The sequence below is a fragment of the Kribbella sancticallisti genome (genome assembly GCF_039530625.1).
Classification (GTDB): domain Bacteria; phylum Actinomycetota; class Actinomycetes; order Propionibacteriales; family Kribbellaceae; genus Kribbella; species Kribbella sancticallisti.
In genome coordinates this window covers 426,512-484,182 of the sequence record NZ_BAAAOS010000017.1, presented here as the reverse complement: position 1 = coordinate 484,182, position 57,671 = coordinate 426,512, and the positions used below count along the sequence as shown (strand labels likewise).

Below are 57,671 nucleotides of genomic sequence, written 5' to 3'. Positions count from 1 at the left end.
ATATCGAGTTCAATCTGCTCGAGGTACTGGGCCGCGGCGAGGTGCTGGGTCAGGGCCCGTATGCCGACATGGACGTCGACACCGCGCGTGAGGTGCTGGCGGAGATCGACCGGCTGGCCAAGAACGAACTGGCCGAGTCGTTCGAGGACGCCGACCGGAACCCGCCGGTGTACGACCCGGCCACGCACGAGGTGCGGATGCCGGAGTCGTTCAAGAAGAGCTACCACGCCTACATGGACGCCGAGTGGTACAAGCTCGAGCTGCCGCCGGAGCTCGGTGGCCAGCCGACCCCGCCCTCGCTGCGCTGGGCCGCCGCCGAGATGGTGCTCGGCTCGAACCCGGCCGTGCACATCTACGCCGCCGGCCCGAACTTCGCCCACGTGCTGTGGCGCAACGGCACCGACCGGGACAAGAAGATCGCCCGGCACATGATCGAGCGCGGCTGGGGCGCCACCATGGTGCTGACCGAGCCGGACGCCGGCTCCGACGTCGGCGCCGGGCGGTCCAAGGCCACCCTGCAGGACGACGGCAGCTGGCACATCGAGGGCGTCAAGCGGTTCATCACCTCGGGCGAGCACGACATGACCGAGAACATCGTGCACCTGGTGCTGGCCCGCCCGCAGGGCATCGAGGGCGCCGGCGGTCCGGGCACGAAGGGGCTCAGCCTGTTCATCGTGCCGAAGTACGACTTCGACCTGGAGACCGGCGAGCTGACCGGTGAGCGCAACGGCGCCTACGTCACGAACGTCGAGAAGAAGATGGGCATCAAGGTCTCCACCACCTGCGAGATCACCTTCGGCGAGAACACTCCGGCGAAGGGCTACCTGCTGGGCGAGGTGCACGACGGCATCGCGCAGATGTTCCAGGTGATCGAGTACGCCCGGATGATGGTCGGTACCAAGGCCATCGCCACCCTCTCGACCGGCTACCTGAACGCGCTGGAGTACGCCAAGGAGCGGGTCCAGGGCCCCGACCTGACCAACTCCGCGAAGACCGCGCCCCGGGTCACGATCACCCACCACCCCGACGTACGCCGCTCGCTGCTGACGCAGAAGTCGTACTCCGAGGCGCTGCGCGCGCTGGTGTTGTTCACCGCGACGTACCAGGACCGGGCCGAGCAGGCGCGGTACGCGGGTGAGCACGACACCGAGGCCGAGGCGATCAACGACCTGCTGCTGCCGCTGGTGAAGGGGTACGGCTCGGAGAAGTCGTGGACGCTGCTGGGCACCGAGTCGCTGCAGACCTTCGGCGGTTCGGGCTTCCTGCAGGACTACCCGATCGAGCAGTACGTCCGCGACGCCAAGATCGACACCCTGTACGAGGGCACCACCGCGATCCAGGGCCAGGACCTGTTCTTCCGCAAGATCATCAAGGACCAGGGCCAGGCGCTCGGTCACCTGGCCGAGCAGATCCAGGCGTTCGTCGCCTCCGAGGCGGGCAACGGCCGGCTGAAGGAGGAGCGCGCCCTGCTCGCCAAGGGTCTCGAGGACACCCAGAAGATCCTCGGCGTGATGGGCCAGGCGCTGATGGCGAGCAACCCGCAGGCCGAGAACGGCGACCCGCGCAACATCTACAAGGTCGGCCTGAACACCTCGCGGCTGCTCTACGTGCTCGGCGACGTGGTCTGCTCCTGGTTGATGCTGCGGCAGGCCGAGGTCGCCCTGAACAGGCTGGGCGAGGACCTGTCGGCGGCCGACCAGGACTTCTACGCCGGCAAGCTCGCCGCCGCGCAGTGGTTCGTCCGGTCGACCATGCCGACGGTGCGCGCCGAGCGGATCAAGGCCGAGATGACCGACCTCGACGTGATGGACCTGCCCGAGTCGGCCTTCTGATCCCTCGGGCATCTCCCGGGGCCCGCCGATCTGCCCCTGGCTGCCCGCCGATCTGCCCTTCCCGGGTGGACCGGCAGGCGGAAGAGTTCCTGCCCGAGCGGTATCGCGTCCCTGGCCCGGTCTCCCCTGTCCGGGCCAGGGCAGCGTCCGCCCGGAACCGCAGTCGTCCGATCGGAACCGCAGTCGTCCGATCGGCGTCTGTGCTGACGTGGAATCGGGATCTCGTCGTACGCTGAGCGCGATGTTCGTCCCCTTGCGCCGCCTCGCCCTGCTGTTCGCAGTACTGGCGTTCCTGCCGCCGGCGCCGGCCCAGGCCGCCGCGCCGGAGTTGCCGGACCAGATCGCCGCCGCCTGGCGGAAGGATCCGTTGTACGTCGACCCCGCGATGCGCCCCGGTTTCCCGCGCAGCGAGCTGGACCGGATCCGTGCCGCGGCCCGCGCCGCCGGCTTCACTGTGTACGTCGCGCTGGTGCCGAACACGCCGTACACGCGTCAGGAGCAGGTCGATCTGCCGACGTTGCTGCAGGCACGTGTCGGCCAGCCGGGGCTGTACGTGATCTGGCGGGTCTCGGACGAGTACTGGTACGGCCGCGCGGAGCTGTTCCGCCCGGCCGGGCTGAAGGGCCGCGACCTGACCAGGGTCCAGCTGGACGACAAGCTCGACAACAAGATCACCAACGAGCGTCCGGCGCCGAAGATCGTCCGCACCATCCAGCAGGCCGGCACCGCGTACGACGGCCGCCCGCTCCCCGAGATCCCCGCGAGCGACCTGGAGAAGGAGTCGGTGCGGTCCGGGCGGTCGACCACCGACAAGGAGGACCTGTCGGCGTACATCGGGATGGGTGTCGGTGGAGTGATCGGCTTCCTCCTGACGCTGATCCTCGTACTCCGCCACCGCCGGCGGCCGTCCCTCGCCTCCGGGCGGTCCGGCCGGGGCAAGTCAGGCCGGGGCAAGTCGGGCCGCAGCAAGTCCGGCCGGGGCAGGTCCTCCAAGGCCGCGGCAGCCGAGCTGGAACCAGCCACACAGGTCCACCTCTCCACGGTCCGATCCCAGGCCGACCGCTGGATCCCGAAGGCAGGCCGGGCGTTGCGGACGTTGGAGAAGCGGCGGGAGCAGACGACCGACTTGCTCGACCGCCGCGACGACGCCCGGGCCCGGCTCGACGCTGCCAAGACCCTGCGGAACACCGACCCCGAGGACCTGCTCACCCTGACCGGCGCGTTCGTGCTCGCCCGGCAGGCCTTCCAGCTGGCCAGTGGCAACGACCTGGTACCGCCCTGCTTCTTCGACCCGACGCACCCGTCCGGCACGTTCCACGCGGCCTGGTCCGACGACACGGAAGTCCCCGCCTGCAAGACCTGCGCGGAGACGGTCGAGCGCGGCCGGACGCCGCGCGGGCTGCTGGTGCCGATGAAGGGACTGCTCGGCATCGACCGGGCGCCCGAGCCCTACTGGACGCTCGACCCGGAAGACAGCCCGATGGTGGCGACCGGTTTCGGCGCGCTGTCCGACGACCTGGCCGAGCGGGTCGAGCGGGTCTACGGAGGTGTCCGATGAGGTCGGCCGGTCGCGGGATGTGGCCGGGCACGTCCACGCCAAGACGCCTCACAGTGCTGCTGCTCGCCGCGATCGGACTGCTGGTGTGCGCGCCCGCGACCGCTTGGAGCATCCCAACGGACCCGCGGGTGGCGGCCGCCGTCGAGGCCTGGAAGGACCAGCCGGTGTACGTCGACCCGCAGTACGCGGTGACTGTGAACGACGAGCAGGTGCGGGCGATGGTCGAGCGGATCGGCCGGTCGGACACGCGTGTCTTCGTCGCGGTGGTCCCGAGCGGCGCCTGGTTCCAGGAGAAGGGTGACACCGCGATGCTGGCGGGCTGGCTGGCGACGGCCAATGGGAAGCCGGGGATCTACCTCGTGATGGACGGCGGTACCACGACCGGAGTCGACCACCTGGTCCGCGCGTACAGCCCCCGCAGTACGTACGGCGGCTCACGGGAGTCGATGGAGCAGCAGCTCTCGAAGTACCTGGAGGGGGTCCGGTTGAACGACCGGTACGAGGCCGAGCCGGCCCGGACCGAGCCGCTCCCGCCGCGGGAGGAACGGACGTACACCCCGGAACGCTTCACGGTCGGCAAGGCGATCGGCAACGGGGTCGGCGGAGTCTTCTTCGGCTTGTTCGGCGGCGCCGTGCTCGCTGGTTGTGTGCTGGGACTGGCGGCGCTGGTCGCCCGACGAGGTGGAGGACGGCTGTGAAGGCCAGGTATGCGCTGACTCTTGTACTGGCGCTGGTGCTCTCGCTGGCGGCCGTGCCCGCCGGGGCGGCGCCGGTCCAGACGCCGGCCGAGCGCGCTCGGGAGATCGCGACCGCGCTGACGAAGGACCCGCTGTACGTCGACCCGGCGTACAAGACCGGGCTGCCGGAGAATCTTCGGGCCGATGTGCGGGCGAAGGCCGAAGCACTCGGCTACCCGGTCTACTCGATCATCCTGCCGCTGACCCCGAGCGACGCGTTCCAGGGCAAGGAGCGCAACGTCCTGACGCTGGTGATGGACGCCCTGCGCAAGCCCGGCGTGTACGTCGTGGTCGACGGCGGCCAGCGATTCCCCTGGTTCGAGGCGAAGGACGTCCCGCAACTGGCCGAGGACCAACTCCAGAACGCCCGCGGCCACGCGCTCAAGGACACCGGGTACGACGCCGGTCCGACCGAGGTGCTCGCCCGGATGTACGAACTGCTCGCCGGCCCGCCGCTGGGTCCGGTCTCGCCGAAGAAGAACAGCCCGATCAATCCGCCGCGGATCTTCCAGCCCACCGCCGACGGCGGGTTTCCGCTGCTCGGCATCCTGATCCCGGTGATCGCGATCCTGGTCGCGCTCGGACTGATCATCGGACTGCGGCGACGGGGCAACGGTCCGCGGCGGCAGAAGCCGTTCAGCATTCCGCCGCACGTGGCCGCCACGGTGGCCGCGGAGCGCAGACGGCGGCTGACGAAGGAGACGACGGCCGAGCTCACCCAGCTCGGGTCGGACCTGGCCGCGCTGCCGACGGTCGCCGGTGAGGGTCTGCGGCATCAGCAACTCGCGCTCGACGCCCACGATGCCGCGGGCCGCGTACTGGACGCCTCGCGCGATCTGGTGGACGTGGTCGGCGCGATGGTGCTGCTGGACCAGGGACGCCGGGAGTACGACACGGCTCGCGCGCTGGCGGACGGGCGCAAGCCCAGCGCAGTACTGCCGTTGTGTGCCTTCAATCCCTTGCACGGAAGGTCTTCCGGGCGCCCGACGCCGGTCGACGCCGAGGGCAGCACGTTGGAGCTGCCGCTGTGCTCGAACTGCCGGCAGGCCCTCAAGCGCAAGACCGCGCCCGCGTCGCTGCCGGGTGACGACGGGCCCTACTGGCATGGGGACGACCTGTGGGCCCGGACCTTCTTCGGCACCATCGGCGAGGACCTGGCCGGCGCCGTCAGCCGGGGTGAGTACCGGTCCTGACCCGCCTGTCCCTGAGCCTGGCGTCAGGGCGTATCTGAGGGTTGTGCCGGATCCGGCGCCTCGTAGTACCGACCTACTGTCGAGCGACGGATAGGACGAGAAGAGGCGGATGGGGATGGCTACGACCGGGCAGGTGGGTGCGCTGCTGCTGGTGACCGGGGTGGGGCTGGCGTTCTGGACCTTCGGTGACAGGGACTCGACCAGCACGCACGAGGTGAGCGAGCAGATCAGCACGGTCCGGCTGGACTCGCCGAACGCCGACATCACCATCAAGGTGGGCGACGGCGACAAGACGACGGTCGAGGAGAAGCGCAGGTACTGGCTGGTGAAGCAGGGCGACGCGTACTCGGTGGACGGCCAGACGCTGAAGCTCGACGGTGACTGCGGCTGGCAGTGCCGGTCCGACTTCGTCGTCACCGTGCCGCGCGGGACCAAGGTGACCGGCGAGAACGGCAGCGGCGACCTGACCATCAGCGGTGTCGGCGGCGTCGACGCCACGTCGCGGTCCGGGGACATCTCGCTGACGGACGTGTCCGGCGACGTGAAGCTGAGCCTCACCTCGGGCGACGTGGAGATCGACCGGCTGACCGGCAAGCTCGACCTCGAGGCGACCTCTGGCGACGTCGAGGCGACCCACCTCAAAGGCGGCTCGGTCAATGTCGAGACCACCTCGGGCGACCTGACGCTGGAGCTCGACGAGGCCAACGACGTGATCGCGAAGGGCACCAGCAGCGACGTCGAGGTGACCGCCCCGGCCGGCGGCTACCGGATCACTACCGATACCCGCAGCGGCGAGGTCGACAACGGCCTCGGCAACGACCCCGGCGGCACCCACCGGATCGAGGCGAAGACCGTCAGCGGCGACGTGACCCTGGCCACCCGCTGAGCTGTTAGCTCAGGTTTACCACCGGGTACACCGAGAGTAAGCACGAGCCGTCCGGGCTGGGGGCGGAGATCGACACGCGTCGTTGATTGTCCCCCGGGTCAGGCGGGCGTAGCGTCGAAGTGTCCGCGACAGCTCGAGAAGGGCTCGACATGAGCATCGGTGTGGGGATCTTCCTGATGGTGGTCGGCGCCATCTTCGCGTTCGCCGTCCGTGACTCCTGGGACGCCGTCAACCTGACCGCCGTCGGCTACATCCTGATGCTCGCCGGTGCGGCCGGGATCGCGTTGTCCTTCTACATCACCAACAAGCGCCGGCGCGTCCCGAACGACGCCCTCGACCCGGCGGTCGAGGAAGAGTACCGGGTCGTCGAGGAGCACCGCGACATCAAGGAGTAGAGGCTCCCGACAGCACCAACTCGATCCGGACCGGCCCGTCGGCGGCCACCCGGACCGGCACGCCCCAGTCCTGCCGATGCAGGTGGCAGGCCGGGAACTCCGCGTCGCCCGAATCACAAGAAGCCGCCTGTACCGCGACGTGCAGGACCCCGTCCCCGACGCGTTCGTCGATCACCAGACGACGGGTGAGATCGGTCGAATCCCCCGCACCTTCCTTGAGCAGCGCCTCCGGGGTCGACGACACGAGCAGCCGGGTGGACGGCCCGTACCGGTCGTCCAGCTTCTGCCCCGGCGGCGGCGTGAACACCACCTCCAGCGTGACCTCGCCACCCGCGATGTCCATCGGCGGCCGCTGGGTCCGGGTGCTGAACTCGTCCGCCTTCGCCGAGGCGCCGAGCGGGATCCGGGTCAGCCGGTGCGCCGCCGACTCGACCACCAGCAGGTCGTTGCCTGCGACAACAGCTCCGCTGGGCTCGGCGAGACCCGTCGCCATCGTCTCGACGAGGGTGGTGCGCGGGTCGTACCGGCGTACGGCGCCGTTGTAGGTGTCGGAGATCGCCAGCGAACCGTCCGGAAGGACCGTCACGCCGAGCGGGTGCTGCAGCAGTGCCTCCTCGCCCTTGCCGTCGCGCAGGCCGAAGTCGAAAAGGCCGGTGCCGATCGCGGTGTGCACCTCAGTGTCGATCCAGCGGAGCGCGGACGTCTCGGAGTCCGCGAGCCAAAGCCGGTCGCCGTCCGACGCCAGCCCTGACGTCTGAGCGAACCATGCCTGCTCGGGCTCGCCGTCCCGGAGCCCTTCGTTGGTGGTGCCGGCCGCGATCTCGGTGGTCTTGGTGATCGGGTCGAAGGTCCAGATCTGGTGGATGCCGGCGATGGCGATCCACACCTTGTCCTGCCACCACGCGACGTCCCAGGGCGAGCTCAGGACGTCGGTGCCGTCACCGTCCATCCACTGCTCGCCGGTGCCGACGAGCGTGCTCACCTGGTTGGTGGTGAGGTTGATGCCGCGGAGGGCGTGGTTGACGGTGTCCGCGACCACCACGTCGTACCCGACCTTCTCGGCGACCTCGGCCGGCAGGACAGTCAGCCCATTCGGCTCGGAGAACGCGGCCTGCCCGGCCGGTCCGTCGACGAACCCGCGCTGTCCGGTGCCGAACCTCCTGACCACCGTGGTGGCATCGGCCGCGAGCTCGACCACGCTGTGGTTCCCCGCATCGGCCACCAGGAACCCATCGCCCAGGGCAACCACCTTCGCCGGGAACCGCAACTCGGTCGGCTCCGGCTCCGGCGCGACGTACGGGGATTTCCCGCGCGTCAGCGTGCCCGCCTTCTCGTGCTCCTCGATCAGTTGCGCCAACTGAGCATCCAAAGCGTGCGCGTGCCCCTCGCCGGAGTACTGGGCGACGATGTACCCGTTCGGATCCACCAGCACCAGCGTCGGCCAGGCCCGCGCCGTGTAGTTCTGCCAGGTGACCAACTCCGGGTCGTCCAGCACCGGATGCCCCACCTCATACCGCTCCACCGCCGCCTTCACCGCGGCCTCTTCCCCCTCATGCGCGAACTTCGGCGAATGCACCCCCACAATCACCAACGCGTCCCCGTACTTCTCCTCCAGAGGCCGCAACTCATCCAGCACATGCAGACAGTTCACACAGCAAAAAGTCCAAAAATCCAACAACAAGAACCGCCCCCGAAAGTCAGCGAGCCTCAGCTCCCTGTCCCCCGTGTTCAACCATCCCCGACCCCTGAGCTCCGGCGCACGCACATGCATACCCCCATTGTCCTCGACCCAGCCAAAAGCCCGCTGAGCCACCCATCACCGAGGTCGCTCAGGCTTTGAGGGATTCGTACGCGTCCCGAAGGTCTGCGGCCTCCGGTACGCCGCGAGCGTCGATGGCCTTGATGACCTCCTTGGCCCGCCAGAAGTTCGACGGCACCAGGCGTCCCGACCCGATCGCCTCCATGGTGGTGGCGATCGCCTCGTCGGGCTTACTGCCGGCGAGCAACGCGAGCGAGAGGTCCAGCCTCGCGGTCGCCGCACGACGGGGGCGGGGCTGCCCGTACGCCGGGGCCTCCAGCTCACGGAGCACCTGCCGTGCGATCGACTCCGCACCAGGATCACCCAGCCACGACAGCGTGGTTGCGACGTAAGCGTTGCTCTTGCCCGGGTCATACCGGTAGTGGTGCTCGGGCCTGTCCGGCACCTTCAGCGGCGCAACCAGGTGCTCGACGCGTGACAGGACCTGCAGCGTCTCGCGGGTGTGCCCAAGCCGTGCATGTGCCCGGCCCTCCTGAGCCGTGGCCTGGATGAAGGCCGAGGAGCCGTGTGGCGCCACAGCCTGCGCGCCCTGGCTGAGCTTGATCGCGCGCCGGTAGTCGCCGTCCGTGACGGCCTGCCACGCCTCGGTCTCCAGGCACCACGTCGACAGCTCCCGGTGCTCGCCGTGCTCCGCGAGCTGCGCCGCCGTCCGCAGCCGTGCAGCGGCGGCCGGCCGCTGGGCCAGGTCGATGGAGCACGTGGCCGCGAGGAGCGACAACCAGGAGCCGGTCACGACCAGACGCCGGTGCTCAGCAAGAGTCTTGCGTACGTCGAGGAGTTGGTTCACGTAGCCGAGGTGGCGTCGTACCCGGAGCAGGAGCATGTCGGGCGACGCCGTCGGATAGGAGATCGCCAGCTCGTCGACCGCCAACTCAAGCTGCTCCAACGTGGCTCGACCAACATCCGACGCGGCAACCCGCTGCCGCAGCTCGATCGCCTCAGCCTCGTTGGCATCAACGCTCGGCGTCGCCAGCCGAGCCAGGTCCTCGAAATCAAACAAACTCATCCCAAAGACAACCGCAATCCACTCCAGCCAATACCGCCGCGGCCTGCGCCGCCCCGACTCCCACCGACTGATCTCATTGCGGGTAACGGCCGGATTTCCAGACGCCCGCGACAGCATGTCCGCCAGCTGAGCCTGACTGATCTCACGCTCCGCCCGCAGCCGAGCGATCAGCCCCCCGACCCCGGTGTCCACTCCCGCCACGCCTCCATCAGGTCATTGGCCACCAGTATGGCCCCTCCCTGTCGTCACTGTCCGAAACAGGATGGCTACATGACGATAAACACGGGGCGAGGGGCCGAGCGGGGTGGTGGTCGCGCGGCCGGGACAGATGACAGGGGCTGGCCGATCCTGCACGCGGCCGACCCCTGCGACGGTCGCAATCCCGCCACCGGGCGGCCTTGCGAGCGCAGCTACCACCAGGGCCACCACCGCGACCTGGCCGGTGCGGAGTGGCTCGACGATGAGTAGGACCCGCAACGTCCGCGACCGCCAGCGACGACGCTGGTTACTGAAGACCACCGAGCTGAACCAGCGGAACGGCGTACTACCCGACGGCTACGACCCCCGCGGCGTCAGCCACGTCCTGCCCTGGTGCGTCGACGCCTACGTGTCCCGGGGTCCACTCGTACCCCCGATGTCGACCCGCCGCTTCCGCCAGCTCGAACGACGGTCCCTCTCCTAGCCGGTGGGGCGCACGTGCTGACCCTGCATCCGCGTGCGTCCCGCCTTCCAGACAACGCGTTTCGTGGATTTCGAGGACCGTCGCTCAGGTCGCACAGCGGACGTCGAGCTACAGACACACCGGCCTGGGCAGCATCCCAGTCTGATTTTCCTGTTCTTGGTCTTTCTGTTCTTGCTCTTGGTCGTTCTTGCTCTCGTCCTAGGTACCGAACCTCAGCGGGGCAGGATCAGGGTGTCGGTGAGGAGTTTGGCGGTTTTGCGGAGGGTGGGGGCGGAGGAGGCCAGTTCGGCGGCCAGGGCGAGGGGGGTGAGGGATTCGCCGGGGCCTACCAGGCGGTGGCGGTGGGCCAGGAGCCAGACGATGGCTCGGGGCCAGGTGGAGAGGCGGGCCTTGGTGAGGAGGTCGGGGGCGTCGCGGACCAGGCGTTCGGCGATGTCGAAGGCTTCGGCGGCGAAGTTGGGGCCCAGGGTTTCGCCGGCCAGGAGCCAGGCATGCGGCGCCAGGACGGACAGGGTCGCGGACTGGTTCTTGTCCAGGCCGCGGAGGTCGGGGCTGGGTGGTGAGCCGAGGCCCGCGAGGGTTCGGTAGGCCTCTTCCAGGTCGTCGCTGGTGTCGTCGAGGAAGACCCGTTCGCCGGACTTCGAGCCGATCGGGTCCGAGAGGGCGGCCGCCTCGAGGGCGGGGGTCCACACGTCGACGGCGTCCAGCGCCTCCTCGATCGCGTCCAGGTCGAGCTCAGTCCGCTCGCCGGCGAACCGCAGCCAGGCCGCGATCACCACCGGCACCGCGGCGAAGTAGGTGCTGTCGGCAAGCACCTTCCGGGGCAGCCAGTAGGACAGGAAAAGCTCCACCAGTACTGCGCTGACGCGAAGCGGCCCGCCCACCGTCTTGTCCACCGCGTGGTCGATCCACAGCCGGGCGATGTCGGCGGCATCGTCGGGAAGGTCAACGGCAGCAGGGGAAGCCAGGAACTCGGCCACCAACTGGTCCCGCTGCCGGCCGGACAGCTGGGCTCGCACCGGCGGACGGATCGGGCGCTCCGGCAGTTGAGTCAGCCGGTTCACCAACAACCCGGAGAAGAACTCGAAGTCCTCCGTCACCGGCGGATCGTCGTGGTCGTGCGTCTCGCCCAGCGCCTGCAGGATGATCCCCGCCGCTGTGGCCGGCCGGACCGTCCGCACGGTCACCCGGCCGCCCCGCTGGTAGGCCTCGACCACCCGGTCCACCGGCGGCCCGACGAACACGTCCTTGGCGATCGCGCCCTGGTTGTTGTCCACGAACACCACCACCGTGTGCGGATGCTGCTCGTCGTCGTAGTCCAGGACCACGCTCAGACCGTCGCCGGTGACGTCCTCGGACACGATCGCGCTGGTCAGCCGGAAGCTCGAGATCCGCTCCACCCAGTCGGGCACGTCGTACTGCGTCCGGGCCCGCGACAGGTGCGCCCGCTGCAGGGGAAGACGGCCCGCGGGACCGACCGTGCGGGCCAGACTCGTCAACAGGACAAAGGAATCCGGGTCCCGGCGCTCACCGAGCACCCGGGCGGCGTCGGCCCAGAAGAACCGCTCGACCTCGCCGATCTCGTCGGGCTGCCCGGCCGGCCAGAGTTGGTCCGCGAGCAGCGCGGCGGAGCGGGCGACCGAGGCCTCGGCGATGATCGGATGCAGGGCGGTGGGGGCCGCGGCGAGATCCAGCAGCAGCGTCTCCAACAGGGTGTCCAGCACAGCGACGCTCGGCGTGGTGTCGAGGTCTGTCCCTCCGACACCAGCCGAAGACTGCCCTGGGTTCGGGCCCGGACTGGAGTCGACCAGCCGTAGGTGGCTGCCGCGTCCGTCCCGGCCTCGTGACTTGGTCACTTGGGTGAGATTACCGCCGAACGACCCTCAGCCGCAGTGCGGTGCGCGCGTCCTGTGGACAACCGCCTCGACACGCCGTCACGAACGCACTACGGCCCGTGGTTCCGGTACGGAGTACCGAAAAGCCACGGGCCGTCGTAAGAAAAGGTCAGCCCTTGAGGGCGCCGGCCATCAGGCCGCCGATGAACCAGCGGCCCAGCAGGATGTAGACCAGCAGCGTCGGGAACGAGGTGATCAGCGCGCCCGCCATGCTGGCCGCGTAGTCGACCTTCTGGCCACCGGCCAGGGCCGCCAGGCCGAGGGTGACCGGCCCGTTGTTCTGCTGGGTCAGGAACAACGCGAACAGGAAGTCGTTCCAGACCGAGGTGAACTGCCAGATCAGCGTCACCACGAAGCCGGAGATCGAGATCGGCAGGATGATCCGCAGGTAGGTCTGGATCAGCCCGGCCCCGTCCACCCGGGCCGACTCGATGATCTCGTTCGGCACGATGGTGGCGTAGTAGTTGCGGAAGATCAGCGTGCAGATCGGCAGGCCGTAGATCACGTGCGCGATCAGCAGTGTCGGCACGCCGCGGGTGACGTCCAACTCCTGGAAGGTCTGGCGCAGCGGCAGCATCACGGCCTGGTAGGGGATGAACATCCCGAACAGGATGAACGCGAACACCAGGTTCGCGCCCGGGAACCGCCAGCGGGCCAGTACGAACCCGTTCGCGGAGCCGAACAGCGACGAAATGATCGCGGCCGGCACCGCCAGCGTGAGCGAGCGGACCATGTACGGCTGCAGCACGTCCCACGCCTTGCGCCACGGCTCCAGCGTCCAGGTCTCCGGCAGCGACCACTGCGCGGCGGCGGTGGTGTCGCTGGAGGTCTTGAAGCTGGTGATCAGTACGACGTACACCGGCGTCAGGACGAAAAGCAGGAACAGCAGCAGCAACAGGTACCGCACGGTTCGGCTGGTCCGGGTCGAGCCGTCGGCGATGGTGTTCCGGCGGGGCTTGCGGCTGATCGCCGCCGCGGCCTTGCCGGTCGCGGCCTCAGCCTCGGCCGGGACGTCTGCGGCGCTCATTCTTCGCTCTCCTGCCGGACGGTGTAGGCCACATAGGGAATGACGAGTACTGCGACGACGGCGAGCAGCACGATCGCGATCGCGGCCGCCTTCGCCATGTCGCTGCGGAGCAGGGTGTTCCACATGTAGATCGACGGCACCTCGGTGCGGAACTGGTTCGGCCCGGTGATCGCGTAGATCAGGTCGAACAGCTTCAGCGACATGTGGCCCAGGATGATCAGCGCGGACAGCGCGATCGGCGACAACTGCGGGAACAGCACGTGCCGGTAGAGCTTGAACTCGCTGGCCCCGTCCACCCGGGCCGCCTCGCGCAACTCGGGCGGGATGCCGCGGAAGCCGGCCAGGAACAACGCCATGATGTAGCCCGAGAGCTGCCAGACCGCGGGCAGCGCGATGGCCGCCATCGTGGTCCATCTGCTCCCGGCGGTCCACCAGGGATTCTCCAGGAAGTTCAGGTTCAGGATCGAGAACAACCTGTTCAGGCCGCGCGCGTCGTCGCCCTGGGACGGGTTCAGCAACCAGCCCCAGACGACGCCGGAGGCGATCATCGAGATCGCCATCGGGAAGAGGAAGACGGACCGGAAGACGCTCTCCCCCGGTACGCCCTTCTCCAGCAGCAGTGCCCACAGCACGCCGAAGATCAGCGTGCCCACGATGAACGCCACCGTGAGCACGCCGAGGTTCTTCAGCGAGTTGAGGAACCGGTCCTCACCGAACAGATTGGCGTAGTTCTCGAACCCGACGTAGTTCGTCGGGACCGGCCGGGCGTTGTGCTTGTCCGTCAACGAGGTGTTGAAGGTCCAGGCGATCAGCCCGTAGACGAAGTACCCGAGCAACAGCACCGTGGGCAGCAGCACCAGCGCCCCTGGCCCCCAGGTGCGGATTCTTCCGTGCATCGCTCAGGACTCCCGGTCGGTATCGGTCGGTGAGGACACCTGCGGATCAGTTCGGCTTGGCCGCGGCGACGAGTGCCTTCTGCAGCGTCGCGACGTCCATGCCACTGCTGAACTGCCCCATCGCCGACAGGATGCTGTCGTTCTGACCCAGCGTGCACGCGGCACCGTGGGCGCAGGACGGCACGATCTTGTTGGACTTCCAGTCGGCCATCGCGGCCTGCTGGTACTTCGGGTAGTCCGTGGCGACCGCGTCCGAACGGGCCGGGATCGAGCCCTTCTTGGTGTTGAAGGCCTTCTGGCCCTCGGCGCTGCCGACGACCTTCAGCCAGCACTTCGAACCCTCGGGGTTCTGCGCACCGGTCGGCAGGGTGAAGGAGTCCGCCAGGTACTGGAAGTTGCCCTCGGTGCCCGGCGCCGGCCAGTACGTGTAAGCGCTGTCCGGCACCTTGTCGGCCAACTGCTGCGCGGCGACCCAGTCACCCATCAGCGTGTAGGCGGACTGTCCCTTGTTGACGTACTGCAGCGCGTCCGGCCAGTCGATCGCCTCGCGGTCGGCGTTGCTGTAGGACAGCACCTTCTTGAACTTCTCCAGCGCGGCGGTGACGTCGGCGCCGGCCATGTCGGTCTCGCCCTTCCACAGACCGGTGAACTTGTCCGGACCGAGCTCGGCGAGCAGCACGGCCTCCATCACCATCTCCTCGGCGAAGCCCTTGGAGGTGGCCAGCGGGGCCTTGACCCCGGCCGCCTTCAGCTTCTCCATGTCGGCGATCCACGCGTCGACCGAGGCCGGCGCCTTGGTGCCGTCGATCCCGGCCCGCTTCAGCACGGTCGGGTTCGCCCAGACGACGTTGGCGCGGTGCACGTTGGCCGGCACCGAGTAGATCTTGCCGTCGACGGTCAGGTTGTCGATCAGGCTCTTCGGGAACGCCTGGTCCAGACCGAAGTCCTTGAACTGCTGGCTGACGTCGTCGACCTGGCCGTTCTTGATGTAGTCACCGAGTTCGGCGCCGGCATGGGCCTGGAACGTCGACGGCGGCTTGTTCGCCGCGAGGTCGTTCGCCAGCACCTGCTTGGCGTTCGAGCCGGCGCCACCGGCGACGGCGGAGTTCACGAACTTGAAGTCCTTGCACTCGGTGTTGAACACCGAGACCAGACCGTCCAGCCCGGCCTTCTCGCCGCCATCTGCCCACCAGGTGAAGACGGTGACGTCCTTGCTGGCCGTACCGCCGTCCCCGCTGCCGGAGTCGTCACTGTTTCCGCAGGCACTGACCGCGAGAAGACCCACGGCACCCATCACCGCGAAGGTCTTGCTCCAACCACCACGCATTTTTTCACTCTCCGATCAGCTCGTGGAGCTGTCTGACAACGAATGCCCCCTTGACGGCCCCAACTCTGGGCACGGGGCCGGTCAGGTGTCAACGCTCCGCGCAGGCGCGTTGCGCAGACGTGATCCCTTGTGCACGTCTCGTATGAGAGCGCACACATACTGCCTCGTAAGGCCTCTTGACGAGGTGGTCTACCCACTTGGACCGACATCAGGGACGCAGCAGCACCTTGATCGCGCGCCGTTCGTGCATCGATTTGTAGCCCTCGGCCACCTGTTCCAGCGGCAGTTCCTGATCGAAGACCAGCCCCGGATCGATCGCTCCCGACAAGACGTCCGCCATCAGCGCCGGCAGGTACGCGCGCGCCGGGGCGACCCCACCGGCCAGGCCCACATTCCGGCTGAACATCCGCCCGACCGGTACCTCGACCCCGTGCGGCACGCCGACGAACCCGACCATGGCACCGGGCCGGGCGATCGCGAACGCGGTCTTGAACGACTGGTCGGTCCCGACGCACTCCAGTACGGCGTCCGCCCCCACCCCGTCCGTCAACTCCAGTACCGCGGCCTTCGCCTCGTCGCCGCGCTCGGCAATGATGTGCGTGGCCCCGAACGCGCGCGCAATTTTCTGCCGCGGCTCATGCCGCGACATCGCCACGACGCGCTCAGCACCCATCCGCACAGCGGCCAGTACCCCGCACAGACCGACCGCGCCGTCGCCCACCACGACGACGGTGTCGCCGGGCTTCACCCGCGCGGCGAGAGCGGCATGCCAACCGGTGCCCATCACGTCGGACAACGTCAGCAGCGACGGCACCAGCGAGTCGTCCGGCACCTCGGGAGTGGCGACCAGCGTGCCGTCGGCCCACGGCACCTTCGCATACTCCCCCTGGCCGCCGTCGGCCTCCGAACTACCGATCCCGACGATGTTCTGGCAAACGGACTGCAGGCCGGCCAGGCAGTTCGGGCAGGTTCCGTCACTGGCGACGAACGGGGTGACAACGAAGTCACCCGGACGCACGGTGCGGACCTCCGAACCGACCTCCTGGACGATCCCGACGTACTCGTGCCCGATCCGGCTGCCGGGGGTGATCTTGTTCTCGCCGCGGTACGGCCACAGGTCGGATCCGCAGATGCAGCCGGCCACGATCTTGATCACCGCGTCCGTGGGTTTGCTGATCACCGGATCCGGGACCTCGCTCAGCCGGACGTCGAACGGCGCATGAATCGTGGTGGCACGCATGTCCCCACCTTAAGCAGCCACCGCCCGGTCCCGGGACCGATTCAGGCCGGAATCACCTCGAAAACCGCGCTACCGGACGCCAGGGCGTCGATTTGCAGGCTAACGAATACGGGCGCTGCCGCGCGTGCGTTGCCTGCTACAGCGTGGTGTAGCGGCCGCGGCGGTGGATCAGTGGGACGACCTCGTCGGCGGCGAGTTCGACATGGACCAATTCCAGTTGCACCTGCAGAGCCCAGCCGACCTCGGGCGGATCGTTGTCGACCAGCCGGCACCCGGCCCAGGTGCTCACTCCGACCGGAGCAGGTCCCCACTCGGTGTCGATCCAGTCGATCATCCGGAACGGCCCGCCCGGCGCGGGAGCCACGTAACCGAAGGCGTCCGCGAGCTGCTGGTGCGGACCACCGAGCAGGCTGACGACCGCGGTCCTTGCCTCACGCAACGTTTCCCACAGGTCCGAGTCCGGATCGATCAACCCGATCACGTACCCCGGCTCGCCGTCGGCCACCAGCATCGAGGACACGGTCAGCCCGGCCCGCTTCCCGTCGTACTGCGTGGTCCACAGCCCGACCGGCGACGGCAACCGCCCGCGGAGCCGCCGGACCGGACTCCGCTCCGACTCCGGCGGCAGGAACGGGTGATCCCCATGGATGGTCATACCCCGAACGCTAGCGCGCTAGGAGTGGCTCCTGACCCGCACGTGGTCGGGGAGAGTGAACTGCTCGAGTGGCCGGGCGAGCAGGCCGCTGGAGCCGCGGACGGACTCCACCTCGCCGGAAGGGCCGAAGGTGTAGCGGTAGGACTCGCCGTACGCGCCGTAGCCGGAGCCGCCGGTGACGCGGAGTACGTCGCCGTCGGCCTCCAGCGTGATCGGGTCCGCGGCGGGATCCGGCGAGCTCGGGTCGATCGCGTAGAGCCGGCCGCCGAGCAGCACGATGTCGTTGACGCCCCACAGGTTCGCGAAGCGGCCGGTGAAGCGAGCCAGGCCGGCGGTGTCTTCCCGGGGCTTGGACTCGGCCAGATCGACCAGCTTGAGAGCCGCTTCGGCCAGTTGGGTGGCAGGAGCGTCGATCGCATTCGTCAGGACGGACACCACCATCCGGCGGCCACCGTCGACCAGCGAGCGGGTGATGTGCCCCGGGTAGCCGCCGCTGTGCCCGAACACGTCCCGCTTGGCGACCTTCGACACCTGCAGACCGAGCCCGTACCGCGGGTCGTCCTCCTCGCCGGTCTTCCACAGCGGATGCTGCATCTGCCGCTTCGACGCGTCCGTCAGCAACCGGTCGTCGCCGAGCAGGTGGGCGGAGAAGAAACCGGCCACATCCCGCGCGGTGCCGTAGAACCCGGTCGCCGAAGCGAGGGCCCGGGTGTCGACGTGCTCGATCGGCACCCGGACGTCCGCGTAGGCCAGGGAGCTGTAGCCCACCGCGTACTCCGCCTGCCGGTTCGCGTCCAGCTCCGGCCCGAGCCCGGACAACCCGAGCTTGTCCACGATCTCGGTCTGCACGTAGCTGTTGTACGGCGTACCGGAGGCGGCTTCGACCACCAGGCCGAGCAGGCCGTAGCCGATGTTCGAGTACTTGAACCGGTCGTTCTCCGGGATCACCGCGGAGGCCGGGTCCTTCAGTACGCCGAGCAGGTGCTCACGATCGGGGAAAGGCGTGTCGAGCTGCCAGAAATCGGCCTCGGTGCTGTCCCGGGTGACACCGCCGGCATGGCTGAGGAGATCCCGCAGCGTCCGCTCGCCCAACGGCGTACCGACGATCTCGGTGACGTGCATCGCGGCCTTGTCGTCCAGCCGGAGCTTGCCCTGCTCGGCCAGTTGCAGCACAGCGGTCGCGGTGAACGTCTTGGAGTGCGACGCGATCCGGAACAGGTGCTGCTCGGTCAGCGCCGTGCCCTGCTCGACGTCAGCCTGCCCGTACGCCGCCGAGAACCTCAGCGCGTCCCCGGCGTACGCGGCGGCCTGGACGCCGGGAATCCGCAGGTACCGCTGGTTGAACGCCAGCCAGCGGTCGTAGTACGCGAGTGCTTCGTGGACGTTGTCGAGATCCAGGGCGTCAGGCATGACGCCTAGACTGAATGACCCGGAAGCGACCCGCAACGTAAGCGCCATCCGTGTACGTAGCGTTCGCGGCCGGGTTCGCTCCGGTGCCGTGGAAGTCGCTGAACGCGGCCGACTGGTTCACGAACACCTGGCCGGTCAGGTTCTCCGACAGCGCGACGCCGACGTCGAGGGCGGCGTCGCGGACCTGCTCCAGCGTCTGCTCGTTCGTCGAGTACACCCCGGCGGTCATCGCGCCGCCCTCGCGGACGGTCTGCCGGAACCGCTCGATCGACTCGGCGGTGTCACCGGTCCGGACCAGGAACGACACCGGGCCGAAGCACTCGCGCCCGTACACCTCCTCGTCCTTGGCGTCGATGGCGACCAGCAGCGGAGTACGGACCACCGCGTCGGCGTACGCCGGGTGCTGGATCGCACGGGACGCCAGCACGACATCGCCGTACTCCGGGGCGAGCTCGAGGCGGCTGACCACGGCCTGGTTCACGATGCCGCCGAGCAGCTCGACCGCGCGGGCGTCGTCGCCGAGCAGCTTGCCGATCGAGTTCGCCAGCCCGGCACCCACCTCGTCGAAGGACTTGTGGCCCTCGTCGGTGTCGATCCCATCCGCCGGGACGAACAGGTTCTGGGTGGTGGTGCACATCTGGCCGGAGTACAGGGACAGCGTGAAGGCGAGGTTGTTGCAGAGCGCCTTGAAGGAGTCGGTCGAGTCGACGATGACCGCGTTCACGCCGGCCTTCTCGGTGAACACCTCGGCCTGGGTCGCGTTCTGCTCCAGCCACTGGCCGAACTCGCTGCCGCCGGTGAAGTCGATGATCTTCACCTCGGGGCGCAGCGCGAGCGGCTTGGCCAGGCCGTCGCCGGGGTGCTCGGCGGCCAGCGTGACCAGGTTCGGGTCGAAGCCGGCGTCGGCGAGCACCTCGCGGGCGACGTCGACGGTGATCGCCAGCGGCAGCACGGCCAGCGGGTGCGGCTTGACCACGACGGCGTTGCCGGTGACGAGCGAGGCGAACAGGCCGGGCCAGGAGTTCCAGGTCGGGAAGGTGTTGCAGCCGATCACCAGCGCGACGCCGCGGCCGACGACGGTGAAGTTCTTCTCCATCCGGATCGGGTCGCCCTTGGCCGGCTTCTCCCAGACCGCGGTCGCCGGGTAGCGGTTCATTTCCTCGTAGGAGTAGGCGATCGCCTCGAGCGCCCGGTCCAGCGCGTGCGCGCCACCTGCCTGGAAGGCCATCACGAACGCCTGCCCGCTGGTGTGCTGGACCGCGTTCGCCAGCTCGAAGACGCGCTTGTGCAGCCGGTCGAGGATCTCCAGCGTGACGCCGACGCGACCGTCGACGCCGGCCTTCCGCCAGTCGGACATGCCCTGCTGGGCAGCCTGCAGCAACTCGTCCAGGCCGCTCTCGGTGGTGTGCGGGTACTGGACGTCGAGCGGGATGCCGTACGGCGACTCCTCCGAGCTGACCGTGCCGGTTGCGCCGGGCGTCTCGACCGGGTACGCCGTACCGCGGTGCGCCTCGAACGCGGCTTTGCCGTCCTCGGCCGCGGCCTCGCCGTACACCCGCGGGCTCGGTGACTCCGGGAAGGCGGAGTAGTAGCCGCGGCTGCGGATCGCGGTCAACGCTCCGTCCAGCCGTTCGCGGTGGGCAGCCAGCCAGTCAGTCGATGTCATTGGTGCGCTCCAGGCTCGAATGGACGACGAGGGGAATGTTACAGTCAATGCCCAGATCGGGGATAGCGTGTCACAACCGCCCCCTACTTCCAGGTGGACCGATGGGTGAAGAGCTCGCGAGCAGGGTCGCTGCCGCGATGTGGGCCGACGACACCGCCAGCGCCGGGCTCGGGATGCGTCTGGTCTCCGTCTCCGACGGTACGGCCATTCTCGAGATGCCGGTTCGCGACGACATGGTGAACGGTCACGGCATCGCCCACGGTGGCTTCATCTTCACCCTGGCCGACTCGGCCTTCGCCTTCGCCTGCAACTCGCGCAACCTGGTGACGGTGGCGCAGGCCTGCGACATCGTCTTCATCGCGCCCGCCCGGCGCGGTGAGATTCTGGTCGCCGAGGCGCGGGAGCGGACGGCGTACGGGCGGAACGGGATCTACGACGTGACCGTGCGCCGCGGCGACGAGGTGATCGCGGAGTTCCGCGGCCGCAGCCGCCAACTGCCCGGCACCATCATCAAGGAGGAGATATGAGCACGGCAACCCGCTCGGCGGCCTACCTGGTGGACGGCGTCCGGACTCCGATCGGTCGGTACGGCGGGGCTCTCGCGGCGGTGCGTCCCGATGACCTCGCGGCGCACGCCATCTCCAGCCTGCTTGCGCGGCACTCCGCCCTGGACGCCTCGCTCATCGACGACGTGGTGCTCGGCTGTGCGAACCAGGCCGGCGAGGACAACCGCAACGTCGCCCGGATGGCCCTGCTGCTGGCGGGACTGCCGGACAGCGTTCCCGGCACGACGATCAACCGGCTCTGTGGCTCCGGCCTCGACGCGCTCGCCTCGGCCGCTCGCTCGATCATCGCCGGCGACAACGACATCGTGCTGGCCGGCGGCGTCGAGTCGATGTCCCGGGCGCCGTTCGTGCTGCCGAAGGCGACCACCGCGTTCGCCCGGCAGCCCGAGATCTTCGACACCACGATCGGCTGGCGGTTCGTCAACCCGCTGCTGAAGAAGCAGTACGGGATCGACTCGATGCCGGAGACCGCGGAGAACGTCGCCGCCGACTTCTCCGTCTCCCGGGAAGACCAGGACCTGTTCGCGCTGCGCAGCCAGCAGCGGGCGGCCAAAGCGGTCGCGAACGGTCGGCTGGCCGAGGAGATCGTCGCGGTTCCGGTCCCCGGCAAGCGTGGCGCCGTGACGATGGTCGAGGTGGACGAGCACCCGCGCGAGACCTCGCTGGACGCCCTGGCGGGGCTCAAGACCCCGTTCCGCGACCCGGGCACAGTGACCGCGGGCAACGCGTCCGGCGTGAACGACGGCGCCGCCGCCCTGCTGGTGATGAGCGGCGACGCGGTCGAGCGGCTCGGTGTCACCCCGCTGGCGCGGATCGTGGGCACCGCGGCCGCCGGCGTACCGCCGCGCATCATGGGGATCGGCCCGGTCCCGGCGACCCGCAAGCTGCTCACCCGCACCGACGTCTCGCTGTCCGACGTCGGCGTGATCGAACTGAACGAGGCCTTCGCGGCCCAGTCCCTCGCAGTACTGCGTGAGCTCGGTCTCCCCGACGACGCCGAGCACGTGAACCCGAACGGCGGCGCCATCGCTCTGGGACACCCCCTGGGCATGTCCGGCGCCCGCCTCGCCCTCACCGCCGCCCTCGAGCTTCGCCACCGCGACGCCGGGTATGCGCTCACCACCATGTGCATCGGAGTCGGCCAGGGCATCGCGACCCTGCTGGCCCGCCCCTGAAAGGTCTCCCATGACCGAAAGATTTCTCGGCGAAGCCTGCCCCGCCGAACTGCTGGACGAAGGCGAGAAGTTGTCCGCCGACGAACTGAAGGCGCGGCAACTGGCCGGCCTGCGGACGACCGTGCGCGCGGCGTACGAGAACGTGCCGCACTATCGCGCGGCGCTGGACGGTGCCGGCTTCGCACCGGACGACCTGAAGTCCTTCGACGACCTGTCCCGGCTGCCCTTCACCACCAAGCAGGATCTGCGGGACAACTATCCGTTCGGCATGTTCGCCGTACCGCGCTCCGAGGTCGTCCGGGTGCACGCCTCCTCCGGTACGACGGGACGCCCGACCGTGGTCGGGTACACCCGGGCCGACATCGACAACTGGGCGAACCTGATCGCCCGGTCGATCCGCGCCGCCGGTGGACGCGCGGGCGACGTGTGCCATGTCGCGTACGGGTACGGGTTGTTCACCGGCGGGCTGGGGGCGCACTACGGCGCCGAGCGGCTCGGCTGCACGGTGGTTCCGGTGTCCGGCGGGATGACGGAACGCCAGGTGGACCTGATCCGCGACTTCGGCGCCCGGATCATCATGGTGACGCCGTCGTACTTCCTCTCCATCGTCGACGAGATGGTTGCCCGAGGCATGGATCCGCGGGAGACCTCGTTGCGGGTCGGCATCTTCGGCGCCGAACCGTGGACCGAGCAGATGCGCACCGAGGTGGAGAGCCGGACCGGGATGCACGCCGTCGACATCTACGGGCTGTCGGAGGTGATGGGCCCCGGCGTCGCGCAGGAGTGCGTCGAGACCAAGGACGGCCTGCACATCTGGGAGGACCACTTCTACCCCGAGATCATCGACCCCGTCACCGGCGAGGTGCTGCCCGACGGCGAGGTCGGCGAACTCGTCTTCACCACCCTCACCAAACAAGCCTTCCCCGTACTGCGCTACCGCACCCGCGACCTGACCCGCCTGCTCCCCGGCACCGCCCGCCCCGGGATGCGCCGGATGGAGAAGATCACCGGCCGCACCGACGACATGATGATCGTCCGCGGCGTGAACGTCTTCCCCACCCAGATCGAGGAACAACTGCTGCTGGTCGAGGGCCTGACCCCGCATTACCTCTGCATCCTCACCCGTCCTCAGCGTCTCGACGAACTAACCGTCCAGGTCGAAGCCGCCCCCGACCTGCCGACGTCCTCGTACGCGTCGGCCGCTTCCGCGCTCTCCCGCCGAGTGAAGGACCGCGTAGGCGTCACCGCCGCGGTGGAAGTCCTACCCCCGCACGCCCTCGAACGCTCCCTGGGGAAAGCAAAACGCATCCGCGACGACCGCCCCCGCTGAGCGCGCGTCAGGGAAAGCGGAGTGAGGGGAGGATGGCGCTGAGCGCGCGTCAGGGAAAGCGGAGTAGGAGAGGCCGGCGCTGAGCGGGCGTCAGGGAAAGCGGAGTAGGGGAGGCCGGCGCCGAGCAGGCGTCACGGAGAGCCGAGTTAGTGCGGGCTGCGACCGCTCGGGTCGGGAAGTGGGCGTTACGGGAGTAGCAGTTTGGGGAGGGTTTGTTCTACGCCTTCGCGGAGGTCGTCGAGGGCCTTCGGTTCGCCGGAGAGGTGGCGGAGGAGGGCCTGCTGGAAGAGGCCGTCGAAGAGGGCGTAGGCGGTGGAGCGGGAGACTGTGATGGTGGCGGCACTGAGGTCGGCGTACGTGCTGACGATGCGCCAGATCATCAGTTCCAGGGTCTTGTCGATCTCCAGCACATCCTCGCGGAAGGACCGCTCGAACAGCGCCTGGTTGCGCAGGTCGTACCAGAGGCGGTGCATCGAGCCGTCCTCGTCGCACGTGGTGGCGAGCGCCTGGCTGAAGTCGACCCGCAGCTGGTCGGCCGACCTCGCCGTCGCGACGATCTGGTCGTACCGGGTGACGCACTCGGCCTTGTAGAGCTTCACGCAGTACGTGATCAGCTCCACCTTGTCGCGGAAGTAGTAGTGCAGCACGCCGTGGGAGAAGTCGGAGTTCTGGGCGATCTCCCGCAGGCTCGTCCGGGCGTAGCCGAGCTCGGACAGCGTGCGCAGAGCCGAGGTGGCCAGCTGGGCGCGGCGCTCAGCGAACTTGTCCACCTGGCGGCGCGAGATCCGGTCCGTCACCTCGGTCACGGTCTTGCCTCCTGGGGTAGCTCCTTGGAGTTTAACCTGCGGCGCAGATTTTCTTGACAGTTGTCCAAGAAACTCTTGACGACTGTCCAGAACTTGGTCACGCTGTGCTCATCGTCACGTCACCGAACCTCACCGGAGACCTGGCGATCGATCAGCAAGGTCAAGCAGCCGGCCGAAGGGGAGCAGTCATGAGCGGGTACGACCTGACCGGACGAAAAGCACTGGTGACCGGGGGTGCTCGTGGCCTCGGTGCCGGGATGGCGCAAGCCCTGGCCAAGGCCGGCGCGGCGGTGGTGATCGCCGACATCCAGGAGGAGTTCGGCAGGGAGACGGCCGACGACCTGAAGCAGACCGGCGCGAGCGCCGCCTTCGTCCGGCTCGACGTGACCGACGACGCCAACTGGGAAACGGCGATCGAGGCCACCATCGGCGAGCTCGGCGGCCTGGACATCCTGGTGAACAACGCGGGCGTCGAACTGTCCGGCCTGGTGATCGACCTCGACCCGGCCGACGTCCGCAAGATGCTGGAGATCAACGTCCTCGGTACTGCGCTGGGCCTGAAGCACGCGTTCCGGGCGATGCGGCCGGAGGGACCCGCCGGGACTGGTGGCTCGGTGGTCAACATCTCCAGCGTCGCCGCGACGATCCCCTTCCCCGGCATCGCCGGGTACTCCGCGACCAAGTCCGCGGTCGACCGCCTCACCCGGGTGGCCGCGATGGAGTCCGGCAAGCTCGGCTACGGAGTACGGGTGAACTGTGTGTACCCCGGCCTGGTGCCGACCGAGATGGGCATGAAGCTGGCCGCGGACATGGTCACCCTCGGGCTCTGGCCGTCCGCCGAGGCGGCGGTGGGTGACGTCATCGGGCTGACCCCGCTCGGCCGGCTCGGCGAGGTCTCCGACATGGCCGACGCGGTGGTCTTCCTGGCCTCCGACGCGGCCAGGTTCATCACCGGCGCGGGGCTGCCGGTCGACGGCGGAATGGGGATGTGAGATGACCAAACCTGTCGTCGTGTACGGCGCCTCCGGCTACACCGGGCGGCTCGTCTGCGAGTACCTGCGCGAGTTCAACGTGCCGTTCATCGCGGCCGGCCGGGACAAAAAGCGGGTCCAGGAGGTGCTCGACCGGGTCCCCGGGATCGACACCGTCGACCACGAGGTGGTCGAGGTCGAGCACGAGGTGAGTGCGCTGACCGACCTCTTCCGCGGCGCGAAAGTGGTCAGCAACATGGTCGGCCCGTTCGTGAAGTACGGGCCCGAGGTCGTCGAGGCGAGTCTCGCCGCCGGCTGCCACTACCTGGACACCACCGGTGAACAGGACTGGCTGCTGGACGCGCAAGCCGGGTGGAGCGACAAGTTCACCGCCGAAGGACTGCTCCTCGCGCCGGGTGTCGCGCAGATGTACACGACCGGCGAGATCGCCGCGAACATCTGCCTGGAGACACCCGGCCTCGACACCCTCGACATCCTGGTGCTGTGGAAGGGCTTCCCGACGTACGCGTCGACCCAGACCATCTTCACCATCCTCAAGGCCGACTGGCACTACCTGGAACAGAACGAACTGGTGAAGTGGGACCCGCTGACCACCTTCGAGGTGAACGTGCCGGGTCAGCACGCCACCGCTCTGGCCCTGCCGTGGGGCGGCACGAGCCACCCGGTCTGGTTCCGTAACGATCCCCGCGTCGCCAACGTCAAGGTGGCCGGCGGAGTCTTCGACCGCACCGTCATGCAGGGCGTGGTCGAAGCGGTGAAGATGGTGGAGACACAGATCAAGACGCTCCCGGCCGAGCAGCAGGATGCCGCGCTGGGTGAGGTGGCCGCCTCGGTCCAGGCGAGCATGCCGCCGCGGGAGAACCCGCGGATCAACACCTCACTCGACTCGGTGCATGCCTCCGGGCCGCTCGGCCGGGCGCACTGCGTGATCCACGGCAACAGCAACTACAAGCAGACCGGCGCCCTCCAGGCGTACGCGGCGTACTCACTGCTGCAGCAGCCCCCGCGCCGGGCCGGGCTGGCCTCGGCCTGCCAGGCCTTCGGGCACCGCGAACTGCTCGGCGTACTCCGAAGCTTCGGGCTCGTGCTCGAACCAGTTGTGACCGTCCACCACTGAGACCAGGTGCGGGAGCGTCGCGTCACCCCCCAGGCGCTCCCGCGCCTGCACCACCTGCCCCACCTGGAGTTCGCCGTGCGGCTGTACGACTACCTCGACAAAGGCGCCTCGCTGGGCGCCGACGCGCCCTGCCTGACGATGGCCGGTACGTCGCTCAGCTACGCCGAGGTGCAGGAGTTCTCCTGGCAGGTCGGGCGTGCGCTGCACCGCTCGGGGATCCTGCCGGGTGACAAGGTGGCGATCCTGTCCGCGAACAACCCGATCTCGTTCGCCTGCGTGTTCGGCATTGCCCGGGCCGGCGCGGTCTGGTGCCCGGTGAACCCGCGCAACGAAGCGGCCGAGAACCGCGACCTGCTGGACGCGTTCGACTGCTCCGCGCTGATCTTCCAGCGGGCCTTCCTGCCGCTGGTGGAGAAGATCCTGCCCGATCTGCCCAAGCTGACCACCGTCGTCTGCCTGGAAGAGTCCTTGCCTCAGGCAATGAGCTTGGCTTCGTGGCTGGCCGGCGTACCGATCGAGCCGTGGTCGCTGGAACCGCTCGACGACACCGCGCTGCTGGTCGGCACCGGCGGCACCACCGGGCGGCCGAAGGGGGTGATGCTGACCGAGCGGAACCTGGAGACCATGTCGGCGATCACCCTGATGAGCTACCCGTTCTCCGGGCGGCCGGTGTATCTCGCGCCGGCACCGCTGACGCATGCGGCCGGAGTACTGTGCTTTCCCGTTCTGACGCTGGGCGGCGAGATCGTGATCATGCCGGCGCCGGATCTGGACGAGTTCCTGGACCTGGTGCAGCGGCACCGGGTCACGCACACGTTCCTGCCGCCGACGCTGATCTACCTGCTGCTGGCGAATTCTTCCTTGCCTGCGACGGATCTCAGCTCCCTGCAGTGCTTCTGGTACGGCGCCGCGCCGATGTCCGCGGCTCGCCTGGCGGAGGCGCTGGAGCGGATCGGGCCGGTGATGGCGCAGCTGTTCGGCCAGAGCGAGGCGCCGATGATGATCTCCACGATGGCGCCGGCGGACCACTTCCACCCGGACGGTTCACCTGCCGTGGAACGGTTCACGTCCGCCGGACGGCCTTCGCCACTGACGCAGGTGGCGATCATGTCCGACTCCGGCCAACTCCTGCCGACCGGTGAGCGCGGGGAGATCGTCGTCCGCGGGTCGCTGGTGATGGCCGGCTACTACAAGAACCCCGAGGCGACGGCGGCCGCGTCGCAGTACGGGTGGCACCACACGGGTGACATCGGCTTTCTCGACGAAGGCAACTACCTCTACATAGTGGATCGGGCGAAGGACATGATCATCACGGGCGGATTCAACGTGTACTCGGCGGAGGTCGAGCAGGCGCTGATGACGTACCCGGCGATCCGCGACTGCGCGGTCGTCGGACTTCCCGACGAGAAGTGGGGCGAGCGGGTGACCGCGGTGCTGCAACTCCACCCCGGCCTCACCGTCACCGAGTCGGAGGTCCGCAACTACGTGAAGAGCCGCCTCGGCAGCGTCAAGACCCCCAAACAGGTCCTGGTCTGGCCCGACCTCCCCCGCTCCAAGGTCGGCAAGGTCCTGAAGAACGAGGTCAAGGCACGCCTGATAAATCAGTAGGTGCTCGCGGCGTCGGCGGCTAGGGTTCTGGCTGACGTGAGAGGAGGTGGGTGCGATGTCGAGTTCTTCCGTCGTGCTGCCTGCCTGTCGCGTCCTCGGCTGAGTCAGGTGGCTTGTCACCACCTTTGGAGCTGCAATGACCGTGGTATCCCGTCCGCCGCTGACCTCTGACGAGCGGACTCAACTGACTGGCTGGCTGGACCTGCAGAGGTCCTTCGTCCGGATGAAGTGCGAAGGCCTCAGCGAGGCCGAAGCCCACCGCAAGATGCTGCCCACCTCCCCGCTGATGACGGTGGCGGGACTCGTGGCGCACATGCGTTGGGTCGAGTACTCGTGGTTCCACCTCAACGTGCTCGGCACCCCCGACACGGGCCAGACCCCATGGACCGAGGACGGACACCCCGACGCCGAGATGTTCGTCGACGACGTTCCGCTGGCTCAACTGCTCGACGAGTACGACGCCGAGTGCGCGCGCTCGAACGCGATCACCGCCTCGCTCTCCCTGGACGCTTTGGAGCAAGGACCGAGCGTCCGCGAGGGTGGCGCCGCCTCACTGCGCTACGTCCTCTGCCACATGATCGAGGAAACCGCCCGCCACGTCGGCCACCTCGACATCATCCGGGAACTCCTCGACGGCCAGACCGGCTACACCAAGCCCGACTGACCCCTAGCCCCGGGCGGCCTGCGACGGCCGCCCGGGCTGCCGGGCTACAGCCACTCGCCGAAGGCCAAGGGCTCTCGGGTGCACAGGTAGGTGGCCCAGTGGAGCGTGGTGGGGGTGCCGTCGGCGTCTCGGGTGATGCGCAGGAGTTCGCCGGCTTCACGGCCCGAGACGGTGCGGTAGATGTCGTCGGAGACCTTCTCGAAGACGGCCGGGGCCTTCCACTCGGGGGCGCCCTGGGCCGCGGCCTCGAGGGTGCCGTTGCGGACGGAGAAGACGAACGGGCTGCCTTCGGAGAACCACGTACCGAGTACGCCGGCCAACTCGGCGGGCACCTCGGTGCCAGGGGTCCAGACGGCCGGCGGTTCGGGGTCGCCCTCGAGCACCTTGATCAGCAGGTCGGTGGCGATCGCGGCGGGGTCGGGCGCCGACGTGGTGTTCATCAGCGTGATCCCGGCGGTACCGGACGGGCGGTGCACGAAGCTGCCGGTGATGTGGCCGGGCATGCCGCCGGTATGGCCGACGAAGACCCGCTCACCGCGGCGGAACAACATGAACCCGAGGCCGAAGCCCAGTTGCCAGCGGTCCACGTCCGCCATGATCTGCGGCTGGCACATCTCCTCGATGGTGTCCTTGGAGAGCACCTCCTCGACCGGATCGGCGATGAACATCATCCACTTGGCGAGGTCGGCCGCAGTACTGGCAAGGCCGCCGCAGGCGTCCATCGCGCTGAGATCGTTCAGCGGCTCGTTGACCGGCACGTCCGAGAACGGCGGCACGTAGTACCCGCTCGCCGCCGGGCCGCCGTCCATCCCGACCGTGGTCCGGCTCATCTCCAGCGGCCGCAGGATGCGCGCCTGGACCGACTCGTACCACGACCGTCCGTCGACCCGGGCGATGATCTCGCCGAGCATCGAGTAGACCAGGTTCGAGTAGTGGAATCGGTGGTGCGGCTTGCCGATCCGCTCGGCCTCGTTCCAGCCCTCGACCAGTTGGGCGCGGTCCGGGAACTTCATCTGGTCCCACACGTCGCCGACGGGTTCGCGCTGCATACCGCTGATGTGGCTGAGCATCTGCCGCACGGTGATGGCCTCGTGCTTGCTCTCCGGGATGAACTTCTCGAGCGTGTCGTCGAGGCTGAGCTTGCCCTCGTCGCGCAACGCCATGATCGCGACCGCGGTGAAGGTCTTGCTGTGCGAGGCGATCAGGTACTGCGTATCGGCGGTCGGCGCCACGCCGGGCGCGGTCAGGTCGGCCGATCCCACCCCGTCGGACCAGGCCAGCGCACCGGCGCGGGCGACGGCGCCCACGATCCCGGGCACCCGTCCCTTGGTCTGACGTTCGGCGAGGATCCGGCGGAGCGCGGAACTGGTCTGGGCGGAGATGTCGGTCACCAGCCGACAGTAAGCCATCTTCGGCGGCTACGCAGGTGACAAACGGCAGGGGTTTGAGCGGGTCCGTGTGCGAGGCTGGTGGCCTGCGCATAGCGGTGCTCGGTCCACTCGCCATGTGGGCGGCCGACGGATCTCCGCTCGACGTCCGCGGCGTCCGGCTGCGCGGTCTGCTGGCCCGGCTGGCGCTCAGCGCGGGCCGCCCGGTGGGGATCGAGACTCTGGTCGACGGCCTGTGGGACAGCGAGGCGCCGAGCGCGAACGCTCTGCAGTCCCTCGTCTCCCGGTTGCGCGCGGGCCTCCCGGCGACGGAGTCCAGCATCTCCGTCCAGTCCGGCCCGGCCGGCTACACGCTGACGATCTCGCCGGAGTCCGTCGACGCGCTCCAGTTCGAGGACCTCGTCCGCCGTGGCCGCCGCCTGTTGGCCAGTGATCCCGCCCAGGCGCGAGCCCTGCTCACCCAGGCCGAGCGGCTCTGGCGCGGCGATGCCCTGGCGGATCTGCGCGATCTTCCGTTCGCCGCGATCGAGGCCGACCGGCTGGCGGACTTGAGGCTCGGTGCCGCCGAGGATCTCGCCGAGGCCGCGATCACCGTAGGCAACGCCCGCGAGGTGACCGCCGAGCTCGAGCGGCTGACCACCGCCCACCCGCTCCGCGAGCGACTGCACGAACTCCTGATCAGAGCCCTGTACGCCGACGGCCGCCAGGCCGAGGCCCTCGCCGCCTACGAGCGGGTGCGAGTCACCTTGGCCGACGAGCTCGGCGCGGACCCGGGGACCAGCCTGCGCGAGCTCCACGGCTCCGTACTGCGGGGCGACACGATCGACCCGGTCGCGACAGCGTCCGCAGTACCGGTGGCTGCTCAGCCCGCGCGGCGGAACAACCTGCGCGCTCCGATGACCAGCTTCGTCGGCCGCGCCGAGGACGTGGCCGAGCTGGCGCGGCTGGTCGGCAACGGCACCCGCCTCGTCACGATGGTCGGCCCGGGTGGCGCCGGGAAGACCAGGCTCGCGACCGAGACCGGGCGGTCCCTGGTGGAGCAGACCGGCGACGGCGTCTGGTTCGTCGAGCTGGCTCCGCTGGGCGACGCGAGCGATGTCGCACCGGCGATGCTGACCGCGCTGGGCGCGAGCGAGTACGTCGACAACCTGCACACCACGCTGGCGCCGAAGAACCTCCCGACCCGGCGAGCGGCTACCGACCGGCTGGTCGAGGTGATCGCCGACCGGCGGGTGCTGCTGGTGCTCGACAACTGCGAGCACCTGGTCCAGGAGGTCGCCGACCTGGTCGACTCGTTGCTGGCGGCGTGTCCGCGGCTGCGAGTGCTGACAACCAGCCGCGAGCCGCTGAGCATCCCCGGCGAGCACCTGCACCAGGTGGGACCACTCGGTCTGCCGCCGCTGCACAGCACCGACGACGCCTACCCCTCGGTCCAGTTGTTCGTGGACCGGGCCCGCGCGGTTCGGCCCGACTTCACCATCACCGAGAACAACCGCGAGGCGATCGCCGAGATCTGCCGCCGGCTGGACGGCATGCCGCTGGCGATCGAACTGGCCGCGGCCCGGCTGCGGGCGCTGACCCCACAGCAGATCGTGGAGCGCCTGGCTGACAGGTTCCGGCTGCTGACCAGTGGTTCGAGGACCGCGCTGCCCCGGCACCAGACGTTGCGTGCGGTCGTCGAGTGGAGCTGGGAGTTGCTCGACCGCGACGAACAGGCCGTCGCCCGCCGCCTGTCGCTGTTCTCCGGTGGTGCGACGCTCGAAGCCGCCGAACGGATCTGCACCGGACCGGGGCTGCCACCCGAGGCCGTGCTCGGAGTACTGGCTTCCCTCGTCGACAAGTCACTCGTCGAGGCCGCGGCCGACGACCGGTCGGTGCGCTACCGGATGCTCGAGACAGTCAAGGCGTACGGCGCTGAACAGCTCGCCGAGTCCGGGGAGTACGACCAGTTCCGGCAGGCGCACACGGCGTACTTACGGCACCTGCTCCACCAGGCCAGCCCGAAGCTGCGCACAGGCGAGCAACTGCAGTGGATCGCCAGACTGGACGCGGACAACGAGAACCTGCTCGACGCACTGCGAACCTCGGTGGACTCCGGCGACGCGGGGACTGCGCTCGAACTCGTCAGTGTCCTCGGCGAGTACTGGAACATCCGCGGTCGTCCGGCAGAGGCGGTCAGCTGGTTCGAGGCGGCGCTGGCCGTGGACGGACCGAGCCGGCCGCTCGACCGGGCCGGCACGCTGATGATGTTCTCGCTCGGCACGATGTCCAACGGCGAGGACCCGTCGGCCAACTACGCGAAGGCAATCCGTGGACTGGCGTCGGTACGGCTGTTGAGCCGGCAGCACCCAGAGGTCGCCGGGTCGGGTGTGGGGCTGTTCACCAACGCGGCCTGGTCCGCGGTCCGCCGGGACAAGGCAGCCTGCTTCCGGGTGCTCGACGAGGCCCGGCAGCACGACGATCCGTGGACCCGGACCATGGCCGTGATGATGAGCGCGATGTTCCGGGAGAACGAGGGCGACGTCGACCAGATGGCCGCGGACCTGGCCGTCGCGCTGGACGGGTTCCGCGCGATCGGCGACCGCTGGGCCATTTCGCTCGCCCTCCGCGGGCTGGCCAGCCACCAGGCCGGCAGCGGCGACCACGAGGGCGCGCTGAGCTCGCTGACCGAGGCGTTGCGGTTGATCGGTGAGCTCGGCACGAACGAAGGCGTCTCGCAACTGCTCGCCCAGTGCGCGATCAGCCGGGCCGAGCTGGGCGACCTCGACGGCGCGCGGGAGGAGATGCACCGGGCGCTGCGGATGGCCGAGGAGAGCGGAAGCCGTGGTGGGCAGGCGATCGCCCTCGTGGGGCTGAGTGCCGTCGCCCGGCGGGAGGAGCGGCTCGACGTGGCCAAGGAGCTCGCCGAGCAGGCCTACGCGGTGCTCGACCTCGCTGCCGAGCGGCACGCGCCGCACGCGCAGGCGATCGTGCTCAGCCAGCTCAGCCGGGTGGCGGTCGCACGCGGCGACCAGCAGGCGGCGAAGGAGTACAGCAGGCAGGCGGTGGAGCTCGCGCTGCGCACCGAGGACATGCCGTTGGCGTCGGGGATCGTGGCCGCCGTTGCCGATGTCGATCCGCTGACCGGTGAGGACGAGGTGGCCGCGCGCGTCCTCGGACTCGCCGCCGCGATGCGGGGGATGCGGACCGTGCCGGACTCCGACGTACGGCGTACTGCGGAGCGGCTGCGGGTGGCACTGGGCAACGAACGGTTCGAGGCGGCGTACGACGCGGGCGCGGCACTACCCCGCGACGACGCGATGGCCGAGGTCCGCAAGCGGCTCGACCTCACCAGCACCGACAAGAACAGCTAGTCGAGCATCAAGGCGAGGGCCAGGTCGCGCAATGCGGTCTGGACCTGCTCCTCGGGTGGTCGCGGGTCGGTGAGCATCCAGTCGTAGACGACGGTGTTGACGGCACCGATGAAGCACAGGCCGAGGAACCTGAAGTCCTTCCGGCTGATCTCCCCGCGGTCGACTCCCGCTTCGCCGATCCTGACCACGCTGGAGACCAGCAGTTCGCGGAAGGCGATTCGCTGCTCCTCCACCGCGGGGCTGGTGCCGACCACCTCGACGAACGAGATCCGGGCCCGGCGCAGGTCGGCCATGATGGTGCGCAGGTAGCCGTCGACGGTCGCGACGATCCGCTCCCGGACCGGCGCCCCAGCGGTCGACGCGAGCGCCTCACCGGTACTGCGGACCGCCAGTTCGATCACCTGCGCGTGCACCGCGAGCAGCACGGCTTCCTTGTTCTGGAACTCGTGGTAGAAGTGCCGGGTCGACACTTTCGCCTGCGCACACAGGCGTTCCACCGAGGTCGCGGGATAGCCTTCGGTCCCGAACAGCTCCAGCGCGGCGTCCAGCAGACGCTCCCGTCGCGCCGCCTTCCACTCGTCGACCGAGCGTCCGGAATAACGGCGTACGGAGGGATCGCTCATTGCACCTCTTGTCGATACCCCGTGCCTGAACCCTTGTCATCTTAGCCATGACCGCTCCACATTACTGACCCGTTTCCAAGTGAAAACTCCTGTTTTCCTTTGGGTTCGGGGTCAGTGACGTGGAGCGCTTCCCCGCGGCTTTCATGCCAAGGGCAAGCAGCGGGTCAGGTGCGGCGGCGGTAGGCCCGGATCGCCAGCGGGGCGAAGACGGCGACCAACCCGACCATCCAGGCCAGTGTGATCAGCAGCGGCTTCTGCACGTCGCCGCCGAGCATCAGGCCGCGCATCGTGTCGACCAGGTACTTCACCGGGTTCACGTTCACGAACGCCTGCAGGAAACCGGGCAGCGTGTCGGTCTGCACGAACACGTTGCTGCCGAAGGTGAGCGGGAACATCACCAGGAACGCGATGCCCTGCACGCCCTGCGCGGTCTTCAGCTTCAACCCGAGCCAGACCCAGATCCAGCACAGCGACAGCGCGAACGCCAGCACGATCAGGCAGGCGAGGATCCCGTTCCCGACGCCGTTGCCGAACCGGAAGCCGAGCGCGAACCCGGTCCCCATCAGGATCAGGATCGACAGCGTGTACCGGACCGCGTCACCCAGCACGGCCCCGATCAACGGCGCGATCCGCGCGATCGGCAGACTCCGGAACCGGTCGAACACGCCCTTGGCGAAGTCGTCGTTCAGCGCGACCCCGGTCCCCATCGTCGAGAACACGACCGTCTGCACCAGCAGGCCGGGCAGCAGGAACGGCAGGTAGTCGCGCCAGGTGCCGCCGGTGGCGACCGCGCCGCCGAAGACGAACAGGAACAGCACCAGGAAGATGATCGGCTGGAACGTCACGTCCGCCAGGGCTTCGGGGTTCTGCCGGATCCGGACGATGTTGCGCCAGGCCAGCGTCAGGCTCTGCTCGACCCACGCGAACGGCCTGCTGCGGCGGGCAGCGTGCGCCGCGGGTGCCTCGACAATGGCGGTGCTCATCGGCTCGCTCCTTCCAGTGCGGCGGTGCTCTCTTCTTCGGCGACATGTCCGGTCAGGGCGAGGAACACCTCGTCCAGGCTCGGCAGCCGCAGGGACAGTTCGGTGACGGCGATGCCGGCCTCGTCGAGCCGGCGAACCACCACCGGCATCGAGGAGCCATCGGAGACCGGCACGCTCACCAGCGCGTTCACCACGTCCACGGTCGGCCGGGCCCCGACGGACTCCGACACGATCGCGGCGACCCGCTCGAGGTGACCCGGCTCGGACGGCCGGACGTCGAGGGACTGCTTGCCCGCCTGCGCCTTGAGCTCGGCCGGCCGCCCGGAGGCGACCACCTTGCCCTTGTCGAAGACCATGATCGAGTCGGCCAGCGCGTCGGCCTCTTCCAGGTACTGCGTGGTCAGCAGCACGGTGGTTCCGTCCAGCACGAGGTTGCGGACCGTGTCCCAGACGCCGTTGCGGGCGTGCGGGTCGAGTCCGGTGGTCGGCTCGTCGAGGTAGAGGATGCTCGGGTGGCCGACCAGGCTCGCGGCCAGGTCGAGCCGCCGGCGCATACCGCCGGAGTACGTCTTGGCGATGCGGTCGCCCGCGTCGGACAACTCGAACCGTTCGAGCAGTTCGTCCGCGCGGGCCCTGGCCTGGGTGCGGTTGCTGCCGAGCAGCCGGCCGATCATGACCAGGTTGCGGCGGCCGGACATGTCCTCGTCGACCGAGGCGTACTGCCCGGTCAGGCCGATGATCTCGCGGACCCGCGGCGCTTCGCGGACAACGTCGTACCCGCCGACGGTCGCGTGCCCGGCGTCCGGTTGCAGCAGCGTGCCGAGGATGCGGACCGCGGTGGTCTTGCCGGCCCCGTTCGGGCCGAGGACGCCGAGCACGGTGCCGGTCGGCACGGTGAGATCCACGCCGGCCAGCGCGGTGGTGGTGCCATATTTCTTGACCAGACCTTCGGCCGAGATGGCGACCTGGTTCGTTGTGGACATCGGACCCTCCCAGATGACTGTTCTGGGATCAACCGTGCGCGCCGGCACTGGTACCCGCCCTGGCACCCGACTGGTAGCCGGTGCCAGGGCGCTGTCTCAGCTCGGTCTCAGCGCTGCCTGGCGAACTCTCCGGTGTCGGCCTTCAGCGGCACGATCTGGTTCGCCCGGAGCGCTTCGTAGATGTCCGGGTTGTAGCGAGCCAGCGTCGCGCGGGCCCGGCGCCGGTAGCGGACGATCTGGATGGTTCCGATCGACCACAGCACGTACTGGAAGGTCAGCGCCCACTTGAAGTCGGTGAGGGTCTGCGCCGCGCCACCCGACGATGCGTCCAGCAGGATCCCGACCATGCCGATGCAGATCAGCATCGCGATGAAGCCACCGGTGTTGACCATTCCGTTCGCCGCCCCGAACCGGGTGGTCGGATTGAACGTCCGCGCGTAGTCCAGGCCGAGCATCGACCCGGGACCGCCGGCCGCCTGGACGACGATCAGCAGGAGCAGGACGGGCATCGGAGCCCGGCCGGGCCAGAGCAGGACGACGGTCCACATGAACACGGAGCCGGCGATCACGGCCAGCACGATCCACGAGCGGTAGAAGGGGAACCTGGCGGCGTACCGGCCGACCAGTGGGCCGTAGAAGAGCCCGGCGAGGACCGGCAGGACGAGCATGGCCGCCGCGGTTGTTGGCGCGACGCCCTGTCCTTGGACCAGGAACGGGTATCCCCACAGCAGGCCGAACGTGCCGCCGGAGAAGCTGGTGGTGAAGTGGGTCCAGAGGCCGAGGCGGGTGCCCGGCTCCATCCACGCGCGCCGGAGGTTCCGCCGTACCTGCGTGATCGACTGCTTCGCGCGGTGCAGCGGTTCGTCGTACGGGCTGTCCTTGAGGAGGAAGAGCACGGCGGCACCGGTGAGCAGGCTGAGCACGCTCGCGGCCGCGAAGGTCGGTGTCCAGCCGAAGGCGTGGAACGCGGCCGCCATCGGCACGGTCGACACGATCGCGCCGATACCGCCGAGCATGCCGGTCGCCTGGGACATCACCGGCTGCCGGAGCGCGGGGAACCAGGACATGACGACTCGGAGCACGCTGATGAAGACAAGCGCGTCACCGACGCCGAGGACCGCCCGGGCCGCGAGGGCTGCCGGGTAGGAGTCGACCAGGCTGAACGCCGACTGCGCGACGAACAGCAGCACCGAGGCAGCGATCAGGAGTCGCTTCGACCCGTACCGGTCCAGCAGGATGCCGACCGGCACCTGCATCGCGGCGTACACGGTCAACTGGACGACAGTGAAGCTGGCGAGCGCCGACGCGGAGATGTCGAACCGCTCGGCCGCCTGCAGACCCGCGACGCTCATCGAGCCGCGATGCAGCACGGTCACCAGGTAGGTGAAGACAGCAGTCGCCCACACCGCCCAGGCTCGACGACCGCCCAGGGGGAAGAGGAGTTCGGTCACCGCAGGCCCCGCAGATCGTTCGCGGCGACGTGGATGTGGTCGACGACGAGGTCGCGGAACCGCTTGTGGCTGTTGCCCCGCAGCGCCTCGATCATCTCCTGGTGCGCGGCGATGGACTTGTCCATCCGGGCCGGCTGCACCTCGATGCCCGGGACGCCCATCCGGACCTGCCGGTCGCGCAGGCTGTTGTAGAGCTTGGCGAGAATCTCGTTGCCCGCGGCACCGACAATCGCCTCGTGGAAGGCGCGGTCGGCCTCCAGGAAGGTCTTGGCGTCGCCCGCCCTGCGATGCGTGCGCATCTGCTCGACGTGCTCCTCGAGCGTCTCGACGAGTTGCCTGCGGCGGTGCCAGACCTTCGCGGCCGCATGCACCTCGATCAACTCGCGCGCCTCGAGGACGTCGTTGATCTCCTGCGCCAGGACCGGCAGGACCAGCGCGCCCTTCTTCGGATAGAGCTTGACCAGGCCGGACTCCTCCAGCCGCAGCAGCGCCTCTCGGACCGGAGTACGGGAGACTCCGACCGCGGTGGCCAACTCGCCCTCGGTCAGCAGCGCACCGCCGGGATAGACCCGGTCCAGGATGGCTGCCTTCACGTACGCGTAGACCCGCTCCGCCGCCGGGATCTTCTCCACTCCGGGCGCCGCTTCCGCGACGATCCGGGCGATCTCCGTCGTCTGGTCCCCCAGCTCGAACCCCACCTTCGCCGATTCATGATCGGCCGCCCCGCTACCCACTACACCCTCAGCTCTCGTATCTCTGTTGTATCTATCTTACACACAACACCTCGAGCGGCCGTTTGTTCCCGGCTGGGACACCGAGTTATCCACAGGTGGATCCACAGATGTGGGGTGCTGTGGACAGAAGTCGCCCTCAGGACCATGCTGACGAACAGGGGTGAGAGCAGTGGTGACTCTGGTCGTGGGCGCGACGGGTGAACTGGGCAGCCGGGTGATCGGGCATCTTCGCGCCCGGGGTGAGACGGTGCGGTGCCTGGTCCGGACGCCGTCGACGTCTCGTGATGCGATCCGCGGCGACCTCACCGAACCCGGCAGCCTTCCGGCCGCGTGCGTCGGGGTGACGGCTGTGGTCGCGACCGCGTCGGCGATCACCAGCAGGCTCGCCGGGGTCCGCCGCCCGACCATCCGCGAGGTCGACGAGGTCGGCATGGCCGCGCTCATCGCCGCTGCTGAGCGGGCCGGCGTCGAGCGGTTCGCGTACGTCTCCCACGCCGGTCTCGAGGCCGGCCCCGACTCGCCGCTCGGACGGGCCAAACTGGCGACGGAGAGGCGACTCGCAGCCTCGCAGATGCGAACGGTGATACTCCGGCCGGACGGCTTCCAGGAGATCCATCTGGGTCCCCGAGGTCGTTTCGACCTGGCCGGACGCAAGGTCGCCATCATCGGCAAGGGCGACAGCCCGCGGCGACTGGTCAGCACCGACGACGTGGCCGCGCTGCTCGCGACTGTCGTGCTGGAGCCGGATCCGCCGGCGGTGATCGAGTTCGGCGGGCCTGAGGCGCTCAGCCGGAACGAGGCGGTCGCTGTTGCCGAGGGACTGATCGGCCTGAGCATCAAGCGCCAGTACATGCCGCGCGCCGCGGCCCGGATCGCCAGTCGGTTGCTGGCCCGGCCCAACGACGCCCTGGCGTCGGTCTTCGCCAGCGGCCTGGCCATGGACCTGGTGCCGGCCGACTGGGATGACGCCCCGCTGGTTCGGCGCGGCATCAGCCCGCGCTCGCCCACGCAGTACCTGGAAGCTCAGGCAAGCGGCGAACGCGGACAGTGACGTCCTCGACTGTCGGTAGTGACTCGCGCAGGGTTTCCCGTGAGTTGCGCGTTCTTGCGGATTTCGGGGCTCGATGCGCTCTAGAGTCGCGGATGCGTTCCGTCCAGTTCGCGATCGCCCCGAGGAGAATGTCTTGTCCCGAACCTCCCGTTCCCGTCGGCTGAGCGCCGGCCTGGCCGCGGCGGCCCTCGCCCTCACCGCCGCCGGTACCGCGACCGCCGCCCACGCGGCGCCGTCCGCCCCGACCGGATCCACCGCCGCGGCCGCCGAGCCCGGCATCCTGATGAACTACGTGGTCAACACCAGGTCCGACAAGGGCCACGTGAAGAAGGTCGAGCAGGCGGTCGTAGCGGCCGGCGGCACCGTCGTCCAGTCGTACGACCAGATCGGCGTCGTCATCGCCCAGTCGACGAACCCCGACTTCCGCACCGACGTGCGGGCCGGCAAGAACGGCCGCAGCGTCCAGACCGTCGGTGCCACCCGCACCGCCGCCGTCAGTGAAGGCCCGGTCGGTACGGCGGCCAAGACCGCCGCCGCCAAGGGCCTGAACGCCGGTGAGGCGGCGCCGGTGCTCGACCCGGACGAGGCCAAGCAGTGGGACATGGTCCAGATCAAGGCGGACCAGGCCCATCAGATCACCGACGGCTCCCGCAAGGTCCTCGTCGGCATCAACGACAGCGGCGTGGACGACACCCACCCGGACCTGGCCCCGAACTTCGACGCGAAGAACTCGGTCAACTGCGTCGGCAACGGCGTCCCGGACACCACCCCGGGCGGCTGGCGGCCGACCACCAGCGCGCACGGCACCCACGTCGCCGGCACCGTCGCGGCGGCACGGAACGGCGTCGGCATCGTCGGGGTCGCCCCGAACGTCCGGATCGCCTCGGTGAAGGTCGTCAACGACGACGGCTACATCTTCCCGGAGTACGCGATCTGCGGGTTCATCTGGGCCGCCGAGCACAAGATGGACGTGACGAACCACAGTTACTTCATCGACCCGTGGCAGTTCTGGTGCGACGACGACGGCGACCAGGGCGCGGTCCAGGAGTCGGTCCGCCGGGCGGTCGACTTCGCCACCAAGCGCGGCGGGCTCGCGGTCGCGGCGGCCGGCAACTCCAACTACGACCTGGCCAACAAGACCACGGACACCAGCAGCCCGAACGACAGCACCGCGGTCACCCGGCAGATCACCAACGACTGCCTCGACATCCCGACCGAGCTTCCCGGCGTGATCACCGTCGCCAGCACCACCCAGGCCAGGGCCCGCAGCGGCTTCTCGAACTTCGGCCTGAACAAGATCGACGTGGCGGCCCCGGGCAGCACCATCCTGTCCACCCTGCCGGGCGGCAAGTACGGCACGATGTCCGGTACGTCGATGGCCTCGCCGCACGTCGCCGGCGTCGCCGCCCTGATCAAGTCGGCTCGTCCGTGGCTGAGCCCGCGCCAGATCGAGAACGCCCTGCGCGTCGAGGCCGACGACCAGTCCTGCCCCACCACCCCGGACCCGCGCTGCACCGGCACCACCGCCAACAACGCGTTCTTCGGCGAGGGCATCGTCGACTCCCTGGACGCCATCCAGCGCTGGTGACCCACGCACGATCTGTGCGCCGGTAACCCACCGCACGAACTGAGAGAGGGGATCCCCCGCCCGGGATCCCCTCTCTCCTTGTCTCCGGCAGCCCGAAGCCCCGGTGGACGGGGTCCGACCGGGGCTTCGGGGTGGTGCTCAGAACATCAGCGCGCGGGCTGGGTCCTCGAGGATGGAGGCTACGTCGGAGAGGAAGATCGAGCCCTTCTCGCCGTCGATCAGGCGGTGGTCGAAGGACAGCGCGAGCGTGGTGATCCAGCGCGGCACGATCTCGTCGTCCACCACCCACGGCTGCTTGCGGACCGCACCGAAGGCGAGGATCGCGGCCTCGCCCGGATTGATGATCGGCGTCCCGGCGTCGACCCCGAACACGCCCACGTTGGTGATCGTGAACGAACCACCGGCCTGGTCGGCCGGCTGGGTCTTGCCTTCGCGCGCCACCGCGACCAGGTCGTTCAGCGCCCTGCACAACTCGGGCAGCGTGAGCGAGTCGGCGCCCTTGATGTTCGGCACGATCAGCCCGCGCGGGGTGGCCGCGGCGATGCCGAGGTTGACCGCGCCCTTGAGCACGATCTCCTGGGCCGCCTCGTCCCACGCCGCGTTGATGATCGGCGTACGCCGGGCCGCCAGCGTCACCGCCTTCGCCACGATCAGCAACGGCGAGACTCTGAGGTCCCGGAACGCCTTGTCGCCCTTGAGCCGCTCGACGAGTTCCATCGTGGCGCTGACGTCGACCGTGATCCATTCGGTCACATGCGGAGCGGTGAACGCACTGGCCACCATCGCCTGCGCCATCACCTTCTGCACACCCTTGATCGGGATCCGGGTGTCTCCGCGCCCCGAAACCACAGGCGCCGCAGCCGGTGCGACATAACCGCCCGCCACCTCCTGCGAGCCAACCGCTCCCGCCGCAGAGCCGACTGCTCCAGCCGACGCCGCCGCGTGCCCCTCGACATCAGCCCGGGTGATCACACCCCCGGGACCGGTCGCGGTCACCGAAGCCAGTTCAATTCCCAGATCCTTGGCCAACTTCCGCACCGGCGGCTTCGCCAGCACGTGCACGGACCCACCCTCGTTGCCTTCAGCAACAAGAGCCTCGCGGGCGAGCTGCGCATCATCCGCGGTCGAGGGAGCATGAGCCGGCACCGCGCCAGCCCCTACAGCACCGTAGGCGGACCCGGCCGCACCCGCCGGCTGCGCCGGCGCGGGCGCATCTTGCGCGGACCCACCCTGTGCAGGCACGCCCTGCGAAGGCGCACCCTGCGCCGGGCCGCCCTGGGCGGGTGCAACCGCCGGGGCGCCCTTGCGGGGGCGGCGTTTGGCTTCGGTGGTTTTGGGGCCGTAGCCGACGAGGACCGCGGTGCGGCCGCCGGGGGCAGCGCCACCGATCTTGCCCGCTTCGATCTCCTCCCCCTCGGGGAGGGCCGGGACCATGTCCTCCTTCGGCGTGCCCTCGGCCACCGGCGGAGTCAGGTCGCCCGGAGCCGCCTCGCCGGTCTGGACGGAGATGATCGGCGTACCGACCGGCACCGTCTCACCCTCGGGAACAAGAAGCTCCGTGACGGTACCGGCGAACGGCACCGGGAGCTCGACCAGGGACTTGGCGGTCTCGATCTCGACGATGGTGTCGTTCAGCTTGACCGTGTCGCCGGGCTTGACCTTCCAGCTGACGATCTCTGCCTCGACCAGGCCTTCTCCCACGTCGGGGAGGCGGAACTGCTGGACGCCCATCAGTACCCCATCACCCGGTCGACGCCGTCGAGCACCCGGTCCAGGTCGGGCAGGTACTCCTCTTCCATCCGCGACGGCGGGTAGGGAGTGTCGAATCCGGCGACCCGCAGTACGGGGGCCTCGAGGTGGTAGAAGCACTCCTCGGTCACCCGGGCGGCGAGTTCGGAGCCGGTACCGAGCGACAGCGGCGCCTCGTGCACGACGACCGCGCGGCGGGTCTTCTTCACCGACTCGAAGATCGTCGCCAGGTCCAGCGGCGAGATCGCGCGCAGGTCGACGACCTCGAGGTTGCGGCCGTCCTCGACCGCGGCCTCGGCCGCCTGCAGGCAGGTCTTCACCATCGGGCCGTAGCAGAACAGCGTCGCGTCGGTGCCCTCGCGGACCACCTTCGCCTTGTACAGCGGGTTGGCCGGCGGGACGTCCTCGTCCAACTCCGCCTTCTCGTGGTACCGGCGCTTCGGCTCGAAGAACACCACCGGGTCGTCCGAGGCGATCGCCTGCTGGATCATCCAGTAGGCGTCCACCGGGTCGCCGCAGGCGACCACCTTGAGGCCGGCGACGTGCGCGAACAGCGTCTCCGGCGACTCCGAGTGGTGCTCGACCGCGCCGATGCCGCCGCCGAACGGGATCCGGATCACAATCGGCATCTTCAGCTTGCCCATCGACCGGTAGTGCATCTTGGCGACCTGGTTGATGATCTGGTCGTAGGCCGGGAAGACGAACCCGTCGAACTGGATCTCACAGACCGGCCGGTAGCCGCGCAGCGCCAGACCGACGGCGGTGCCGATGATGCCGGACTCGGCCAGCGGGGTGTCGATCACCCGGTCCTCGCCGAAGTCCTTCTGCAGCCCCTCGGTGACCCGGAAGACACCGCCGAGCTTGCCGATGTCCTCGCCCATGATCAGGACCTTCGGGTCGGCTTCCATCGCCGCCCGCAGGCCCATGTTGATGCCCTTGCCGAGACTGATCTTGGCCATGATTACCGTCCCTCGCCGTCAACAGCACTGAACGAAGCGGCGTACTCGGCGAACTGGCCCTGCTGCTCGGTCAGTTGCGGCGTCTGCTCGACGTACACGTGGTCGAAGAAGTCGGTCAGCGTCGGGTCGGGCATCGACAGGCAGCCCTCCCGCAGCCGGGCGGCGATCTGGTCGGCCTCGGCCTCGATCCCGTCGAAGAAGTCCTGGTCTGCCAGGCCGCCACGGACCAGGTAGGCCTTCACCCGCTCGATCGGGTCCTTGAGCTTCCAGTACTCCAGGTCCTCGGACAGCCGGTACTTCGTCGGGTCGTCCGAGGTGGTGTGGGCGCCCATCCGGTAGGTGTAGGCCTCGACGAAGGTCGGGCCGCTGCCCTCGCGGGCGCGCTTCAGCGCCTGCTGGGTGACCGCGTAGGTGGCCAGTACGTCGTTGCCGTCGACGCGGACGCCGGGGAACCCGAAGCCGGCGGCGCGCTGGTACAGCGGGATCCGGGTCTGCCGGTCGATCGGCTCCGAGATGGCCCACTGGTTGTTCTGGCAGAAGAAGACGACCGGTGCATTGAAGACGGAGGCGTAGATGAAGGCCTCGTTCACGTCACCCTGGCTGCTGGCGCCGTCACCGAAGTAGGCGATCGTCGCCTCGCCGGTCTCGGGGTCACCGACGGCGTGGTCGCGCTGCTGACCCATCGCGTACCCGGTCGCGTGCAGCGTCTGGGCGCCGATCACGATCGTGTAGAGGTGGAAGTTGTTGTCGCGCGGGTCCCAGGCGCCCTGGTCGACGCCGCGGAACAGACCGAGCAGGTTCAGCGGGTCGACGCCCTGGCACCAGGCGACGCCGTGCTCGCGGTAGGTCGGGAAGACCATGTCCTTCTTGTTCAGCGCGCGGCCGGAGCCGATCTGCGCGGCTTCCTGGCCGAGCAGGGAGGCCCAGATGCCGAGTTCGCCCTGACGCTGCAGGGCGGTCGCCTCGGTGTCGATCCGGCGGACCAGGGTCATGTCCCGGTAGAAGCCCTTGATCGCCTCGTCGTCGAGGTCGAAGGAGTAGTCCGGGTGCTCGACGCGCTCACCTTCGGGTGTCAGCAGTTGGACGAAATCGACCTCCTCGGAGGCCTGGGTGGGACTGACCGGCGCCTCCACGGGCGCGAACACTTCCGGGGCAATGCCCGGCACCGACTCACTCACATGCACTCCTCGGGTTCGAGCGCGGGATCGCCGCGACCGCAACGTTGCACGGGCCCCGGCCCAGCCAGCCGGGTGAGGCTTCGCAGGCAGGACCGCGTGGATCCAGGTTGATGCATACCGCTCGGCAGTGAACCTCCTCACTGGTATCACTGCCCATCTTGCCGGACACCGTACCGAGCAGGTTGCTGATCCGCTAACTGTCTGGACGCCGACTTGTACGCCGGTACCGAAAGCCGTCCTGCGATGAGACACCAGTCCAACTACTGGTCACCTTTGGACCCGGCCGCACGCGTGAATCCGGCCGATGTGACACCCTTCGCAGGATCAGTGCGACATGCGTCACAGCTGGATACCGATTGAGGCACGTCTTCGAGTCGTACCAGTTCGACAGTGGTTCCCTCCCGGTCGCCGTCACCGGGCGTGTTCCCCCCGTCATGCACAGCGAGCAGCCCGTCGGGGAAGCGCGGCCCGAGCGGCTCCCGCGGAGCTGATCGATCAGGACGGTGGCGCCGAGAAGTGGATCACTGCCGAGGCCTGATCCCCGCCCCAGTCGATCGGCGTACGGCCGAGTTCCTTCCAGCCGGCCCCCGCGTACAGCCGGATCGCCGCTTCGCAGTTGTCGGCTACTTCAAGCTCCAGCGGCAGCCCTTCGGACGCGGCCACCTCGACCGCGTGGTCCAGCAACTGCCGCCCGAGCCCGCGGCCGCCTCGCTGAGGATCGACGAACAGCCGCTCCACGAACGCCCGCCCGTCCTCGGCGCCGACGGCCACGTGCCCGGCGACCTCGCCGTCCACGGTCACGACCCAGCAGCCGAGCGCGTCCGGCGGCGTCAGCCAGTCCTTGGGATCGGCGGGCCAGTTCACCGGGTAGCCGGCCGACTCATGAACGTCGCGCAGCAGCACGACACAGTCGACGAAATCGGCATCGGTCCGGGTTCGGATCATTGCTCCACCCAATCAGATCGCAACCAGGCGTCGGAGTAGCGAGTGGTCAGTCCGTCGGCGCCGGCGTGGGGCAGGAGGTTGCCGGGGTGCCGGCTTCATCCAGAGGTCAAGACGTCCGCCTACCGATCCTTGTCGACCAGATCGCCCAGCACCTTCCGCCATTGGTCGGACGTCGGCTCGCTGAGCAGCCGGTCGGGTGTGAAGCTCCCACTGATCGCAGGTGGGCACTCGGTGTCGAGCCCCTCGACAAGTGTCGAAAGCACTTCCCGATGAGTGCGCAATTCGTACACCCGAACTTGGTACGTCGCACGCACCATGGCGATCGGCACTGACGGCGACCCGATCCCGTACGCACACATGCTGCCGCTTGTCGGCTCCTCATTGGTCACGGTCGCACAAGCAACGAGCTGGACCTCGTCCGAGTCCCGCGGATCGGACGGCGGCCAACTGGATCCGTCCGACTGGTACAGCGAGTTGTGCTCGAGGTGCCCCGCGTCGCTCTCCATGAAGACCGCGATCGGGTGCGGACCTCCGCCCGCGAACGGCTTGGCGCCGTCGTACGCCGTACCCGAGCAGGCCTTGTCGAGCTCGTACGGCTTGCCAGGCATCCGACCCTGCCACCAGTCCACGATCGTGATCCCACCGGCGACCAGAATTCCAGCCGCAAGGACCCACCCGGCCACGCGACGCTTCGACACAGACTCTCCTCGACCGACCGACGCCAACTCGCTTGCTGAATTATCGACGTGCCGGGTAGTGCAGCGAAGCCAGCAGCTGACTGTGCAGGACGGCGTTCGAGTACAAGCCGCCGCCCTGATCGCTCGCCCGGCCACCGGTTCGATCGGTGAAGCGACCGCCTGCCTCCTCGACAAGCAGAACCCACGGCGCGTGATCCCAGATATGGAAGCCCTCGGCCAAGAAGGCATCGATCTCGCCACGAACGAGCTCGACCAGCGGCAGAGGGCTCGCCGGTGGGCGAGCCGCGCTCGGTGGGAGACGAGCTCTGGACTCGTTGTCCAGAGCATCGAGCACGGCATCGGCGAGCGTCGCCGTCGTACTGACCTCGAGGCGCCGCGTCTTGCCCTCGTCGCGCGGCCAGGACGACTCGAAGGAACCGCCACCTCGGGTCGCCCACCAACAGCGCCGCAGCGCGGGAGAGGTGACAACCGCGACCTCTGTGGTCCCTTGGACCTCCAGAGCAAGGTGGATCCGCCAGTTCGGATCACCCCGACTGAAGAACCCGGTGCCGTCGATCGGGTCGAGGATCCAGACCCGATCGGACGCACCGAGCCGACCGAGTTCCTCGCCGAGGAACGCATCCTCCGGCCGTGCCCGCGACAACGTCTCCCGAAGCAACCGCTCCACTGCCCGGTCGGCCTCGGTGACCGGTGTGCCGTCCGCCTTCAGCGTCGCCGAAACACCAGCCTCGAAGTGAGCGAGCGCGAGTTCCGCCGCCAGGTCCGAGGTGTCGAACGCGAGTTGGAGATCATCAACGCCGGCCATCGCCGCCGACACTAACAGCCCAGCCCCACCCCTCAACTGCCGATGAGGTGAGGCCGGTTGCGTCACACGGTCGTCGTACGGCTGGCTCAGAGGCCGCGGATGTAGAAGACCTTGCTGACACCCGAGTGGAAGTTATAGCAGGTGGGGAAGTAGACCCGGTACGGGATCAGGCCCTTGTACGCCGGCTGGGCGGACACGGTGAACCGCCCGCTCTGCCGGATCGCGGCGGTGCTGACACCACGCCACTGGGACGCGCCGTACAGGCGTTGCAGAGTCACCTTGCAGGCTGCCGGTGAGCCGAGGACGTTGCCGTTGACCGGCACGATCGTGCCGACCTTCGCGCTGGTCGCCGACGGCACGGCCGAGACGATCCCGGGCCGAGCGACCACGAGGCCCAGACCGGTGATGTCCAGCGGTTTGCCGGCGATCCGAAGGCAGTTGACGGCTTGCGCGGCCGACGCCGGATACGCCTTGGTGACGGTCCCGCTCGAACTGGTGCGCAGGAATACGCCGGTGAGGGACTCGACGCACTGATTGTCGACGCCGAGCATCACCGCGAACCGGGTCGCGTAGGGCTTGCCGGTCGCCGAGTCGGTCACCGTCCAGGTGATTGAGTAGCCGGATCCGAACGGTACGAGCCGCGGAGTCACCGAGGCGGTGACCTTCGGCTGGTGATAGCCGGCCACGGACAGCGCCGGTCCGTCGAACGGCGTCGGCTCGATCTCGGTCCCGTAGACGGTCAGGCTGAACGGTCCCGTGGTCACCCCGATGACCTTGAAGGTGCCGTCGGCGGTCGAGGGAACGTTCACCACTCCGGCCCACTCGCCGTTCTGCGTGGTGCCCGACACCCGCGGCAGATCGGCCGAGACCAGGTACGTGAGCCTCCCAGTTCCACTCGTCCGCTGCAGATGGGCCACCAGGGGGATGTTCGCGTTCTCCGAGTCGGCGGAGTTGTAGCCGCCCTTGACCCGGACCCCGATCGGCACGGTGTTGAGTCCGGAGACCGCGACCGCGGTGCGGTTCAGGCTGACGTCGGTGATGGTCAGCTTCGGATCCGGTGCCGCCTGAGCCGACGGCATCGCTGCGAGCAACAGCCCCACCAGTGGCGCTGTGAGGAGCGCCGCGATCACTCGCCGGATGGCCCGGCCGGCGCTGGACGCAGCCGACGGTGGCGGCTCTGGTGCCGGTGCACCACACGGCGGCGCCAGTGTCGATGAAACATGCAACATCTCAGTGCCCTTCTTCTCAGCCTCGCGGGAGCCCCAGAACTCGCTTGTCTTCGGGCCGCGATATCGGCTGTGGTCAGTCAGGCAGTACGCCGGACCTTCCCTCGCCGCTATGGCACCCCCCTTGCTCCTCTAGATGCCGCGACCTGAGGGGTTTGTTATTGACCACCGAGGGCCGATGGGCGTTACCGGTACCGCCGGTGCACTCTGCGTGCACTCCGGCGTGGCCGGATCTGGCCGGTTCGGTGGCTGGAAAGTCCCTTGTGGTGGGCTCGGGGGCGGGTCTAGTGTCAGGATCGTCTTTGCATTACACCCATGACGCACGAGGGAATGATCGATGGCCGCCGCACCCGCGCCCGCAGTACTGCCTGAGACCGGCATCCGGCCCGCGTCGGGCGCGATGATCTGGTCGGCGCTCGCGGTGGTCTACGTCGTCTGGGGATCGACCTATCTGGCGATCCGGATCGTGGTCGACGCCCAGATCCCGCCGATGCTCGGGATGAGTGCGCGGTTCCTGGTCGCCGCGGTTCTGCTGGCCGCCTTCCTGGCGCTCAGGTCAGGTGTACGACGACTGCGGGTCAGCCGGCGTGAGCTGCTCGGCTCGGCCGTGGTCGGACTACTGCTTCTTGCCTTCGGCAACGGCACCGTGGCGGTCGCCGAGCAGACCGTGCCGTCGGGTCTGGCCGCACTGCTGGTCGCGGCGGTGCCGCTCTGGCTGATGCTGCTGCGAGTCGGCGGCGGCGAACGTCCTCGCTCGCTGACCTGGCTCGGCGTCCTGATCGGATTCGCCGGCGCCGCACTGCTCTCTCTGTCCGGCGGCGACACCAGCGCCAAGCCGATCTCGGTCGCCATCCTCGTGCTGGGCACAATCAGCTGGGCCGTCGGTTCCCGCTTCTCGCCCCGGCTCGGGCTGCCGAAGGACCCACTGGTGGCCACCTTGTACGAGATGGCGATCGGCGGCGCCGCGATGGTGCTGATCGGCGTACTGCGCGGCGAACCCGGGCGGCTCCACCTCGGCGCGGTCGACACCTCGGGCTGGATCGCTCTGGCGTACCTGGTCGCCTTCGGCTCGCTGCTCGCGTACTCCGCCTACTCGTACCTGCTGGCGAACGCCCCGATCTCGCTGATCGGCACCTACGCCTACGTGAACCCGGTCGTCGCCGTCTTCCTCGGCTGGCTGATCCTCGACGAGCACGTCACCACCAAGATCCTGCTCGGCGGTGCGGTCGTCGTCCTCGGCGTCGCGCTGGTGGTCAGCGCCGAGCGCCGCCGCGCCCTGTAGACGGCGCGCCTCGGAGAACTCTCCGGAAAAGGAAGAACCCGGGCTCCCATGAGGTGCCCGGGTCTCCCACCGCTGCCGATGCGCGCGGCAGCGGGCCTGGTCGCCGGTCGGCACCGTGCCCCGAAAAAACACGGCGCGCGAAACTCCGGCAATGGTGCGGCGACAATCCGTTCAACATGATAATGCCTGATTCGGCGACCACCGAGCCCGCCGAATAACACTCATGAATCACGGTCGAGCCGTCCGCCCGCGATCTGCTAACGACGAAGTCGGCGATCGGTTACGGGCTTATGGCAACGCCTGTCCGGACCGGTCGCTGATCGGCAGGTCAGCCTCACCGGCGCACAAGTTGCCTGGTCAGAGACCAGTTCCCTGCGGCGGAAGCGAACCCATCACCCGGCTGCTATGGGTCACCGAAGATTCCCGCCTGAACGAAAAAAGTGCCGAAGAAATTTGTAACCCGCCCCATCACCCGTCGTTACCCACTAAGACGAATCCGTCAAACCCGAAAGGAAACCTCGCATAATGCAGGTAACACGCAAGATCGCCGCTGCAGCGGCTGTGGCGACCGTTGCCACGCTGGGCCTGGCCACCGTCGTCAGCGCGAACATGATCGACGACAACACCAAGGCCACCAGCGGCCTTGCCGACGCCGCCTCCCTGGCCAGCAAGGGCTACGGCAAGGGTGGGAAGCACTGGTACTGGGTGAAGGGCAACGGCTCGCTCGTCTCCATCACCGACAACAACGTCGGCCCGTTCCAGGCCTGCCACAACTTCATCCCGGTCAACGCGGTCGGCGGCCAGGTGCCCGTCACGGACATCACCGGCATCCTGGGCATCGGCCAGGGCCACAACTCGGCGACCGCAGTCAAGACCTGCGAGCAGGACTCCGAGAACAACGGTGGCAAGTGGTACCGCGTGAGCGACGGCGGCCTCGTTGAGGTTGCCAAGAACAACGTCGGCCCGTTCCAGGCCTGCCACAACGACATCCCGATCAACGCCGTTGGCGGCCAGGTGCCGATCAGCGACGTGACGGCCCTCGTCGGCATCGGCCAGGTCGGCAACTCGGTCGACTCGCTGAAGACCTGCGAGCAGGACTCCGAGAACAACTGACCTCTCCCTGGTCAGTGATGCAGGACGCCGGACTGGTCGCCTCGGTGGGGCGATCGAACCGGTAGCACCATCTGAAGCGGCATCGGGAAGACAGCCTCACTCCTCCCGATGCCGCTTCTTCGTGGGCCGTGCGCGACTCTCACGGCCGACGGCCTCAGGCTCGAGGTTCTTGTACGACGATCGCCCGGCCCCCGTCCCAGCGGGGGCCGGGCGATTGCGTCTCAGCTTGTGCGTGACCGGCGACCGTGCGGTCGCGGGACGACGTGGGCCGGGGTAAGAAGGTCCACCTGGAAGGCGATCGATGGACCGGAGGGCCGGTTGGCGGTGCCCGTCAGCTGGGGAGGTTGCGGAGGTCTAGGACGCTGCCGTTGGGGAGTTGACGGGTCAGCAGGGACCAGATGCCGTTGGCGGCTTGCTCGGGGCTGGTCAGGCTGCCGGTGCGCTGGAGTTCGCGGAAGCGCTCGACGGCGGGAAACGCGGCTTCGTCCACCGCTCGGACCTCGCCCTGCATGGCGGTGTCGACGACGCCGGGCGCCACGGCGATCACCCGGCACGCGCGCACCGCCGTACCGGCGGGGCGCGGCGCAGTGGTGCCGGGCACGCCGTTCTGGGCGGTCTCCGCAGCGGCCTGCTGGGCGGCGTCGGTCTCGTGGCCTTGTTCGGCGCCGACTGTGCGGACCCAGTGGTCTAGGGCAGCCTTGCCGGCGTTGTAGGCGGACCAGCCGGGGTACGGGGTCTTGGCGGCTCCGGAGGAGAGCATGATCAGGTGCCGCTCGCAGGAGAGACCTGCGGTGGCTCGCAGGAACGCGCGGCCTAGGACCTGCGGTGCCGCGGAATTCAGCAGTACTGCCTTGGTGTAGACCTCGGCATCGACGGTCTCCGCCTGGCCGATCGGGACGACGGTGCCGGCGTTGTGGACGAAGATGATCCGCTCGCCCTCGAACCCGGCCGCTTCCCTTGCGAAGTGTTCCTCGACTCGTGCCCAGTCCGCCGGATCGGCCAGGTCGACCTTGAAGTGCTCGACCGAGCCACCTCGCCGGGACAGATCGATCACCCGGGCGTCCGGGAACGGCACGCTCGCGGCCAGCGCGGCGCCGATCCCGGACGAGGCTCCGGAGATCCAGACCAGGTTCTTCACTGGCGCCAGGCGCAGGCGATGGTCAGGAACAGGTCGTTGGCTTCGCGTTCGCCGATCGTGACGCGGGCGCCCTCACCGGGGAACGGCCGGACCGACACGCCCTCGGCCTGGAGTGCCTCGGAGAACGCTACGGTCTCCTCACCGAGCGGCATCCAGACGAAGTTCGCGTGCGTCTCGGGCACCTTCCAACCGGAAGCGCGCAACTCGTCGACGACCCGGGTCCGCTCGACCACCAGCGCCTCGACCCGCTCCAGCAGTTCCTTCTCGGCCCGCAGAGATGCCACCGCGGCCGCCTGGGCCACCTCGCTGACGCCGAACGGCAGCGCGCACTTGCGGATCGCGGCGATCACCGGCGGATGGCCGATCGCGTAGCCGATCCGGAACCCCGCCAGCCCGTAGGCCTTTGAGAAGGTCCGCAGCACCACGACGTTCGGCCGGTCCCGGTAGACCTCGACGCCGTCGATCGTCTCCGGCTCGCGGATGAACTCCCGATACGCCTCGTCCAGGACGACGAGCACGTTGCGCGGGACCACGTCGAGGAAGGCGAGCAACTCGTCCCGGCGGACCACCGGGCCGGTCGGGTTGTTCGGCGTACAGACCAAGACGACGCGGGTGCGGTCGGTCAGGGCGGCTTCCATCGCCTTGAAGTCGTGCCGCGCGTCGTCGGTCAGCGGCACCCTCACCGAGGTCGCGCCGGTCAGTTGGACCGCGATCGGATACGCCTCGAAGGAGCGCCACGCGTAGACGACCTCATCGCCCTCACCACACGCCGCCTGCAGGAGGTGGTAGAGCACGGCCACGGACCCGGTCCCGAGCGCGAGGTCGCTGACCGGTACGCCGAACCGCTCGGACAGGGCCTCGAGCAGGTCCAGAGCACCCATGTCCGGGTAGCGGTTCATGTTCGCCGCGGCGTCGGTGGCGGCCGCGAGCACACCCGGCAGCGGCGGGTACGGGTTCTCGTTGCTGGACAGCTTGTACGTCGGCCGGCCGTCGGTGCGCTCCGGCGGCTTGCCCGGCTTGTAAGCCGCGACATCGTCCAGCACGGAACGGAAGCGGACCTCGTGGTCAGGGGTCATGCCCGCAGGCTAACGCCTGTCCCGCCCGGGTAGAACAGCCTGTTCGAGGACCCTACAAATTGCCCAGCACCACTCGGCTGACTCCGTCCATTCGTCCAGCACGCCCGGCTGCAGGTGGGCAATTCGTGGACGAATGGACGGAGAGATCAGCTCAGGCAGGCAGCACGACCTCGCCACCGGCAACGCCGGCAGCGGCGAGGTCGAAATCGAGGGGATTGGTCAGGCAGCGCGCCGAGCCGCCACCCTTGTGGAACTCCGACAGGTCCAGGACGACGACCCGCAGCCCCAGCCCGGTCATGACCTCCCGCAGCCGCGGCGAGCAGGCCGGCATGATCACCGTCTGATTCACCACCAGCGAGTTGCCGCTGAAGGCGAACGCCTCCTCGTCGGTCAGCACGATCGGGTCGGGCACGATGCCGAACAACTCGGCCTGGCCGGCCGCGTCGAAGGCGGCCGGGTAGACCAGCGCGTGGGTGCTGTCGATCGGGCAGAACGGCAGGTCGAGGTGGTACATCCCCTCGTGCGCGATCCGCAGCCCGCGGACCCGGATGTTCCAGTCGGTCGCGAGATGCTTCAGCGCGTCCGCCTCGGTGCGCGGGCCGTAGCCGACCACCAGGCTGTCGCCGAAGACGAAGGCGTCACCGGACTCGAAGTGCGGGCCCACGCCGTCGCCGCCGGTGCGGCCCAGCTCGAAACCATGCTCGGTGAACCACTCGGCCGCGGTCAGCGACTCCTTGCGGCGCGGCTCGAACCGCATGTGCGAGAGCATCGCCCGGCCCTGCGCGGTGCCCAGACCGAGGTTCATCGCGTACACCATGTCCGGCGAGTCGGCGCGCTGATCCAGCACCTCGACCTCGCCGCCGGCGTCGATGATCGCCTGCCGCAGCGAGTCCCACTGCTTCAGCGCCAGTTCGGGGTCGGGCTGGTCCTGGGTCGACATGTACGGATTGATCACGTAGTCGATCCGGAAATGGTCCGGCCGGACCATCAGATAACGGCGACCCCATGCCAGCGGCTGACCCATGTACCCACCTCGATGCACTCCGATCGGTAATTGACCGATCCTCTGATTGTCCGACAATCAGTCAGTGTGCAGTCCGGCGGAGGCGTCGTCAACATGACCCGTACGCCGGTACGCGCGGGCCGGGGTGAGTCCGGTCGTCGGGGAGGCGGTCCCCAGGGCTCAGCGGGTGTAGATGAGTTCCAGGTTCGCGGGGTCGAAGCCGTGTCCGGTGAGGTACTCAAGGGCCTTCTTCTTGCCCTCGGAGTCCGTCACCTTGATGTAGAACGCGAGCTGCTCGGGGTCGTCCGGGTGCGCCTTCGAGATGCCCTGGTTGATGGTGAACCCGGGCCCGATGTACGGCAGTTCCTGGAGAATCGGGTACTTCGCCTGCAGGCGGCGGTCCATCTCGCTGTACCGCCGGCCAGCCTCGGACTCGGTCTGCAGCGTCTGCTCCGGGTGTTCCCGCTCCCAGGCGCGGCCCTCGGCGCTGTTCGAGAACAGGTACATCTTGAGCGACGAGTCCTCCTCGACCTCGATCGTCTGGGTGTGGGTCTCGAAGCCCTTCCGTGCACCGGTCACGGTGTGCTTGCCCTGCTTGACCTTGACTTCGCCGCTGGCCGCGATCGGCTTCCCGTCCAGGGTCAGGATGAGGTCGTTCGGCACCGAGGTCACCGTCAGGGTGTGCTCGGGTCCGCCGCGGAGAACCAGGAAGCCACCGATCACGACCAGCGCGATCACGGCCACCGTCCCGCTGAGCAGCCAGAGCCGCCGGTTCTCCTCCATCGTGGCGCTCCTAACCGCTCTGCTTGATCCGGGCCACGGTGTAGTGCCCTCGGGAATCTGAGAAGTACACGTGCGTCGCCTCCGGCACGTGGCCGTAGAGCGAGGCGGAGGCCGCGTTGTACGTCTGGCCGTTGCTGCCCTCGTACGGACCCGTGTAGATGAACGTGTGGCCGTTGTGCACGAAGATGTCTCCCGGCCTGAGCTGGCTCTCGTTGGTGAGGTTCTCGAACACTTCGTACTTCGACGAGCCGCGCACGTAGGCGCGCTGGCTACTGGTCAGGCGGCGCACGTAGTCCGGGTCGACGCCACTCATCACCATCACCGTCGCCACGAAGACGCCGCAGTCGGTGAGCTCGTCGTAGCCCTTGGACCCGTTGTACTGCCGTTGGGCCTCGGGATACCCCGGCTTCGGGTTGTGGCCGTGGTCCGGGGTGTCCCAGGCCAGCTGCAGCGCCGTCGCGACGATGTCGCCGTTGCCCGCGCCACAGCCACCCGTTGCCTCGCCGCCGCCGGCGCCACCGCCGAAGGTGTCGAACACCTCCCGGGCCGCGGTCTTGCGCTGGGCGTACCGCGGGTTGCTCAGGTCCTCCGAGCCGGCGAAGCGTTCGTAGTACTGGCCGAAGGCAACGGCTGCGGCCTCGACCGTCGAGGTGGCCTTCAGCTTGGTGCCGGCGTTGGCCTCGGGGATGTCGGTGCCACCCTCGAGCTGCGACTTCAGGAAGTTCAGCTGGAACTCCAGCGACTCGATCGTCGCGTCGTCGTGACCGGCCTCCAGCGACGGCTTGATCATCTTGCCGGCCGGCGTCCACTGGACGATGCCCCAGCCGTTCGGGTTGTCCTTCGCGTCGCTGGCGTGGGTGATCGTGCCCGGCGGAGTGCTCTGCAGCCGGGCCGGCTCCACGCCGGACTCGTGGATCATGTTGCCGACGATGCCCGCGGCCTGTTCCTTGCTGTAGCCGTTGGAGGCGAAGAAGTTGAAGGCCTTGGCCTGGTTGTTGCTGCCGACAAGTCCGTCGCAGCCGCAGGCGCCGCCGCTGCTGCTCGAGGCCGACGTGTCGGCCTTCAGGGAGTCGGTCGGGTCCACCTGCTTGAGGGTGCCGGACTCGTCCTGCTGCACCCACAACTCGAAGTGCAGGTGCGCACCGCTCTTGCCCGGCGCCGACTCGCTGCCCTCGCCGGAGGTGCCGATCTGCTGGCCGCGATCGACGGTGGAGCCGCGCCGCACGGACTTGGACTCGAAGAACTTGTACCAGGTCTGCAGGCCCGGGGTGTGCTCGATCTTGATCCAGTCGCCCTCGACCGAGATGACCTCGCCCTCCTCGGCGGCGTACACCGGGCTGCCCTTGTCGACGGTGTAGTCGAAGCCCTTGTGCTGCTCGTCACCCTCGTCGTCCCAGCCCTGGTCGGGCGGGCCCTTCAGATCGGTCGGAAAGGCGAGCGCGGCCTCCTGCGGCGCGGGCGGCGTCGTACAGGCCGCGGCGTCGTCCATCGAGGTCAGGACGCCGAGCAGCAGCGCGAGGACGATGATCAGGGGCAGGAAAAGGACGAGCATGACCCCACCGGCGAGGGGCAGCGCCTTGCTGTCACTCAAGATGCTCTCCTCGCGTGGTGGGCGGCCGCTGAGGAAAAGACTGCCCGAAAACCAGGTCATTATGTCGAGAGTTATCCACAGCTGGGCCGTCGACCCGTGCCGCGCGCGACAACGGACCCTGACTGGACGAGAATCTCCCCATGTACGAACGGCTGCGAGTGGACCGCTCGACCACGGTGGACCGGGTGGTCGACGCGCTCCGCGCCGCCCTCTTCGCCGGGGACCTCGAACCAGGCACGCCGCTGCGCGAGCAACCGCTCGCCGAGGCGCTGGGGGTGGCGCGCAGTACGGTGCGTGAGGCGATGACGATGCTGGTCACCGAGGGCCTCGCGGTCCGCGAGCCGAACAAGGGCGTCAGCGTCGCGATCCTGCATCCGGCCGCGGTAGAGGACATCTGCCGGGCCAGGTTCGTGCTCGAGTCCGCCGGGATTCGGGCGTGGTTCGACGCGGACGAGGCTGCCCGGGAGCGCGTCCGTACTGCGATGCGCACGTTTGCCGCCACGGCCAAGGAAGGCGCTGATCCGGAGGCGATGACGGAGACCCACCTGGCAATCCACCGCAGCCTGGTGGCGCTCACCGGCAGCGAACGGCTGACGGCCACCGCTGACTCGATCACCGGCGAGGCCAGGCTCGCGCTGGCCCGGGTCGACGCTCTTCGCCAGGACGCTAAGCAGCAGGTCGCCTCGCACCGCAAACTCGTCCGCCTGCTGGAGAAGGGCGATCTCGACGAATGCGTCGAGGAGCTCCGCCGCCACCTCGCCGGCGCCCAGGAGTCCCTCCTCGAAGCCATCGCCACCCCTCCGTCCTGAGCCACCTGCCGCCATCCCGAGTCACCTGCCCACCATCCCGAGCCAGCTGCCCGCCATCCCGAGTCACCTGCCCGCCGTCCTGAGTCATCTGTGGATAACCGCCGACCGCCGCGGGCCACGCCGATACACTCGAAGCGGAAGGACAGTAGGCGAGTCCTGCACCTCCCGTCCGACGCACTACCCCCCTCCCCACGGATCCGTCGTAGCGGCGTGTTGGTCTGGGTGGGGTGGTCGAGGTGTGGCGGGGTGGCAGGATCGGGGTATGAAGAACTTGATCATCAAGTTGCTCGCCAACGCCGTGGCGCTGGCGGTCGCGAGCTGGGTCGTCGGCGGAATCACGCTGGAGGGCGCCACCACCAGCCGCCGGGTGCTGACCCTGTTGATCGTCGCGGCGATCTTCGGGATCGTGAACGCGGTGGTGAAACCGATCGCGAAGCTGCTGTCGCTGCCGTTCATCATCCTGACGCTGGGGTTGCTGATCTTCGTGATCAACGCCCTGATGCTGCTGCTGACCTCGTGGATCACCGGCAAGCTGGACGTGCAGTTCCACGTCGACGGGTTCGTCGCCGCGCTGCTTGGCTCGCTGGTGATCACCCTGGTCGGCATGCTGCTCAACCTGGTGCTGCCGGACAAGGCCGAGATCCGGTGAGTCGTCGGTGAGTCGCGCGGTGAGGCATGTC

The 57,671-nt window shown here is 68.8% G+C and carries 52 protein-coding genes (2 of these 52 running past the window's edge); 23 read left to right on the top strand and 29 right to left on the bottom strand.

Features of this window, described 5'->3' with window-relative positions; all coding sequences use genetic code 11:
• From ABD255_RS10025 to ABD255_RS10000, 6 genes are all read left to right on the top strand, one after another.
• Positions 1–1,832 carry the 3' portion of an acyl-CoA dehydrogenase gene (locus tag ABD255_RS10025; protein WP_344212184.1) on the top strand. The gene continues 28 nt to the left of window position 1, outside the view, so the window shows 1,832 of its 1,860 coding nt (coding positions 29–1,860); its start codon lies off the left edge, out of view; the stop codon is at positions 1,830–1,832.
• Between the two features lie 241 nt (positions 1,833–2,073).
• Positions 2,074–3,390, top strand: coding sequence for a hypothetical protein (locus ABD255_RS10020; RefSeq protein ID WP_344212183.1), 1,317 nt, complete (start codon positions 2,074–2,076; stop codon positions 3,388–3,390).
• Positions 3,387–4,088, top strand: coding sequence for a hypothetical protein (locus tag ABD255_RS10015; RefSeq protein ID WP_344212182.1), 702 nt, complete (start codon positions 3,387–3,389; stop codon positions 4,086–4,088). Before ABD255_RS10020 ends, ABD255_RS10015 begins: the two co-directional genes overlap by 4 nt.
• Positions 4,085–5,320, top strand: a complete 1,236-nt coding sequence (locus tag ABD255_RS10010; protein ID WP_344212180.1) for a hypothetical protein — start codon at positions 4,085–4,087, stop codon at positions 5,318–5,320. The genes ABD255_RS10015 and ABD255_RS10010 overlap by 4 nt, the downstream gene beginning before the upstream one ends.
• Positions 5,321–5,435: 115 nt before the next feature.
• Positions 5,436–6,206, top strand: coding sequence for a DUF4097 family beta strand repeat-containing protein (locus tag ABD255_RS10005; protein WP_344212178.1), 771 nt, complete (start codon positions 5,436–5,438; stop codon positions 6,204–6,206).
• A gap of 149 nt (positions 6,207–6,355) precedes the next feature.
• Positions 6,356–6,601 (top strand): DUF6458 family protein, encoded by a 246-nt coding sequence (locus ABD255_RS10000; RefSeq protein ID WP_344212176.1) that lies wholly within the window; start codon positions 6,356–6,358, stop codon positions 6,599–6,601.
• Here the strand turns inward: ABD255_RS10000 and ABD255_RS09995 are convergent.
• Positions 6,591–8,372, bottom strand: coding sequence for an NHL domain-containing thioredoxin family protein (locus tag ABD255_RS09995; RefSeq protein WP_344212174.1), 1,782 nt, complete (start codon positions 8,370–8,372; stop codon positions 6,591–6,593). The genes ABD255_RS10000 and ABD255_RS09995 overlap by 11 nt on opposite strands.
• A gap of 58 nt (positions 8,373–8,430) precedes the next feature.
• Complete coding sequence (locus ABD255_RS09990; RefSeq protein ID WP_344212347.1) at positions 8,431–9,618, bottom strand: helix-turn-helix transcriptional regulator; 1,188 nt, start codon at positions 9,616–9,618, stop codon at positions 8,431–8,433.
• A gap of 78 nt (positions 9,619–9,696) precedes the next feature.
• On the opposite strand from ABD255_RS09990, the gene ABD255_RS09985 reads away from it, so the two are divergent.
• The gene (locus ABD255_RS09985) at positions 9,697–9,894 is read left to right on the top strand and encodes a hypothetical protein (RefSeq protein ID WP_344212172.1); all 198 of its coding nucleotides are present in this window, start codon (positions 9,697–9,699) and stop codon (positions 9,892–9,894) included.
• On the top strand, positions 9,887–10,108 hold the full coding sequence (locus ABD255_RS09980; RefSeq protein ID WP_344212170.1) for a hypothetical protein: 222 nt from the start codon (positions 9,887–9,889) through the stop codon (positions 10,106–10,108). Before ABD255_RS09985 ends, ABD255_RS09980 begins: the two co-directional genes overlap by 8 nt.
• A gap of 212 nt (positions 10,109–10,320) precedes the next feature.
• On the opposite strand, the gene ABD255_RS09975 is transcribed toward ABD255_RS09980, so the two are convergent.
• From ABD255_RS09975 to paaN, 8 genes are all read right to left on the bottom strand, one after another.
• Positions 10,321–11,964 carry a hypothetical protein gene (locus ABD255_RS09975; RefSeq protein ID WP_344212168.1) on the bottom strand — a complete coding sequence of 548 codons (1,644 nt, stop codon included), beginning with the start codon at positions 11,962–11,964 and terminating at the stop codon, positions 10,321–10,323.
• 148 nt (positions 11,965–12,112) lie between these two features.
• Entirely contained in the window at positions 12,113–13,030 is a 918-nt protein-coding gene (locus ABD255_RS09970; RefSeq protein ID WP_344212166.1) for a carbohydrate ABC transporter permease, read from the bottom strand.
• The gene (locus tag ABD255_RS09965) at positions 13,027–13,926 is read right to left on the bottom strand and encodes a carbohydrate ABC transporter permease (RefSeq protein ID WP_344212164.1); all 900 of its coding nucleotides are present in this window, start codon (positions 13,924–13,926) and stop codon (positions 13,027–13,029) included. The genes ABD255_RS09970 and ABD255_RS09965 overlap by 4 nt, the downstream gene beginning before the upstream one ends.
• 46 nt (positions 13,927–13,972) lie before the next feature.
• Positions 13,973–15,253 carry an ABC transporter substrate-binding protein gene (locus tag ABD255_RS09960; RefSeq protein WP_344212162.1) on the bottom strand — a complete coding sequence of 427 codons (1,281 nt, stop codon included), beginning with the start codon at positions 15,251–15,253 and terminating at the stop codon, positions 13,973–13,975.
• A 208-nt stretch (positions 15,254–15,461) separates the two neighbouring features.
• The gene (locus tag ABD255_RS09955) at positions 15,462–16,493 is read right to left on the bottom strand and encodes a zinc-dependent alcohol dehydrogenase family protein (RefSeq protein WP_344212160.1); all 1,032 of its coding nucleotides are present in this window, start codon (positions 16,491–16,493) and stop codon (positions 15,462–15,464) included.
• Positions 16,494–16,629: 136 nt separating this feature from the next.
• On the bottom strand, positions 16,630–17,148 hold the full coding sequence (locus tag ABD255_RS09950) for a flavin reductase family protein (RefSeq protein WP_344212158.1): 519 nt from the start codon (positions 17,146–17,148) through the stop codon (positions 16,630–16,632).
• Positions 17,149–17,166: 18 nt separating this feature from the next.
• Complete coding sequence (locus ABD255_RS09945) at positions 17,167–18,558, bottom strand: serine hydrolase domain-containing protein (RefSeq protein ID WP_344212156.1); 1,392 nt, start codon at positions 18,556–18,558, stop codon at positions 17,167–17,169.
• Positions 18,551–20,224, bottom strand: a complete 1,674-nt coding sequence (gene paaN, locus ABD255_RS09940) for a phenylacetic acid degradation protein PaaN (protein ID WP_344212154.1) — start codon at positions 20,222–20,224, stop codon at positions 18,551–18,553. The genes ABD255_RS09945 and paaN overlap by 8 nt, the downstream gene beginning before the upstream one ends.
• Positions 20,225–20,325: 101 nt before the next feature.
• On the opposite strand from paaN, the gene paaI reads away from it, so the two are divergent.
• The 3 genes from paaI to paaK are packed head-to-tail and all read left to right on the top strand — an operon-like array spanning position 20,326 to position 23,295.
• Positions 20,326–20,751: a hydroxyphenylacetyl-CoA thioesterase PaaI gene (paaI, locus tag ABD255_RS09935; RefSeq protein WP_344212152.1), complete on the top strand. Its 426-nt coding sequence runs from the start codon at positions 20,326–20,328 to the stop codon at positions 20,749–20,751.
• Positions 20,748–21,965 (top strand): 3-oxoadipyl-CoA thiolase, encoded by a 1,218-nt coding sequence (gene pcaF, locus ABD255_RS09930; protein ID WP_344212150.1) that lies wholly within the window; start codon positions 20,748–20,750, stop codon positions 21,963–21,965. The genes paaI and pcaF overlap by 4 nt, the downstream gene beginning before the upstream one ends.
• 10 nt (positions 21,966–21,975) lie before the next feature.
• Positions 21,976–23,295 carry a phenylacetate--CoA ligase PaaK gene (gene paaK / locus ABD255_RS09925; protein ID WP_344212148.1) on the top strand — a complete coding sequence of 440 codons (1,320 nt, stop codon included), beginning with the start codon at positions 21,976–21,978 and terminating at the stop codon, positions 23,293–23,295.
• 185 nt (positions 23,296–23,480) lie between these two features.
• Here paaK and ABD255_RS09920 read toward each other — a convergent pair whose 3' ends face one another.
• Complete coding sequence (locus ABD255_RS09920) at positions 23,481–24,101, bottom strand: TetR/AcrR family transcriptional regulator (protein ID WP_344212146.1); 621 nt, start codon at positions 24,099–24,101, stop codon at positions 23,481–23,483.
• A 188-nt stretch (positions 24,102–24,289) separates the two neighbouring features.
• Between ABD255_RS09920 and ABD255_RS09915 the strand changes: the two genes are divergently transcribed.
• The 4 genes from ABD255_RS09915 (at position 24,290) to ABD255_RS09900 (ending at position 28,482) form a co-directional block, all read left to right on the top strand.
• Positions 24,290–25,093, top strand: coding sequence for an SDR family NAD(P)-dependent oxidoreductase (locus ABD255_RS09915; protein WP_344212144.1), 804 nt, complete (start codon positions 24,290–24,292; stop codon positions 25,091–25,093).
• Between the two features lies 1 nt (position 25,094).
• Positions 25,095–26,210, top strand: a complete 1,116-nt coding sequence (locus ABD255_RS09910) for a DUF5938 domain-containing protein (RefSeq protein ID WP_344212142.1) — start codon at positions 25,095–25,097, stop codon at positions 26,208–26,210.
• Positions 26,211–26,216: 6 nt separating this feature from the next.
• Positions 26,217–27,818, top strand: a complete 1,602-nt coding sequence (locus ABD255_RS09905; RefSeq protein WP_344212140.1) for an acyl-CoA synthetase — start codon at positions 26,217–26,219, stop codon at positions 27,816–27,818.
• Between the two features lie 136 nt (positions 27,819–27,954).
• Complete coding sequence (locus ABD255_RS09900; protein WP_344212138.1) at positions 27,955–28,482, top strand: DinB family protein; 528 nt, start codon at positions 27,955–27,957, stop codon at positions 28,480–28,482.
• A gap of 44 nt (positions 28,483–28,526) precedes the next feature.
• On the opposite strand, the gene ABD255_RS09895 is transcribed toward ABD255_RS09900, so the two are convergent.
• Positions 28,527–29,873, bottom strand: coding sequence for a serine hydrolase domain-containing protein (locus tag ABD255_RS09895; protein ID WP_344212136.1), 1,347 nt, complete (start codon positions 29,871–29,873; stop codon positions 28,527–28,529).
• A gap of 53 nt (positions 29,874–29,926) precedes the next feature.
• Here ABD255_RS09895 and ABD255_RS09890 point away from each other — a divergent pair, with 53 nt between their 5' ends.
• Positions 29,927–33,223, top strand: a complete 3,297-nt coding sequence (locus ABD255_RS09890) for an ATP-binding protein (RefSeq protein WP_344212134.1) — start codon at positions 29,927–29,929, stop codon at positions 33,221–33,223.
• Here the strand turns inward: ABD255_RS09890 and ABD255_RS09885 are convergent.
• From ABD255_RS09885 to ABD255_RS09865, 5 genes are all read right to left on the bottom strand, one after another.
• Entirely contained in the window at positions 33,220–33,846 is a 627-nt protein-coding gene (locus ABD255_RS09885) for a TetR/AcrR family transcriptional regulator (RefSeq protein ID WP_344212132.1), read from the bottom strand. The genes ABD255_RS09890 and ABD255_RS09885 overlap by 4 nt on opposite strands.
• A gap of 164 nt (positions 33,847–34,010) precedes the next feature.
• On the bottom strand, positions 34,011–34,829 hold the full coding sequence (locus tag ABD255_RS09880) for an ABC transporter permease (RefSeq protein ID WP_344212130.1): 819 nt from the start codon (positions 34,827–34,829) through the stop codon (positions 34,011–34,013).
• Entirely contained in the window at positions 34,826–35,812 is a 987-nt protein-coding gene (locus ABD255_RS09875) for an ATP-binding cassette domain-containing protein (protein ID WP_344212128.1), read from the bottom strand. The genes ABD255_RS09880 and ABD255_RS09875 overlap by 4 nt, the downstream gene beginning before the upstream one ends.
• A 107-nt stretch (positions 35,813–35,919) precedes the next feature.
• Positions 35,920–37,263 carry an MFS transporter gene (locus ABD255_RS09870; protein WP_344212126.1) on the bottom strand — a complete coding sequence of 448 codons (1,344 nt, stop codon included), beginning with the start codon at positions 37,261–37,263 and terminating at the stop codon, positions 35,920–35,922.
• On the bottom strand, positions 37,260–37,961 hold the full coding sequence (locus ABD255_RS09865) for a GntR family transcriptional regulator (RefSeq protein WP_344212124.1): 702 nt from the start codon (positions 37,959–37,961) through the stop codon (positions 37,260–37,262). The genes ABD255_RS09870 and ABD255_RS09865 overlap by 4 nt, the downstream gene beginning before the upstream one ends.
• A gap of 208 nt (positions 37,962–38,169) precedes the next feature.
• Here ABD255_RS09865 and ABD255_RS09860 point away from each other — a divergent pair, with 208 nt between their 5' ends.
• Positions 38,170–39,048 (top strand): SDR family oxidoreductase, encoded by an 879-nt coding sequence (locus tag ABD255_RS09860; RefSeq protein ID WP_344212122.1) that lies wholly within the window; start codon positions 38,170–38,172, stop codon positions 39,046–39,048.
• 133 nt (positions 39,049–39,181) lie between these two features.
• Positions 39,182–40,636 carry a S8 family peptidase gene (locus tag ABD255_RS09855; protein WP_344212120.1) on the top strand — a complete coding sequence of 485 codons (1,455 nt, stop codon included), beginning with the start codon at positions 39,182–39,184 and terminating at the stop codon, positions 40,634–40,636.
• A 138-nt stretch (positions 40,637–40,774) separates the two neighbouring features.
• Here the strand turns inward: ABD255_RS09855 and ABD255_RS09850 are convergent, their stop codons facing one another.
• From ABD255_RS09850 to ABD255_RS09820, 7 genes are all read right to left on the bottom strand, one after another.
• Positions 40,775–42,367, bottom strand: coding sequence for a dihydrolipoamide acetyltransferase family protein (locus tag ABD255_RS09850; RefSeq protein WP_344212118.1), 1,593 nt, complete (start codon positions 42,365–42,367; stop codon positions 40,775–40,777).
• Positions 42,367–43,344, bottom strand: coding sequence for an alpha-ketoacid dehydrogenase subunit beta (locus tag ABD255_RS09845; RefSeq protein WP_344212116.1), 978 nt, complete (start codon positions 43,342–43,344; stop codon positions 42,367–42,369). The genes ABD255_RS09850 and ABD255_RS09845 overlap by 1 nt, the downstream gene beginning before the upstream one ends.
• Positions 43,345–43,346: 2 nt before the next feature.
• A complete protein-coding gene (gene pdhA / locus ABD255_RS09840) occupies positions 43,347–44,522 on the bottom strand; it encodes a pyruvate dehydrogenase (acetyl-transferring) E1 component subunit alpha (protein ID WP_425554395.1) in 1,176 nt (391 codons plus the stop codon).
• 495 nt (positions 44,523–45,017) lie between these two features.
• Entirely contained in the window at positions 45,018–45,467 is a 450-nt protein-coding gene (locus ABD255_RS09835) for a GNAT family N-acetyltransferase (RefSeq protein WP_344212115.1), read from the bottom strand.
• Positions 45,468–45,586: 119 nt separating this feature from the next.
• Positions 45,587–46,165 (bottom strand): hypothetical protein, encoded by a 579-nt coding sequence (locus tag ABD255_RS09830; RefSeq protein WP_344212113.1) that lies wholly within the window; start codon positions 46,163–46,165, stop codon positions 45,587–45,589.
• A 40-nt stretch (positions 46,166–46,205) separates the two neighbouring features.
• The gene (locus tag ABD255_RS09825; RefSeq protein WP_344212110.1) at positions 46,206–46,970 is read right to left on the bottom strand and encodes an inositol monophosphatase family protein; all 765 of its coding nucleotides are present in this window, start codon (positions 46,968–46,970) and stop codon (positions 46,206–46,208) included.
• Positions 46,971–47,056: 86 nt separating this feature from the next.
• Positions 47,057–48,070, bottom strand: a complete 1,014-nt coding sequence (locus ABD255_RS09820) for a hypothetical protein (RefSeq protein WP_344212108.1) — start codon at positions 48,068–48,070, stop codon at positions 47,057–47,059.
• Positions 48,071–48,533: 463 nt separating this feature from the next.
• Between ABD255_RS09820 and ABD255_RS09815 the strand changes: the two genes are divergently transcribed.
• Both ABD255_RS09815 and ABD255_RS09810 read left to right on the top strand, forming a co-directional pair.
• Positions 48,534–49,478 carry an EamA family transporter gene (locus ABD255_RS09815; RefSeq protein WP_344212106.1) on the top strand — a complete coding sequence of 315 codons (945 nt, stop codon included), beginning with the start codon at positions 48,534–48,536 and terminating at the stop codon, positions 49,476–49,478.
• A gap of 525 nt (positions 49,479–50,003) precedes the next feature.
• Positions 50,004–50,591 (top strand): hypothetical protein, encoded by a 588-nt coding sequence (locus tag ABD255_RS09810; protein ID WP_344212104.1) that lies wholly within the window; start codon positions 50,004–50,006, stop codon positions 50,589–50,591.
• 331 nt (positions 50,592–50,922) lie between these two features.
• On the opposite strand, the gene ABD255_RS09805 is transcribed toward ABD255_RS09810, so the two are convergent.
• The 5 genes from ABD255_RS09805 to ABD255_RS09785 all read right to left on the bottom strand — a co-directional run bounded on the left by ABD255_RS09805 (position 50,923) and on the right by ABD255_RS09785 (position 56,182).
• A complete protein-coding gene (locus ABD255_RS09805) occupies positions 50,923–51,729 on the bottom strand; it encodes an SDR family NAD(P)-dependent oxidoreductase (RefSeq protein WP_344212102.1) in 807 nt (268 codons plus the stop codon).
• Positions 51,726–52,805 (bottom strand): histidinol-phosphate transaminase, encoded by a 1,080-nt coding sequence (gene hisC / locus ABD255_RS09800; protein WP_344212100.1) that lies wholly within the window; start codon positions 52,803–52,805, stop codon positions 51,726–51,728. Before hisC ends, ABD255_RS09805 begins: the two co-directional genes overlap by 4 nt.
• 151 nt (positions 52,806–52,956) lie before the next feature.
• Positions 52,957–53,829 carry a dimethylarginine dimethylaminohydrolase family protein gene (locus ABD255_RS09795; protein ID WP_344212098.1) on the bottom strand — a complete coding sequence of 291 codons (873 nt, stop codon included), beginning with the start codon at positions 53,827–53,829 and terminating at the stop codon, positions 52,957–52,959.
• Positions 53,830–53,988: 159 nt separating this feature from the next.
• Complete coding sequence (locus tag ABD255_RS09790) at positions 53,989–54,591, bottom strand: PEGA domain-containing protein (RefSeq protein WP_344212096.1); 603 nt, start codon at positions 54,589–54,591, stop codon at positions 53,989–53,991.
• Positions 54,592–54,601: 10 nt separating this feature from the next.
• Complete coding sequence (locus ABD255_RS09785; RefSeq protein ID WP_344212094.1) at positions 54,602–56,182, bottom strand: phage tail tip lysozyme; 1,581 nt, start codon at positions 56,180–56,182, stop codon at positions 54,602–54,604.
• 140 nt (positions 56,183–56,322) lie between these two features.
• Here ABD255_RS09785 and ABD255_RS09780 point away from each other — a divergent pair, with 140 nt between their 5' ends.
• The 3 genes from ABD255_RS09780 to ABD255_RS09770 all read left to right on the top strand — a co-directional run.
• Entirely contained in the window at positions 56,323–56,991 is a 669-nt protein-coding gene (locus ABD255_RS09780; RefSeq protein ID WP_344212092.1) for a GntR family transcriptional regulator, read from the top strand.
• A gap of 262 nt (positions 56,992–57,253) precedes the next feature.
• The gene (locus tag ABD255_RS09775) at positions 57,254–57,640 is read left to right on the top strand and encodes a phage holin family protein (RefSeq protein ID WP_344212090.1); all 387 of its coding nucleotides are present in this window, start codon (positions 57,254–57,256) and stop codon (positions 57,638–57,640) included.
• 7 nt (positions 57,641–57,647) lie between these two features.
• Positions 57,648–57,671 carry the start of a low molecular weight protein-tyrosine-phosphatase gene (locus ABD255_RS09770; protein WP_344212088.1) on the top strand. 429 nt of this gene lie beyond the right edge of the window, so 24 of the gene's 453 nt are visible here — the first part of the coding sequence; it begins with the start codon at positions 57,648–57,650; its stop codon lies off the right edge, out of view.

Coding starts and splice junctions, on each gene's coding strand:
- ABD255_RS09810 (WP_344212104.1), top strand. CDS start 50,004: ATGCAGGTAACACGCAAGATCGCCGCTGCAGCGGCTGTGGCGACCGTT.
- ABD255_RS09965 (WP_344212164.1), bottom strand. CDS start 13,926: ATGCACGGAAGAATCCGCACCTGGGGGCCAGGGGCGCTGGTGCTGCTG.
- ABD255_RS09945 (WP_344212156.1), bottom strand. CDS start 18,558: ATGCCTGACGCCCTGGATCTCGACAACGTCCACGAAGCACTCGCGTAC.
- paaI (WP_344212152.1), top strand. CDS start 20,326: ATGGGTGAAGAGCTCGCGAGCAGGGTCGCTGCCGCGATGTGGGCCGAC.
- ABD255_RS09970 (WP_344212166.1), bottom strand. CDS start 13,030: ATGAGCGCCGCAGACGTCCCGGCCGAGGCTGAGGCCGCGACCGGCAAG.
- ABD255_RS09910 (WP_344212142.1), top strand. CDS start 25,095: ATGACCAAACCTGTCGTCGTGTACGGCGCCTCCGGCTACACCGGGCGG.
- paaN (WP_344212154.1), bottom strand. CDS start 20,224: ATGACATCGACTGACTGGCTGGCTGCCCACCGCGAACGGCTGGACGGA.
- ABD255_RS09835 (WP_344212115.1), bottom strand. CDS start 45,467: ATGATCCGAACCCGGACCGATGCCGATTTCGTCGACTGTGTCGTGCTG.
- ABD255_RS09825 (WP_344212110.1), bottom strand. CDS start 46,970: ATGGCCGGCGTTGATGATCTCCAACTCGCGTTCGACACCTCGGACCTG.
- ABD255_RS09850 (WP_344212118.1), bottom strand. CDS start 42,367: ATGGGCGTCCAGCAGTTCCGCCTCCCCGACGTGGGAGAAGGCCTGGTC.
- ABD255_RS09915 (WP_344212144.1), top strand. CDS start 24,290: ATGAGCGGGTACGACCTGACCGGACGAAAAGCACTGGTGACCGGGGGT.
- ABD255_RS10005 (WP_344212178.1), top strand. CDS start 5,436: ATGGCTACGACCGGGCAGGTGGGTGCGCTGCTGCTGGTGACCGGGGTG.
- ABD255_RS09955 (WP_344212160.1), bottom strand. CDS start 16,493: ATGCGTGCCACCACGATTCATGCGCCGTTCGACGTCCGGCTGAGCGAG.
- ABD255_RS09880 (WP_344212130.1), bottom strand. CDS start 34,829: ATGAGCACCGCCATTGTCGAGGCACCCGCGGCGCACGCTGCCCGCCGC.
- ABD255_RS09775 (WP_344212090.1), top strand. CDS start 57,254: ATGAAGAACTTGATCATCAAGTTGCTCGCCAACGCCGTGGCGCTGGCG.
- ABD255_RS09980 (WP_344212170.1), top strand. CDS start 9,887: ATGAGTAGGACCCGCAACGTCCGCGACCGCCAGCGACGACGCTGGTTA.
- ABD255_RS09885 (WP_344212132.1), bottom strand. CDS start 33,846: ATGAGCGATCCCTCCGTACGCCGTTATTCCGGACGCTCGGTCGACGAG.
- ABD255_RS09900 (WP_344212138.1), top strand. CDS start 27,955: ATGACCGTGGTATCCCGTCCGCCGCTGACCTCTGACGAGCGGACTCAA.
- ABD255_RS09985 (WP_344212172.1), top strand. CDS start 9,697: ATGACGATAAACACGGGGCGAGGGGCCGAGCGGGGTGGTGGTCGCGCG.
- ABD255_RS09950 (WP_344212158.1), bottom strand. CDS start 17,148: ATGACCATCCATGGGGATCACCCGTTCCTGCCGCCGGAGTCGGAGCGG.
- ABD255_RS09790 (WP_344212096.1), bottom strand. CDS start 54,591: ATGGAGGAGAACCGGCGGCTCTGGCTGCTCAGCGGGACGGTGGCCGTG.
- pcaF (WP_344212150.1), top strand. CDS start 20,748: ATGAGCACGGCAACCCGCTCGGCGGCCTACCTGGTGGACGGCGTCCGG.
- ABD255_RS09815 (WP_344212106.1), top strand. CDS start 48,534: ATGGCCGCCGCACCCGCGCCCGCAGTACTGCCTGAGACCGGCATCCGG.
- paaK (WP_344212148.1), top strand. CDS start 21,976: ATGACCGAAAGATTTCTCGGCGAAGCCTGCCCCGCCGAACTGCTGGAC.
- ABD255_RS09960 (WP_344212162.1), bottom strand. CDS start 15,253: ATGCGTGGTGGTTGGAGCAAGACCTTCGCGGTGATGGGTGCCGTGGGT.
- ABD255_RS09795 (WP_344212098.1), bottom strand. CDS start 53,829: ATGGGTCAGCCGCTGGCATGGGGTCGCCGTTATCTGATGGTCCGGCCG.
- hisC (WP_344212100.1), bottom strand. CDS start 52,805: ATGACCCCTGACCACGAGGTCCGCTTCCGTTCCGTGCTGGACGATGTC.
- ABD255_RS09780 (WP_344212092.1), top strand. CDS start 56,323: ATGTACGAACGGCTGCGAGTGGACCGCTCGACCACGGTGGACCGGGTG.
- ABD255_RS10015 (WP_344212182.1), top strand. CDS start 3,387: ATGAGGTCGGCCGGTCGCGGGATGTGGCCGGGCACGTCCACGCCAAGA.
- ABD255_RS09845 (WP_344212116.1), bottom strand. CDS start 43,344: ATGGCCAAGATCAGTCTCGGCAAGGGCATCAACATGGGCCTGCGGGCG.
- ABD255_RS09995 (WP_344212174.1), bottom strand. CDS start 8,372: ATGCATGTGCGTGCGCCGGAGCTCAGGGGTCGGGGATGGTTGAACACG.
- ABD255_RS10020 (WP_344212183.1), top strand. CDS start 2,074: ATGTTCGTCCCCTTGCGCCGCCTCGCCCTGCTGTTCGCAGTACTGGCG.
- ABD255_RS10000 (WP_344212176.1), top strand. CDS start 6,356: ATGAGCATCGGTGTGGGGATCTTCCTGATGGTGGTCGGCGCCATCTTC.
- ABD255_RS09875 (WP_344212128.1), bottom strand. CDS start 35,812: ATGTCCACAACGAACCAGGTCGCCATCTCGGCCGAAGGTCTGGTCAAG.